Raw genomic sequence first — 57,671 nt, forward strand, 5'->3', positions numbered from 1 at the left:
GAATCTCTCGGCATACATTTCCAGCCATGATCGCTGGGGCAGGTCTGCCGGATACAGAATGTTGCGCCAGTCCTTGTACTGCCAGCCGGAGGTTCCGACGAATAGCGCCATGACATCGATGACAGCACACTGATGGCACTCCGTCACCGTGTCGCTGTACGGTGCGGTGCGGTCGAGCGGATCGGCGTCGCGCGGCCCCTGCCTCACGTCGACCGGGCGCCGCGCGGCGCTGTCGCCGAGCGGATACCCGCTGCCGATGACTTCGGCACGTATCGACCTCCGTCCATGACGGATTCGGCCGTGCCGTCCCCTCCGGATTCCGTACTCCCGCCGCACGCCACATGGCCCGACGAACACCAGGTATCCAATTCATCCGACAGCGTGGCCCACTCGAGCACGCCGCGCGGCCGACATCGTCTCACCGTCGCGTGCCCGTGACCCCTCCTCGATCGGCACGTCGCGGTGTCGGCGGTGTCGACTCCCGGTGGCCGTGCGTCATCGAACAGCCGAATCGAGTTTTGCGGAACGGGTCGCACATGGTCAAACATGTGCGGTGTCCCAATTTGTCCTACCTTCGACCATGCGGAAGGAGGCCCCCGTGGCCGACCCTCATCGCACGATCGCGCGCTACCTCCGGGAACGCCGGGAAGCCGCGGGGATGACGCGTGCCGCGTTGGCGAAGGCGGCCGCCCTGTCCCCGGGACTGATCCAGAAAATCGAACAGGGTTCCCGCACACCGACGCTCGCCGCGCTCGCCGCGCTCTTCGAAGCCCTGTCGGTCCCGCCGACCCTGTGCGACCACATCATCAGCCTGACCATGCCGAGCCGACTCAACGCCTCGCTGAGCGGTGACGCACACATCGTGCTGCCCTCGGATCTGGCCGTCCTGAACAGCATCCCGCACCCCGCATGCTTCCAATCCCAGCCGACCTTCGACGTGCTGGCCGCCAATGACGCGTGGACCCACTGGTTCCCCGGCTGCGAGCCCGGCACCAACATCCTCGAATGGATGATGTTGCACCCCGCGGCCAAGGCCTTGCTTCCGCAGTGGCGCAGACAGACCCATCTCATGGTCTACGCGTTCCGCATCATGGGTCCCGGCCTCGTCTCCCCGGAACGCATAGCCGAGATCGTCCGCACCTGCGAGCGGGCACCGGAATGGGCTGAACTCTGGACCACCGAAGTGGCACCGGAGGATATTCCCCGCCCCACGATCCTGGTGAACGATCCCGACACCACCGAAACCCGCGAAATGTACGCGGGGAACCTCAAATTCGACTTCCCGCGCAGACAGTGGTGGATGTACTCGCTGGTGCCGGTGACATGAACACATCGGCTCGGATCAGGGTGGCCGCAGGCGACCGTGGTTCCGAGGATTCCCCCGACCCGGCGGACTCGGGATCCGAGCGCGGCGCGGTGCGCTAGCGAATGCGCTGCACGACGACCGCCGCGCCGAGCCCGAGACCGCCGGGGATGGCCAGTAGCGCGAATTCGCCGTCGACGCGAGTGAGCTGATCCAGTGCGTTGACCAGGAGCATCCCGCCGCTGGCGCCCAGTGGATGTCCGGTGGCGACAGCGCCGCCGTTCGGATTCACCCGGTCGGGGTCGAGGTTCAGCTCTCGTGTCATCAGGAGTGGAGACACCGCGAAGGACTCGTTGGCCTCCACGACGTCGAGCTGGGCGGCGGTGATTCCGGCTGCTCCGAGCGCGTCCCGCGCCGCCTGCACGGCCGCGGTGAGCCGGGGAGAGCGGACCGCTGCCTGTGCCGCGCCCACGATCCGGGCGATCGGCTCGGTCCCGAGCCCGGATCCGGCCCGCTTCGATCCAAGGACGATCGCGCAGGCTCCGTCGGCCAGTTGCGGCGCGGTGCCGATCGTGTGCAGACCACCGGCAGGTCGCCGGGCATCGGGCAGTCGCCGAACCACGCGCTCCCAGGCCGGGTCATCCGCGAAAAGAGTTGCCAGCGCGGCGAATTCCGCCAGGTCGGCCTCGGGTCTCGCGCCTTCGTCGCGCGCGAGGATCACCGAGTCACCGGAGACGACCGGGATGATCGATTCCGAGGTGGGCGCCGCGGCCGAGCGGTGATGGGATCGCACCGCGTAGCCGTCGAGTTCTTCCCTGGTGAAACCGGCATCGGCCGCGGTGAGATCCGCCGCCACCCCGATCGTGACGTAGCCGGTGCTGTCCTGGAGCTGACCCTCGAAGGCGAAGGCCGGTTTGTCGAGGAGCATCGGCACGCGCGACATCGACTCCACGCCACCGGCGATGACGACCTCGTTCATGCCGGAGGCCACCTTGGCGGCGGCGGTTCCGATGGCGTCGAGACCCGAGCAGCACAGTCGCGACACCACACCGCCGGGAATCGTGTCCGGCCAGCCCGCCCACAGCGCGGCGGCGCGCGCGACGTCGCCGCCCTGCTCGCCCGCCGCGGTGCTGGTGCCGATGACGATGTCCTCGGCGAGGTCGGCGCTCGCGCCTCGTTTCCGCAGGGCCCGCAGCAAGGTGGCGAGGAGCTCGTGGGCAGGTACTTCCGCCAATGTCCCGCCACCGCGCCTGACCCGCCCTTTCGGCGTCCTCACGGCGTCGTACACGTACACATCTGATGCGAACTGAGACATAGGTTTCCAATCCGTCCGTCACGCCGGTCGTACACCGACCGGCGGGCGCGGGTCACTGCGTGAGGGTCGGCCGGGTGCGAAGCTCCCGCTTGAGCAACTTGCCCACCGCGTTGCGCGGGAGCAGGTCGCGGACCTCGAGACGCTCGGGCAGTTTGAACGAGGCGATCTTGCGCTCGCGCAGGAACGAGACCAGTTCCGCCAGTGCGAGTTCGGCGCCAGGACGCAGCACGACCACCGCCGCGACGCGCTCGCCGAGCACCTCGTCCGGATCGCCGACCACGGCGACCTCGGCGACCGCCGGGTGTTCGGCGATGATGCCCTCGAGTTCGGCGGGCGCGATGTTCATGCCGCCGCGGATGATCAGATCCTTGCCTCGATCCACGTAGCGCAGGAACTGGTTCCGATCGCCGGCGATCTCGAAGATGTCGCCGGTCTTCAGATATCCCTCGTCGTCGAACGGGCTCGTCAGGTTCTCCCCGTCGACGTATCCGGGGAATACGTTGGGTCCGGCGATGCGGAGTTCGCCAGGCCGCCCCGCCTCGGTGATCTCCACACCGGTCTCGACGTCGACGAGTTTCACGTCGACTCGCCCCGCGAACCGCGACGACCAGGTGACACCCGACGCGCCGTAGCGCGGGAAGTACCGTGCCCGATCGTCGGGATCGGGGAAATCCTCGGGACTCGACAGCAACGCGACGCCTTCGTTGGAACCGAAGAAGTTGATCACGCCGAGGCCGAACCGTTCCTGCCAGCCGCGCACCATGGCGGGCTGCAGCGGTGCGGAGCCGGAGCCGATACGCGTCAGACTCGACAGATCGATCTTCGACAACAGTTCGTCGTTGTGCAGCAGCATCCACAGCAGCGCCGGTGGCGCGATGGTGTAGGTGACCCGCTCCGTGGCGATCTGTCCGAAGAACGTGGCGGCGTCGAAAGGATGATGCTGCACCAGGGTCGCGCCGGTGAGCAGCCAGGGCAGCAACATTCCGCAGATCGCCGCCATGTTGATCATCGGGAACGGGTTGAGCAGGATGTCGGCGACCGTCACCCGGGGCGCGTCGATCGTCGCGACCGAGAAGGCGATCCAGTCGAAGTGAGTGCGCCGCACGCCCTTCGGCTCGCCTTCGGTGCCCGAGGTCCAGCAGATCGTCACGCAGTCGTTGGGTTCGTTGGGGTCTGCCGCGCGTCTCGATTCGATCCGCGCCCGGTCACGCTCGGTCGCGGGCGCGGGCACGATGTGGGAGCCGCCGGCGTCGGCGGCTTCCTCCGCGGCGCCGATGGTCAGCACCGAGCGCAGTGCGGGCATCCGGTCGCGAGCCGCGAGGACGTCGGCCGCCGGGCTTCGGTCACCGAATTCGGTCGTGGTGATCATGACCGCGAAGTTCGCCTTGTTCGCCATCGTGACGACTTCGTGTTCGCGGTACTGCATCGCGAGCGGCGAGACGATCGCGCCGATCGACCAGGCGGCGAGGTAGACCTCGACCAGCTCGATCGAGTTCGGCAGCTGCACGCCGATCACGTCGCCCCGGCCGATGCCGTGCTCGAGGAGGCGGGCCGCGAGGTGGGTGACCTCGGATTCCAGTTCGTTCCAGCTCACCCGGCGCGGGTCCGAGCCGACCAGAGCGCGGCGGTTGGCGGGATCGACGAGCGCGGTCGCGTCGCCGCGTGCCGCTACTTGGTCGCGGAATGTCTGGTCCAGGGTCTGCGCCGTCCACCATCCGCGCCGGAGATAGTCGTCGACGCGATGTCGCGGATGCAGTCCGCGCGTCGCCTTGCCCTCGGGTTCGCCTTCCCGACCCGAGTGGATCACAGGCCGATCGCCTCTGCCGCGCTGTCGGCGGTGCGCCAGCGGCGCAACTCCTGCCCCGATGCCCACGTCGAGTGGGTGCCGCTGGAAATCCGCTCCGGCAGTTCGATTGTGCACACCGGACCGTCACCGACCCTGGCGGCGTCGAAGACCAGGCAGTAGGACGCGTCCGCGTTCATGTCGGTGGTGAGCGTGACGAGGTAGCCGTCGTCTTCGCCCGAGCTGCCGACCCGCGGCGCCATGGACGTCTCGCTGCCGAATACGCCCTCGCCGAAGGAGTAGTGCTCCTCCCCGCCGGTCCGCACGTCGTGTTTGACCAACCCGTCGAACAGGAACCATCCCGGCTTGCCGGTGGCGGCGTAGACATAGCGGTGCTCGCGACCGCCGTGCCCGCCGTTGATCATTCCGAACTCGGTGATCCGATCACTGAGGCGCTCCTCTTTCACCTGCCCGGTGACGAGGTTGAACCGCCAGCGATGCAGTCGCGTCTGCAGGCAGTCCAGTGCCAGGTAACGGAAGGCGCGCTGCCATTTGCCGGTGATGCCTTCCGGGGACGGCTCGGGTTCGCCCTGATAGAACCCGTCCATGACGATCTCGTCGCCGTCCTCGTAGGCGTTGGCGAAGTGCAGGACATAGGTCGGATCGGCCTCGAACCACGTGATGTCGGCGCTCTGGCCGCGCCGGGGGATCACCGCGAATCGCGCGGGCAGGTCGCGATGGAATCGCGGCGCGTGAACGCCGTGCTTCAACCCTTCGAGATCCCAGAACATGGGCAGGTCGTTGAGGATCGCGTAGTTCTCGGTGAACGCCATGTCGTGCGGCAACCGCGGCCCGGGCAGCGGGATGTCGACGTAGTGCACCAGGTCGTTGTTCTCGTCCACGACGCCGTAGTTCATGTACGGCGCCTCTTTGCCGTAGTTGAAGAACAGCAGCTCGCCCGTGGTGTCGTCGACCTTGGGGTGCGCCGAGACGCCGAGGTGGTAGGGGAACTTCCCGTTCCAGTCCTCCTTCCCCAATGTCTCGGCGCTGTAGGGGTCGAGACGGTAGAGGTCGCCGCACTGCCAGAAGCTCGTCAGCGCCCGGCCGCGGTGCACGGTGACGTCGGTGCTCGAGGCGTCTTTCATCCGACGCCGAGCGCCCCACCCGTCTTCGCGCTTGGACCAGGTCGGCATCTCCGAGACGCCCGCCCAGATCGCATGGCCCGCTTCGTTCTCCGCGAGCAGGCCGTCGGTTCGGACGAAGCGATTGCGGTAGAACGCCTTTCCGTCCCGGAAGCCGACGGCGTGGATCATGCCGTCACCGTCGAACGGATGGTAGTTCCTGATCGCGGGGTGGAGCGGGTTCTCGGTGTTGCGGAGGTAGACACCGTCCAGGTCGGCAGGGATCGCGCCTTCGACGACACGGAGATCGTCGGCCTTCCACTCGGTGGTCTGCGGCCGCCACGGCCCCGTCCGGTACGGGTGATCGTCATCCTCGGGAAGGGTCGACAGCAATCGTCCCACCACGTCAACGTCCATGACCTCAACTCACCTCTCACGATTCACCGGTGTCCCAACGCGGGACCGATGCGGGGTACCGCGTTCTCCAACCGTTCTACAACTAAGAGAGTTACCACTCGATGCCACCCTGTCAAGCGCTGTGCCATACATCGACCCCGGTTTGCGCGATCGAGCCGAAGGGCCTCGACAGCCAAGCTATGCTCTCGTAGTTGTAGTACGAATTCAATCCCGAATACCCCGAAAGCGGTGAAGCGATGGCTCCCGAACCCGTGTGGATCGCCGGCGGATATCAGTCGGATTTCTCGCGGAACATCACCAGGGAAGGGCTCGACATCAGCGCCCTCACCTCGGAAGTCGTTCACGGCACATTGGATTCGTCAGGTCTGTCCGCCGCCGACATCGAAGTCATCCACGTCGCCAATGCCTTCGGGCAGGTCTACACCGGGCAGGGGCACCTGGGCGCGATGCCCGCGTCGGTGGTCCCCGACTTGTGGGGCGTGCCGGCCACCCGGCACGAAGGAGCGTGTGCCTCGGGCTCGCTGGCGGTACTCGCCGCCATGGCCGACCTCGAGTCCGGCCGCTACGACTGCGCCCTCGTCCTCGGCATCGAGCTGGAGAAGAACGTGCCAGGCGATACCGGCGCCGAGTACATGGCAGGCGCCGCCTGGCTCGGCCACGAGGGCCAGGACGCGAAGTTCATGTGGCCCTACACGTTCAGCCGGGTGGCAGAGGAATACGACAAGCGCTACGGACTCGACCCTCGGCATCTGTGGCGCATCGCCGAGCTGAATGCCGGCAACGCCAGGAGGAATCCGAACGCGCAGACCCGCGGCTGGGAGTACGGACCGACAGCGTTCACCGAGGACCTCACCGCGAACCCCGTCGTGGAGGGCCGCCTGCACAAGGTCGATTGCGGACCGCTCACCGATGGCGGCGCGGGGGTGGTGCTGCTGTCCGATCGCTACCTCGCCGCGCATCCGGATGTGCGGTCGCGGCCGATATCGGCAATTCTCGGCTGGGGACACCGCACGGTCGGACTCCCGCTCGAGGAGAAGTTGCGGCGCAGCGCCGATCAGCCGCTGATGTTCCCGCACGTCGCCGCCGCGATCCAGGACGCGTTCGCGCGCGCGGGCCTCGCCGGTGTCGACGACCTCGATCTGATCGAGACACACGACTGCTTCACCGCCAGCGAGTACATGGCGATCGACCATTTCGGGTTGACGGCACCCGGAGAGAGCTGGCGCGCGATCGAGGCCGGTGATCTGGAGATCGGCGGCAGGCTGCCGATGAACCCGAGCGGCGGCCTGCTCGGCGGCGGACATCCCGTCGGAGCGACCGGTGTCCGGATGCTGCTCGACTGCCACCGGCAGATCACCGGCACGGCAGGCGACTACCAGATCCCCGACGCTCGACGCGCCGCCACGCTCAACTTCGGCGGCAGCACGACGACAACCGTCAGCTTCGTCGTCGGCTGAGCCAGGCCGAGTCCGTATCCAGCACAGATTGTGAGTACACCGATGCCCATCGCACCATTCGACCACCTGCGGCTCCCCGTCGTGGCGGCCCCGATGTTCCTCGTATCGGGACCGGACCTGGTGGTCGCGAGCTGCCAGGCGGGAATCGTGGGATCGTTCCCCAGCCCGAACTGCCGCAGCACCGAGCAACTCGACACCTGGATGGGCAGCATCCGGGACCGGCTCGGTTCATCGGGGGCCGCGCCGTGGGCACTGAACCTGGTCACCCATCGCACGAACACCCGGCTCTCCGAAGACCTGCGACTGGTGGCCGAGCACCGCCCGGACATCGTGATCACGGCTCTCGGATCGCCCGCTCCGGTCATGGAGGTCGTCAAGTCCTACGGGGGCACCGTGATCGCCGACGTGGTGAATATGAAACTCGCCCGCAAAGCCGCGGAGGCCGGCGTCGACGGGCTGGCATGCGTATCCGCCGGAGCGGGCGGACATACCGGACACTTGTCGCCGTTCGCCTTCGTCTCCGCCGTGCGGGAGTTCTTCGACGGAATCGTGATCGTCGGGGGCGCGATCACCGACGGCGCGGGAGTGGCGGGCGCGATCGCCGCCGGCGCCGACCTCGTCTACATGGGCACCAGGTTCCTCGCGGCAGGCGAGAGCATGGCCCAACCCGAATACAAGCAGATGGTGGTCGATCACGGACCCGACGATCTCGTCGTCAGCGACGGCATCACCGGCACCCCCGCCTCGTGGCTTCGCCCCAGCGTCGTCGCCAACGGACTCGATCCGGACAACCTGGTCTTCAGCGCCGAGCGCAATTTCGACTCCGGATCGGCGGGGCCGGCCCGCTGGAAGGAGGTGTGGGCAGCAGGACAGGGGCTGCAGACGATCAAGGCCGTCGAACCGGTGGCCGACATCGTCGACCGCCTCGAAACCGAATATGTGGCGGCGGCCCGCCGATTCGCCTCGTTGGCGCCGGAAGCGGGCCCGACGACGGTGCGCTGACGGTCGGCCCGATACCGAGGCGACTGCCCGCACCGCACCTCGGCATCCGGGTTCCGACATCGTCGACGCGTCGAAGGCGGGTGAGCACCCGAACTAGAGTGTGCCGATATGGCAGGACAACCCGCGCACACCGAACTGCCGGTCGTCGGCGACAACGCGATCGCCGTCACGTTGGGCGCACTCGGCGACGAATGGAATCTCTGGATCCTGCGCTTCGCCATCGAAGGGTGCCGCCGCTACCGCGACTGGATCGCCCGTGGCGCGATCTCGAATTCGGTGCTCGTGTCCAGGCTGACTCAGCTCACCGAACTCGGGCTGTTCGAACGAGTTCGGTATTCGGACCGCCCGGCGCGCTACGAGTACGCGCTGACCGAGCGAGGGCGCGGTGTGTGGCCGATCCTGCTGGCCATGTGGGCGTGGGAGCAGTCCTGGGCGCCGGAGTCCGACGTACCGCTGCCGAATATGCGCCATCGCTCGTGCGGCGCGACGTTCACCCCGCTGCTCATCTGCGGCGCGTGCGGCGAATCGGCCACACGACACAACGTCTCGGCCACGCTCGGGCCCAGCGGCGACTGGTCGCGAAGCGTGCCCGCCTCGATCGGACGGCGCCGATCGGCCACCGTCAAACGCCCGTCGCAGATTCTGCCGCACACCATGGAGCTACTGGGCAACCGATGGTCGGCCGCGATGCTCGGCGCACTGTTCCTGGGCGCGACCAGGTTCGGTGAACTGTACGAAAGGACCAGCGCCCCACCGGCGATGGTCGCCGACCGCCTCCGGCGATTCGATGACCTCGGCGTGATCGAGTCGAGTCCCAATCCGGCCCGGCCGGACTGGGTCACCTACAGCCTCACCCCGAAGGGCGAGGCGTTCTTCCCGGTGATCGCCTTGATGATCGATTGGGGTCAGCGCTGGTTCCGCGCACCGGAGGGCCCAGCGATCGTCTTCACCCATCTCGTGTGCGGCAACGACTTTCACCCGCGCCTTGTCTGCGGCAACTGCGCTGAGGAGCTTCACGGCGAAGAGGTGCTGATCGAAACCCCGGCCGGGGGCACCGAACAGATCGCTCCCTGATCGCGCGACCGGTCCTCTTCACCCCTGTAGTCGGGCTCGTGTCGCTACAGGGTCGATCCCCAGAGCGAACAGCAGGGCGACGATCGGGTCGGGCCGGTCACGTTCCAGTAGCGCGACCAGCAGGTGCCTGGTCTCGATGCGGCGGGACTTCGCCGCGGCGGCCAGTGCCAGGGTGCGTGACAGGACCTCACGTGCCCCGGAGCTGAATGGTGGACGCTTGCCCGCGCCGGGCGCGGCGGTGGGCCGGAAGTCCCCGAGATCGATGCCGATCGCGGCCAGCGCCTGCCGGTCGAGCTCGTCGGCTGCCGCACGTGCCGTCTCGGCCGTGACGCCGAGCAGGTCGGCGCCAGCCGGTTCGTTCAGCACGGCAAACAGCAGGTGCTCGGTGCCGACCCGCCGATTACCACGCTGACGGGCCTCTTCCACGGCTTCTCGTACGGCAGAGCGCGGCGCCGCGGCGAACCGTTCGAACATCTCAGCGTCCCTTTCCGTATTTGGCGTGTATCGACTGCCGCGTTACCCCGAGTGCGTCGCCGATCTGTTCCCACGACCAGCCTTCACGTCGCGCGAGGTCGACATGTACGGCCTCGACCTGTTCCGCGAGGCGATGCAGGGCACCGACGGCGCGCAGCCCGACCGCGGGATCGGTGGACCGGATCCGGGTGGATAGGTCTTCGGCGGTCATGTTGTAAGTCTGTATTGACAATCGAAGCGTTGTCAATACAGACTTACGCAGTCCAATGATGTCAGTTCAAACTGACAGCCTGGAGGGGGCACTCATGCACACCGATGTCGTTATCGCCGGAGCCGGACCCACCGGGTTGCTGCTCGCCTACGAACTGGGCCTTGCCGGCGTGCCCGCCCTGGTGCTGGATCGGTCGCAGCGATCGGACGAGCAGCCTCGGGCGAACGGGCTGGTCGGTCGGATCACCCGCGTGCTCGCCTATCGCGGCTTGCTCGACGGCACATCCTTGCATCCCGTGGCCGTGCCCAGGTTCCCGTTCGGTCCGCTGACCCTGGAACTCGACAGGCTCGAAGCCAGCCCGCTGCACGTGCTGCCCATCCCGCAGCGCAACCTCGAAGAACTGCTGCACGACGCCGCAACCGGAATCGGCGCGACTGTGCGGCGTGGCCACGAAGTGATCGGGTTCGAGGACAACGGCGATGGGATCGCGGTCCGAGTTCAGGGCCCAACCGGCGAATACCGGCTCACAGCAAGGTATCTCGTCGGCTGCGACGGCGGGCGCAGTTCTATCCGCAAACACGCGGGCATCGCCTTCCCTGGCGTCACCAGCGACGAGGTCACCCGCATCGCACGGGTGACGATGCCGCCCGACAAGCTCGCCATCGCCGACGGAACACTGACGGCATGCGGCCTCCGACTGGCGCTGATGCGACCCAACCGCACCGCGACCGGCTCGATCACCATCACCCCCCAGTCCGTGCTCGCCCCCTCGGCCGACCCGGACGTGTACCTACTGGCCACCTCCGAACCCCGTCCGCCCCACCTGCCGGACGCACTGACCCCCGAGGAGTTGCGTGCCAGTGTCCGACGCGTGCTCGACACCGACCTGCCGATCACCGGCGCGCGCTGGCTGCGCAGCACGGTCGCCAACAGCAGACAAGCCGATACCTACCGGGCCGGGCGGGTCTTTCTCGCCGGTGACGCCGCGCACGTGTTCTCCGCGGGCGGCGCCGCCCTCAACACCGGGCTCCTGGATGTAGTCAACCTCGGCTGGAAACTGGCCGCCGCCGTACACGGCACAGCCCCGGCTGGTCTGCTCGACACCTATCACGCCGAACGCCACCCGGCCGGCCACCGCGCGATTCTTCACACACGGTCGCAGGCGGCCCTTTCGCTCTCGGGCGAGAACGCCGACGCACTGCGGGAAGTCCTCGCTCAACTACTGCGACACCCCGGCCCGCTGGCCCACCTTGCCGCACTCATGGAAGGCGCCGACGTTACCTACGGGCCCGGCCCGCTGGTCGGCACCTGGGCACCGGATACTTTGCGCGAGCACGCGGCGGCAGCGGTGGTCGAGCACCTGCGCGGCGGGAAGGCCGTCCTGGTGGACGGCACGGACCACGGGAAACTCGCCGCGACAGTCGAGCCTTGGGGGAAACGGCTCGACGTGGTCGAAACCCCCGGCTCCGGCCTGTCCGCACTGGTCCGCCCGGACGGATACCTGGCCTGGGCGGACGGCGCCGACGACGGGCTGGCCGAGACCCTCGCGAAGTGGTTCGGAACGCCATAGCCGCCGATCCCACGCGAGGCGCCGGCCGCCGGTCCGGATCGACCTCGTTGTCGACGTGGACCGGCACTGCGACTGTCGCGGCGCCGGGTGGTCCGGATCGACCACGCTGTCGACACGGCCGGGCACTCGACGTGCCCGCGACACTGCCACGGCCGGGCAGCGGAGGCTCAATTCACGATGATGACGTTGAACAGCACCCTGATATTGCTGTTCCAGCCGACGTGGTATCGCACCGTCATGGTGCCGTCGGCATGTCTTCCGTATCCGTCTCCAACATTTCACTGCCCCTTTCTCGGCCGAATCAATGTACGGAGTTATCCTCGCGCGTCGGCACGTCCGCCCGATTGCGTAATCCACTACCCGTTTCTCCCGGCGTGCGGAGTCGAATATTTCGCGAATTCGGGTAGTCGCCCACGCTATCGAGTTCCTTACGGCCGCTGCAGGATCGAGAAGTGCCGGATTACTCGGCGCGCCCCCGATCAGTAGCTCTAGATGGAGGAACGGCAGTGAGCGGATATTCCTTGCATATCGGATTGAACCAGGTCGATCCCGCCGCCTACGGCGGCTGGGACGGCGCTCTCACGGGGTGCGTGAACGACGCGAATTCCATGGCGGCGCTTGCCGCCGCGCAGGGATTCGCCACGTCGACGAAACTGCTCGACAGCGCGGCGACCTCCTTCGCGATCATCGGAGAAATCGCCCAGCTGGCGAACAACGCACAACCAGGGGATCTCGTTCTCGTCACCTATTCGGGCCATGGGGCCCAGACCTGGGATGTCGACGGCGAGGAGGACGACAGCCAGGACGAGACGTGGGTGGCGTTCGATCGCCAGATCGTCGACGACGAGCTGTATCAGATGTGGCGACAGTTCGCGGCGGGTGTGCGGGTCGTCGTGTGCTCGGACAGCTGTCACAGCGGATCGGTGGTCCGCGACGTCTTCACCCGCGACGCGCGAGCAGCGATCGTCGACGTGGCCGAACGCGCGTATGCCGACGATCCGGGCGGCCTCACCGTCGTTCATGGCAGCCCGAAGGCGATGCCGCGCGAAGTCCAGACCGAGGACAACAAGCGGCGCAGGCAGTTGTACTCGTTCGTTCAGCGGTTGAGTGGGCCGCAGGCGCGGGCCGATATCCGCGCGAGCGTGCTGCTGCTGGCGGGGTGCCAGGATTCCCAGCTGTCCTACGACGGACCGGTCAACGGACAGTTCACGGGGTCGTTGCTCGAGGTCTGGGGCAACGGCGTGTTCAACGCCGGGTATGCACAGTTCCACCGGCGGATCATGAATATCATGCCGCCCGACCAGGTTCCGAACCTGTTCACGATCAACGCGGGCGCCGATTTCATCGATCAGCGCCCGTTCACGCCGTAGTCGGCGAGGGTGCGGGGTAGGGCGCACCGACCCCGCACCTCCTCACGGGCGACGCCATTCGGCGGGCAGGACGATCGTGGCGACGAAGACGTTCCGCAGGCGCAGATCGACAGGCAGGTCAACGGCATCCGAGCCGATGAGATTCTCCGTCTCACGCAGACGCAGCCGCAGATGTCCGATCGGTCCGGGTAGCGGCAGCGGGGGGATCCGGCCGTCGGCCGCGCGCTCGACGGCATGCCCTGGCACCGGCCGCCACACCGGGAGATCCGGTTGCTCGGCGGGATCGTCGACGACGAGTTCGACCGCGTCGGGGGCGTGCGCCTGCGGGCAGGACTCGAGCAGTGCCTCCAGCCGATTCAGCGGATTCGGCGACGTACCGGTCACCGTGATCCGCAGATCGGCCCCGGCCCGTTCGACGACGACCTTCCGATCGGGCAGCAGCGGAACAGTTTCGGCGGCGACGAGCGGCGACAGGCTCATACCGTCGAGGCTGTCGCGCTGGTAGCGGGCGATTACCAGACGCACGAACGGGTTGTACGACTGCTGTTCCCGCGGCACAGCGATTTCCACGTCCGCGAACCAGCGGTCGCCGCCGGGTGAGACCGGATGGGGCGCGATCGTGACCGGCTGGCCGAGCTCCGGTACGACCACATCGACCGGTCCCGTCGACGCGGGGAACCACGCGGCCCGCGGGAACGGCTGGGTCGCCGGTGTGCCGAACAGCGGATCACGACCCATCCGGCTGACCGACTCGAGCACGGCGGGCGAAGGGGCGCCGTTCGGCGCGAGAACGACGGCCAGCTGCTCACCCTCCCCCGTCTCGTACCAGGGGCGCGCCACCTCGACCCGCAGCCGACCGCTCTCCCTGGTGAGCTCGACACGATCATCCCCGACACGTTCCCGGCGCCAGCCGAAGGCAGGCACGACGCCGAGCACCATCGGCGCGGTCGGTCGCGCGCAGGACGGAACGACGACCGGGGTCTGCGCGCGGGCGACGGCGAACGCGGACTCGGGTTCACCGGGTTTGAAGTATTGACGGAACCGGCTGACCGCGTTGAGCGTGTAGGTGATCGTGCGATGTCTGGTGTCGCCGAACTCCTGCCGAATCCGCACCTGCGGCGCTTCGCCGCGCGAGATCGTCTGGCTGTGCAGACGCGCGACACTCATCGGGCGGCTACCGGTGGTGGCCTCGGGTCCGGTATCGCTGATCTCGGTCCACGCGGCGGCCACTTCCAGGCGCCCGGTGCTGTCGGGGTCGAGACCGGCGTCCGGACCCGCGGGCGGGAACGTCGGTGTGAGCAGCACCGTCGGATCGTGCGGATTCCGGACGACGGCGGTCGAGGGCAGAGTCCACCGTGGTTCGCGCAGTGGACGTTTGACGGCGTGCACCACGGCGAGGCGAACCGGTGGGGTGACCGCGGGATTGCGGCCGAGTTTCGTGCTATCCGGCGAGATCGCCGGTTCTCCCGCACCGCCGCCTGCGAGGAAGTCACTGATGGCCAGGTGGTTGGACAGCTCACCGTCGAGGGTGGAGCTCAGCTCGATCGTCACTTCCTTCCCCTTGGCGAGGGTGACCATCAGCAGGTTGCCTTTCCACCGCACGGTGATCGGCGCCTCGCCGGAGTTCTCGTGCAGCTCGACAGTTTTGGTCACGAACTCCGGCCAGGCGGGAGCCCACGCGCTGTGGTCACCGATCGCGGCGGCGAGCCCCGCCTCGCCGGCGCGCACCTGGGCCCGCACTCCGCTGGCGACCGGGTCCGGCAGGCCCGCGCCGCTGCCGTCGGCGTCCATCGCACGCTGTGCCAGCCGGAACGATTCCTCGTCGGTCATCTCGTCGAGCACCCGGTGCTGTTCGATCAAGGAGAACGGCGCGGACGGCGGCCGCAGGGTGCGCGCGTCGATCGCCGGATAGTCCGGGTCCGCGGCGTGGATCTGATCGACGGTCCGGTCGAAATCGCTGCGAATCACCAGCCTCGTGACCGCCGCGCCCGGCGCGAACGCGGCGGGTCCGTGCACGTCAGGCGGTGGTACCGGATCGTGGCGCAGGTAGCTCACCCCGGCGCTGGCGACCGTGGAGTCGGCCAGTTCCGCGGCGGTGAGGCCACCGCCCGCCATATCCGCGATCCGCACACGCATCTGATAGAGGTCGGCGAAGCGCAGGGCGGGCATACTTCGCGGCGGAACCGCGAAGGCCCACCGGAAGTCGAACGGCAACGGCTGGGCGGGATTACGGACCGGACCGGTCGTGTCACCGCGTAGGTTCGGCGACGGCAGCGCCAGACTCCAGCCGTCCCAGCGCAGCACGACCTCGTCGGCACGCAACTGCCCATCGGCGCCCCGCACCGCCGCGAACGGCTTGACGTGCCCTTCTTCTCGCCCGGAGGCGATGTCCACCCCGTTGACGCGATAGTCGGCATCGCGTTCGCACACCGACAGCCACGGTGTCCCCTCACGGCGGATGTCCACGCGGTAGCCGAGCACGAGGTCCTCGGCCGAGAACACGGCATCGCCGATGGCGCGGGCGCGGCGGCGGCCCGCGCCGCTTCGCGCGGCGAACTCGCGTGCGCGCCCGGGCCGGATCAGCGCGATCCCGGTGGATCGGACCGGCGGCATGGTGGCGTTCTCCGGCGGGTTCAGGGCGAAATCGTGTGCTGCTTGCCGGAATCCGTCCGCACCGCCGTCGATGTCGAAGGTGGCGATCGCCCACCGTCGCGGGGCGGCGGGGGCGGCCGGATCGGTGAGCGAGACCGAGTCTGAGAGGTCGAGTAGTCCGGCCCGGATGCCCGATGACCCCTCCGCGTTCGGGGCGGGCCGGAAGCTCGTCGCGGTGAGTTCGTAGCGTGTCCACGGGGACGTGACGAGGTTGCGCAGGAACGGCGGATCGACGCAACGAACGCTGACCAGCGCGGTCCCCTGGTCCAGATCCGTCGCGTCGCAACGCAGTTCGAAGATCAATCCCAGTTCGAGCAGGACGGCCGGATGTTCACGCAGGTTCGAGACCGTGCGGTGGAAGTCCGCGACGACAGGTGGCGGCGGTTCGATGTCGTCCGAGACCGGTGGTGTCGCGGCGTCGTCCCATCCGGCGATCTGGTCGCGAACCGTCGCCTCGGTCTCCTCCGCTGTCCGTTCGGCCCCGGTCCGGGTGATGGTGCGCAGTGTCGCGGCGACCTTGCGCGCGGCGCCGGAGGTGTCCGAGACCAGGGGTGGCCGCACCGTCCGGTCTTCCCACTGCCGCACGAAACCGGCCTCACCACCGAAGAATTCGGTCCACAGCCGCGACTTCGCCCGTGCGACGAGGCGCGGTGACCGACCGATCACCCGCTCCCCCGCCGCGGTGCGCACCCGCAGTTGGAAGCCAACCTGCTCGGCGAGGATCGACGGCCAGTCCTGGAGCCCGAAGTCGCTCAACACGCCCTCGGACAGCCTCGGCACGACCAGCACCCGCAGGGACAGCTCCGTGCCCTCGCGACCGTCGGGCACAGCGACCCACAGTATTTCGCTCATGACCGGCTCACCTCGTAGACTCGCGCGACATCGTCGGTGCAGGCGCCCACGATGATCCGGCGATCGCTCCCGGACGCCAGGTGACTCATCGGCATCGGATGCAGGAACCGGTCGATCTCGCGTCCGGTGACGAGGTCGACGACCGCCATCACCGCGTCGTCGGCGGACACGATCAACGCGCCACCCACCGCGAACACCAGGCCGTTGACGGCGGCCCTGGCCGTGAGACGGTGCACCAGGACTTCCCGGTCGCCATCGATGCGCCAGATGTCGACAGTCTTGCCGGTGCCCGCGGTGGCGAGCAGGGTCGCGTCCGCCGACAGCGCCAGAACCGTCACCGGTCCTGGATGCTCGATCCGCAACCGGCGTTGTCCGGCGGCCGCGTCGATGACCAATGCACTGCCGTCCTCGCTCGCGGTGACCAGTGTCTGGGCGCTGACCCGAAGATCCCGGATCTTGGCGTCGTGCTCGAACGGCGGACGCAGTTCGTCGCCGGTCGACCCGGACAGTATGCGCACCTTGCGATCCAGCGCCGCGGTCGCGACCCAGGCGCCGCCGGGACCGACCGCGACGTGGGTGACCGCCAGCGGATGCTGGTGCGACCAGAGCGCGACCCCCTCCTCGGGGTCGGCGCCGCCGGGTACCCGGTCGAACAGCCGCGCCGTTCGGTCGGCGCTTGCGGTCGCCACCCGGGTTCCGTTGTCGCTGAACGCCACCGCGTTGACCGGCCCGTTGTGGCGTGCGGTCCAGCGCGCGCCGGTGAGTGTGTCGAAGTGCCTGCAACCGCCATCGCTGCTTCCAGTGACGACGCTGTGCCCGTCGGGGCTGACCGCGACGGCGCTGATCGGGCCGGGATGGACGCGTTCGAGCATGAGCTCGCCGCTGGTCGCCCGGAACACGACGAGCCGTGATTCGGCCGCCGCCGCGACGATTCCGGCGGGACCGTCGCTCGCGGCCACCGCGGCGATGCGGGCATGGCAGTCGCGCCGGGAACGCGCGGGCGTGCCGAGTTCGTAGACGCGAAGACCGTTCTCGCCGCCCGCGACGACACGCGAGCCGTCGCCGGTGACCGCCAGGTCGGCGACGTCTCGCCCCGGATCGGACCAGACGACCGATTCGCCGGTGGTTTCGATGACGCTGACACCTGCGCGTACGGTCTCCGGCGGTGCGGGTGGTACCGGGACGTTGACCACCAGCCGCTTGCCATCGGGGAGGAATTCGGCGGTGAAGGCGAAAAACCCGTTCGCAGGCGTCGGCAGCCGACGCCGCACACTGCCGTCCAGCACCGACAGCAGTGCCACATCCTGGTTTCCGACCCGCATCAGCGTGCTGCGGTCGGGACCGAAAATGAGGGTGTCGAACCATGTGGTGGTGTTCGCCAGTTCAGCGGCGGCGACCGCCCCGCGCACGACGGGCGCCCCGTTGGCGTCGGCCTCCAGCTCGTAGGTCGTGATCTTCCCCCACGTTGAGCTCGCGAAGATCACCGCGTCGCCCCGCTCGGTGAACACCGCCGCCGAGGGGATGCCCGTATGGTCACCCGACTGCCATCGTGGCGCTCCCGTGAGCACGTCCACCAGAGACGGGCAGCCCGTGCACAGCAACGTCGAGTCGAAGCGGAAGCGTGGCCGCGCCATCGCATTGCCCTGCTCGTTGAGCAGTGCGCCGCTGACCGCGTCGAGCACGAAGCTGTGCGCCGATTCGTCGCTTCGGACGCCGACGACACCCAGCCGCGTGCCGTCCGGGCTGAGCTGGAAGAAGCCACCGCCACCGAGGGTCCAGATCTGCTCGCCGGTCGCGGTCCGCAACAGCACGATCCGCAGCTGCGCGTCCTGATCCTGGATCGAGACCGCGACCGACTCACCATCCGGGGTGAAGACGGCATCGAAGCATCGCGTGCCGGGCTTGGTCCAGGCAGGCTGCCCGGAGGACCCGTCGATCACGCTGATGCCCTGCGGGGCATTATTTCCCAGCCAGGGTGCGTTCCACCCGGTGCCCGCGAGGATCCATCTGCCGTCATGGCTCGTCGCCACCCGGCCCACCGGATGGGTGAGCTCGGCATCGAGCACGACGCGGAAATATTCGGATTCGTTCATCGTCACTCTCGCCCCACTCCTGCGAACGCGGCCCGATACGCGAGCCATCGAGCCATTGCCGTGTCACGGTCACGCAGAGCCGGCCTGCGCGCCGCCCCGCCCGCGAGCACCCATTCACCACTGTCGATTTCCACACTGTCCGACCAGAGGGTCAGGTCGACCTCGATGACCAGGGTCGCCCGGCCGACCAGCGCATTGCGCTCGGACCGGTAGGTCAGCGAGAGACAGAGCTCGATCGAGACGCTGATCAGGCCGAGTACCTCGACGCAGCCCCCGATGCGCAGGTATCCGCACAGTGTCACCGCGCCGCTGCGCTCGAGGGTGAAACGAACCCCGCCGAGCGCGTGCACTTCGCCCGAGGCGACGACGAAGTCGACCGCGACGAAGGCTCCGAATTCCAGGGCCGCCTCGAGTCGCCGCAGGCCGTCTCGATCGAGATGGATCTCGAGATACCCGCCACCGCCGAACATCATCACGCTGAGCTGGAACGGGTTGACGCGGCTGGCGAATCCGAACGTGAAGCCGACCGGATCGCCGTTGAAGGGAATGTCGATGCCCGCGGTGAGCGCGATGTTGCGCATGACGAACGCACCCGCTGTCACCGGCGGCAGCGGAAGCGCGTAGCGCACCACGATGCCGCGAGTGGATATGTCGAGCATCTTGCCGGTGTCACCGAGCTTCACCAGGTCCTGGAGTTCCTTCAGCAACGTCAGCTCGCCGACGAATTCGACGCCGACACCGTCGACGGTGACGTCGGGCGCGGAGCCGCCTCGCTGCGTGAAGGTCAGCGCCGCGAAGGTCAGGCGCAACACCCGCTTGGGCCCCGGTGGCAGCTCGAGCGTGAAATCCCTGACCGAGCAGACGGTTTCGTTCTTGTCGGGCGCGGCGAGGACGGTGAGATCGAGCCGCGTGCCGGGACGGGCGACGAACGTGCCCGCCGAGCGCAAGGCGATATCGCGCCACTGCATGCGGACCTCAGGCGGCGCACCGACTCGGGGCACGGCGGTGATCTCCGGTGGCTGGCGCAGTTGCGTCAGCAGCGTTTTCAATGGAAAGCCCAGCAGTGACGCCCGATCCGACGGGAACAGCGCGGCCGGGTCGATCAAGCCGGTGGCGGGGTGCGGCAGGGCTTGCAGGTTGACCGGGCCGAAGGTCCGCGAGATCGCGTTGGCGGTGTACTTCGGGGCGAGCAGGCCACCCGATCTCTCAGCGTCGCGGGCGAAGTCGATGTCGCGGGTCTGATTAGACACCATCTCCAGCAGCACGTCGGCGGTGCCGTCACGTAAGTAGTTCTCGGACAACCGCACCGAGGTCAGCTGGGCGTCACCGCGCAATACCCGCAGCGCGGGCAGGGCGATCTCGAGCTGGGCCAGTCCCGCGCGATATCCGTCGCCGAGCGCTTGGCTCGCGATGCCCGCGATCGTCACCCCGTGTACTTCGTGGATATCACCGCGGGCTCGCCCACCCGCATCGGCCAGGTCGATCGGTGTCGGCGCGAACCCCACCGCCACCGCGCCGTAGTCCACGGAAAGCCGTTGGGCCAGTCCCGGATCGGTGAGCGAGGTCGATCCGCCGCCGAGGGTGATCTCGGCGACGAACAGCAGCGGCAGCCCGAAGGTGACGACACCGGTACCGGTCGTGCACCGGACGGGGAACCGCACAGGCGCCCCGGCGGTCGTGATCGGCCGGAAGTGCGTGGCCTGTTGACCGACTCCCGGTAACGCGGTCCGCTGCCAGCCCGCACCGGGAACCGCGGAGTCGGGCGAGGCGATGTCGGTGAACGTCGTCTGCTCGATCTCGATATCGCCGAGCGGGAACCGACGACGTGATCCGGGGTCGTCGGGTTGGCGCCGCACCGGCTCGAGAATGGTGAGCACGCCGACCCGGCGAAGCACCGCGGCCCCGCCCGCCGTGGCGTCGGAGTCGAATTCTCTTGTGACCACCTGGAGATATTCGGCCCGATGGCCCAGCGGATACATCACGCCCTGGAATCGTGCGCGAACCAGCATGTCGCGGCCGAGCACGGTGCGTTGCTCCCACTCGAAGCCATCCCATACCCCCTTGGCGTTCATGGTGCCACCGAGAGTGCTGAGTTCCAGCCGGGTCGCGGTGGCCGGTCGCGCGTTCGTCTCCGCCACCAGTCGCGTGCGCGCTGCCAACGACAGCCCCACCGTGTTGTCCGGTGCCGCCGGACCGAAGGTGGGATCGGCGGTGTTCGCGACGTCCGGGTCCGCGACCCGGACGGTGAGCCGTGCGTCCGAAAGTGTCAGCGCGGCAGGCGCATCGGCGTCGACGAGCCGGGTACGCCACATTCCGTACACACCGGTGGACGAGGGAGCGCCGGAGCTGTGTCTGCAGACGACCACGCCGCCCGGTGTGCGGGCGCCCGGCGCCAGGACCGTGCGCCACGGGATCTCGAGCGCGGTCTCCTCCGCCGTCGGCACCGCCTGCGGCACCGCGACCGGCAGGTTTCCCACCGCGTCGAGAATCCCGTTCACGGTCAACGGGATTCGACGGCCCGGCGATACCGCGACGACGATGCGGCTCGGCCCGGCGAGCACCCCGCGCCAGCCGGGCACGAACATGCCCGTCGTCCCCGCCGCCAGGGACAGCGGGGCGCGCGACTGCGGCGGTGAGCACTCCTCACCCACATGCTGTGGGGGAAACAGGAGGGTGAGGCGGGCCCGCTCACCCGCGGTGAGCACGCCGGTCCCGTCGGTGATGAAGCCCGACCAGCGAACACCGATGACCAGGTGGTCGTCCGGACGGACCAGCAACGCCTCTCTCATCTGCGGTCGCCTCTCCTCCACGCCGATTCGCGTCGGCCTAGTCGACGGCGACCGCCGCGGAACTGCTACGTCCGCGCGACGCATCGATGGGTGCGGCACGCAGCCCCTCGTCCGGCGGGGTGCCGTCCTGCCGGAACGTCACGGAGACAACCGCATCCGGATCGGACGCCTCCAGACCGAGGAAGGTCTGATAGAGATCGACGCCGGTGTACTGCCCGCCCGGCGCGCCGCCGATGATTTCGACCAGCGCGAGATGCAGGTGCGGGGGAATCCCGCCGAACCCGAGCACAGTCCCGAGGAAATCGCCCCGTGAGACCGTCGATCCCGGCCCGAGCCCGGCCGGAACATCGGTCAGGTGGGTGTAGAAGCCACCCATCATGTCGTTGGGCGCGCGCAGGAAAATCTGCGCACCGTATACCTTTCCGCTGTCCTGGGCGGGATCGTGCGGTTGATATCTGGTGATGTGGCCGTCGAATGCCGCGTACACCGCGGTGCCCGCGGCGCCGCCGAGGTCCATGCCGTACTGCACATACCAGTTCGGCCCCTGGTGACCCCCCTGGTTCGGGCCGCCGAGACCGTTGGTGAACCCGGACGGATCGACCGGTGCGGACATCTCGATCGTGAACGCGTCGCGCGAGCGTCGCACGGCGCGGGGACGGGCGACGCGCCGGAATGCCGGCAGCTCGGCGGCGATCTCCGGCGGCACATCCTCGGAATCCCAGGCGAGGCTGTCGCCTGGAACAGCTCCCTCGATCTCCTGGATCTTGTCCTGCACGACGAGCATCTGATCGTCGTCGAGATCCCCGATCCGCGTGCCCACGGAGATACCCAGTGCGTCCGCCACCGCGTTCGCGTAGGTAGCCGGATTGTTGCCATCCGACGCCGGCGCATAGCGGGCGAAGGCGTCCAGGATCGACAGATCGCGGTAGGACGCCGAGCGGAGCAGCTGCGCGATCGCGAAGTACCCGGCGCCCCAGGTCGGGAAGATCAGGAAGTTGTGCCAGTTGAACTTGCCCGGATACTGGCCGTAGTCGGGACCGCCCGGCATTCCGGTGATATTTCCCGGATTGTTGTTCAGCCACGCGAAACTGCCTTCGTGGTTGCGCATATGCGGTCGGCCGCGAGCGATCTCGTCGGCATGGATCACATAGTTGAAGATCTCTTTGCCGTGCCCGCCGTAGTCGGTGGGGTCGTTGGGGTTCACCCCGGGGAACCAGGTCGTCCGCGGGATGTTCTTGTCGAGCGACATCCTGCCGTTCCAATACCAGACGTGATCGCCGAGTTCGAGTGTCATCTTCCACCTACCTGTTTCGAGTGATTACTCTGAGAAATTCGAATAGCGTTGTCGCTCAGGCGGACAGCTGCTGTCCGATCGTGGCGGCCACCGCGGCATGGGCGAGGTATTCGGCGATGTCGTGTGCCCGCTCCTTGGGGTTCTCGACCGGGAGGTCTGCCAGCTCGGGCCCCCAGACCTGGCGCAGGGGGCAGCCGATGGCGATCGGGTCACCGGCGTACCAGGTGTTGAGCCATTCGCCGACGCGTTCCGGCCTGCTCGCGACGCCGCTCAGCAGCTTGCGGTACACCCCGTCCAGACCGAGCGGGCTGCCCGCCGTCACGAGCAGGCTCACGTTCTGTTCGCGCGGCAGCTGGGTGAGCAGATCCATCGCGACGACGGTGCCGAGGCTGTGGCTGACGAGGATCAGCTCGCCGCCGACGGGCACATCGGGGAGCACGGTGTCCAGCACGCCCTTGCGGACCCGCTCGTCGTCGAGATAGGCGGCGACGTCCTTGAAGATGGCCCCGATGAGCGCTGAGTCGAGGCCGCTGCGGGCGGCGATCCAGCTGAGCTGGTCGTGCAACCGTCCCAGCACGACCGCGCCGATCCCGCCGAAGAGTTCCCACGCCTCCGGGTCGGCGGGCAGTTCGTCGGCGGGCAGTTCGTCGGCGCGCGGCATCCCGGCGCGGTGCGCCGCCTCGGCGACGAGATTCTCGTAGAGTGCCGATCCCGTGTCGGCGGCTTCGCGCGGGTCCACGCTCGCGGCGAGCTGGTCGCCGTAGAAGGGGAAGTACACGTCGACGGGATCGATCGGGCGCAGGTCGGCGAGGGTGAGCCCCTTGTTCAGTCCGGCCGTCCAGCTACGGCGCAGCTCGGTCGGATCGCGGCCCTGCTGCCCGCGCCCGTGCAGGAACAACACGCTGCGGCGACCACCGAACGCGGCCGGCCTGCCCCGCAGACCACGCACGAGGCTCTCGGCGGCCGGAACTCGTTGCGGCACCGGTGTTGTCACCTCGGCGACGGCGGTGTCGGCGGGCAGGTCCGCCGCGGGCCCGAGTTCGTCGAGCAGTGCGCGCCGCGCCGAATAGAACTGCCGGGATCCCAGGTCGCGCAGCAGCACGCTCACCCGGGTGCCCTCGTTGGCGATCCAGTCGATCGCGTCGTCACCGTCGCCGGATTGCCATAACTTGCCGTCCTTGCGCAGCACCCTGCCCTTGTCGTCCTTCTTCGGGACCCCGGCGTGGTGCAGCGCGACGATCTCCCACTGGTCGTTGAAGACCGGCGAGCCCGAGTTCCCCGGCTCGGTGTCGGAGCTGTAGTGCAGGAAGTGGTCGAGTTGCAGGTCGAGCCGGTTGTCGCGGATCGAGATCTCCTTGAGCCGCCCCGAGGGATGCCCGACAACGTTCATCGCCTCACCGATCACGATCTTGCCCGGTTCGGCGATCAGCGGATTCCAGCCGAACCTGGTGCCGGGCGCAACGCCGTCCGGCCCCGGCGCCACGCGCACCAGCGTGTAGTCGAGATGTTTGTCGGTGACGAAGAAGTCGGCGGGCGCCAGCCGGTAGCGCACGGTGGCGTTCGGCACGTTATCGATGTCGACCTCGGCGCCGAACTCGAGCACGACCGACTCCGCCGCGTCGGGCGTGGGCAGCACATGATTATTGGTGAGCAACAGCTGCGGCGACACCATCGAACCGGTGCCCATCGGCACCTCACGACCGTTGTCGGCCAATGAGATCCGTGCGACCGCGACCGCGGCGCGGGTGCCGCGAGTCAGGAAGTTGGCGGCCTGCAGCTCGTTGGCGAAGCCGATGACACGCTCGAGCGAGCGCATGCTGTCGACCGGATCCTGCCTGCCCAGGTCGATCACCGCCTGCGCGGGGACTTCGCCGGTGACGAGTAGGCGGTCGGCGCGGGCGAGGATCTGTTCCTTCGTGTCGACGACATCGGACTCGGTCGCTTCACGCAGGCGTGTCACCTCGTCGCGTTGCGCGGCGGTGTCGGCGAATCGCCGCGATGCGGCGTCCATCTGTTCGCGCCATGCGACGGTGCGTGTTCGACTGTCGGTATTCATGGGTCGCCTCTCCAGGAGAGTGTGTGCTGATGTACTCAGCCTGGGCGCGAGTGCGGTGCCGATCACGAGTAGTGGACCACTCGACTTTCCACGACCGGCGCGGCGATCGCCGCCCCTGTTATCGCCCCGACCAGGAGGTATAGGTCCTGTCGTCGTTGCCGGCAATGACCGGGTTCCAAGAATCGGTGCGCCGCGCGAGCGCGGAAACCCCTGCGGTAGGCGGGAATACGCCGCCATATCGCGCCAGGGGTCGCCGACGCCCGATCACGCCGGGTATATCGTGTGCGCGGCATTCACATCGCCCGCCGAGAGCGCGGTGCGCTGTCCCATCGTCACACCGGGCGGCACGGTGACGCGCGCAACGATGGTCGGCTGCCCGTTGTTGCTGAAAGCCGTTGCGGGGTAATGCATGATCGAGCCGAAGTCGTAGCCGCCGACATCATCGCCGTCGGTGATGTGCTGGGCGAAGTTGTGCCGATAGGCCGGGTCCACATTGGCGAGGCGCACCTCCACGAAGGTCCCCCTGTCCTCTCTGCTCTGTTCGTGCCAGAGTCCGAGCGCATGCCCCATCTCGTGCACCACCGTGCCCGTGGGCGCGCCGCTGGTGAGTTCGATCGTCTGCTGTCCGCCCTGTCTGCCCACCGGCGAGCGGCTCGCCGTGCTCGGCACGAACCGCACGAAATCGTTGTGGACGCTGGTGCGCGGGATGAACCGGATCCTGGTGCGCGAGTTCCAGTGCGCCACCGCGTCGGTGACCCGCTGCCGCGAGGGCAGCGCCGGGTCGATGTCGTAGGGGACGACCGCGTTCGGCCAGCGGAAGTTCGCGCCCGAGATCACCGCGCCTTCCTGATTCCGGCGGGCCTCGATCTCGTCGAGGGTGCCGAGGACGATGTCGCCTTCGAAGATCGCGAGATCGTCGACCGCCGCATAACGCAGTTCGCGCACTCCGTGCTCGACGCTGCCGATCAGTGTGGAGCCCGCATCCGGGCCGGAGTGGAATTCGCCGGTGTCGTCCGTCGCGGTGGCCGCTGGAAAGGTGTTTTCGATGGTCATGGGAGTTGCGCTTCCTCTGTCGGGTCGACGACGTCGGATGATCCGTCGCCTGTCCAAGGAAGCGTGAGCCGATGACACCGCGCTCGCGCGCGTAGCGCGTTACCCCATCCGCGATACGGGGATCTCCACGCCGCCTACCTGCCCGTGTGCGGGCACGGGTATCGACTGCGTGGACACCAGATCCCCCGCCGCTGGTACACCGTCGCGGGCGAGATCGACCTGACAGGCCAGCGACAGCGCGGTGCCGACCGGGCTCTCGGGGGCGCTCAATTCGAACGGGTGCCGCACGCCCGGCCCGACCGCGGCGCCGCCTGTCTCGACAACGGCGATCAGCGGTGCCGCCCCGTCGGCGTAGGTGACGTCACGCAGCTCGACCGTGATCCGAGCCGTGGTCCGCGGGCACTCGGACGGCAGCACGACGAAACCTCGGATCCAGCGCGTGGGGACGTCCACTCCCTCCAGGGTAGGCACTCGATGTGGTGTCGGCCCGCCCGCGCGGCACGCACCGGCCTGGTTGCCGGTATTCACCTGCGAGCGAGGGGAATCGCAGCGGCTATCGCTTGTTCAGCTGGCCCGCGTCGACGGGAACTACCGAGCCGGTGACGTAGCGGGCATCGTCGGAGACCAGCCAGGTGATGGCATTGGAGACATCGAGTGGTTCCACCAGGTCGACGGGCATCGCGTTGGAGAGCGCGTGGGCCAGTGCGGGGTTGCGTTCCATGATCGCCGCGAGATTCCCGTCACGGGCCATCGGCGTACGAACGGCGGTCGGGGCGACGCTGTTCACACGGATGTTGTGCGGTGCGAGGTAGTTGGCCCACGACCGCATCAGTCCGATGACACCGTGTTTGGCTGCTGTATAGCCGAGGAACCCTGCCGTCGGGATGCCGACACCGATCAGGCCACCCGTGGAGCTGGTCAGCACGATCGATCCTCCCCTTCCTCGTTCGACCATCGACGGGATCGCGACGCGACCGGTGTTCCAGACACCGGTCAGGTTGACGCCGATGACCTCGTCCCACTCCTGCTCGTCCGGCGCGACCGCTCCTCCTGCCCCGATCCCGGCGTTGGCCAACACGATGTCGACCGGGCCGAGCGCCGCTGCGCCTTCCTCGAATACCTGCCTCAGCTGGGTTACGTCGCGGACGTCGGCCCGCCGGGCGATGATGCGCCGACCCAGCTTCTCGACTTCTTCGACAGTCTGTGCGAGTTCGTCGACGGTGCCCATCGGGTACTGCACCGTCTCCAACTGGGCACAGATGTCCACGGCGATGACATCGGCGCCTTCCCGCGCCAGCCGGATCGCATGACTACGTCCCTGGCCGCGCGCGGCACCGGTGATGAAAGCGACCTTGCCCTCCAGCTTTCCCATTCTCTCTCCCTGAAGATTGTGAAATACGTTGTTATGACCGCTCTACTACTTCAGGTCGCCGAGGGTCTTGCCGACATCGGCCAGGGTTGTTGCCGAGCCGTACGCACCGGTGTAGCGGTACGGGGGCACGTCACAGCGGTACAGGCCGCGGTCGGGTTTGAAATCGGCCTGCTTCCACCCTTCTGGGGTCGCCTGCATGACGTTGAAGCAGTCCGGTGCCGCGTCCTTGTCCGAGAGATCGCGTGCGGTGTGCAATCCGCCACCGGTCCAGGCGGTTTCCTTGGCGGCGGCCTCGAGCACGCACCTGCGAGTCAACTCATCACCGCAACTGGCGGCGGCCTTGGCGAACAGCAGCCAGGAGGACAGGGCTCGTACGGAGCCCAGGGCGAGTTCGGCGCCGGGTGCGTATTTCGCATACATGTCGTGCACCTGTCTCATCGCGGTCGAGGCAGCGGATGCCTCGACCGGGACCGCGCCGGTCAGATCGACGACGTTGTTCTGCATGCCCACCGACTGCGCCGCCGCGTGGAGGAACTGCGGGTTGTAGGAGTTGTTGGTCGGGTCGATCCAATCGAGTTCGTAGTTCATACCGGTCAAGACGTCCTCGAGCTTTCCCAGCTGTCGGAAGTCGCCGTAGAACACCAATCCCCTGACGTTCTTGTTCTTGATGGCCTGCGCGTATGGGGTCCAGTCCGAGACACCCGAGGCGGGGTACAGCTCGCTGTAGGTCACCGTCCCTCCGGCGGCCTTGATCGCCTCGACCGCTTTGTCGCCGAGCACCTTGGTCACCGGCGAGTCACCGTTGATGATGCCGATCGCGCCGGCTGATTCGGGGTACGCCTCGTTCAGCAGCCATTTCCGGAAACCGAAATAGGGCTCGTAGTGCGCGTATGTACTGGTCAGAGCGCTGACCTGCAAATCGGACTGCAAGTTCTGCGATTGCGAGACCTGTGCGGGGAACTCAGGCAACAGGCACGCGAGACGGTCCTTGACTCCGAGCCCGTCCAGCGCCGCGCCGCCACCGACGAGCGCAAAATCCTCCCGACAGGCATCGAGCATCCGTGGGCGAACCTCCAGCAGATTACTGTCTCGAACCTCGAACACCACCTTCCTACCGTTGATGCCACCGGCCGCATTGCACCACGAGGTGAAAACCTTTGCCGCATCGACGAACTCGGGTTGCTTGGTGAACCCCACATCACTGAAGACGCCGACCTCGATCTCTGTGGCCGTTACGCCTTGGGTCGGAGCTCCGGTTGCCGTTCCGCCATGGCAGATGCCGGACAAGTCGCCGAAGTCTCCCGAGGTCGCGACCTGGGCCGGGGCGGTTTCCTCTCCGGTTTCGCTGCGCCCGCATCCGGCGGCCAACAGCGCCATCGCCACGACGGCGACGACTTTTCGTTGCGATTTCACATTTCTCCTCAACTGGACCTCGTTGACCAGCCGGCGACCGTGTCGTCATCCAACTGCGCCTGCGGGGGGCCGTGGCGTGGCTACCCCACGACGATGGCGTGCTCCGGGCAGGCGTCCACCGCGTCGATGGCCGCCTCCTCGTTTTCGTTCTGCACCTCTGGGTTTCGCGCCTGGGCGTAGCCGTCGTCGTTGAGTTCGAAGACTGCGGGGCACAGCGCCACGCAGACGCCGTGGCCGCGGCAGCGGTCGGAGTCGACGGAAACCTTCATCGGAGACCACCGATCACCACGCCGGTATTCGCCGCGGGTACCGGCATCCGGGGGCGCAGTGGCTCGGCCGAATTCATTTCGCCCGGGTGTAGGTGATGTTGAGGTCGCGCAGACCACGCAACAGGAACGTCGGTTCGTAGCTGTAGCTCCGGTGACCGGAAGGGCCGTGCGCGCTCTCGTCGATCGCGATGTCGCGCAGACGGTCGAGCATCCGGTTGAGGGTGACCTGACCTTCGGTGCGGGCCAGCGGCGCTCCGGCGCAGGTGTGAATGCCGCGCCCGAAGGCGATGTGCTCGCGGGCGTTGCGGCGGTCGATCCGGAATTCGTCGGGATTCTCGAATTTGCGGGGGTCGCGGTTGGCGGCACCGATGCACAGCATCAGCACTGTGCCGGCGGGAATATCGACCCCGCCCAGTCGGGTGGTCTTGCGCGCCAGTCGGAAGTCGACTTTGGTCGGGCTTTCGATGCGCAGCGATTCTTCGATGAACGAACCGACCAGGCTGCGGTCCTCGCGCACGAGTTGCTGGAGATCTGGTTGTTCGGCGAGTACCCGCACGGCCGAGCTGAGCAGTTTGGTGACTGTTTCCTGTCCCGCGGCGAACAGGAAGGTCGCCGGTCGCACGATATCGATGACCTCGGGTACCGATCCATCCGGGTAGTTCGTGGACGCGAGCACCCCGAGGATGTCTGGGCGCGGCCTGGCTCGACGGTCGGCGATGTACTCGCTGAAGGTGTCTTCCAGCCACTGCAGCGGGTTGGAGCCCACCGGTTCGTGGTCCAGTGCCCCCACTCTGCTGCCGGGATCCTTGTGGCTGGCCAGGCGATCGCGGAACTCGTCACGATCGGACTCGGGGACACCGAGCAGATCAGCGATGACCAGAGTGGCGAAGGGCTTGGCGTAGTCGTCGAGGAATTCACACCGGCCGCCCGCGACTATTTCATCGAATTGGCGATCGGCCAACCGCCACATGTAGTCCTCGTTCTCCTTGAGCCGTTTCGGTGTCAGCAGTCGGCTCAACAAGGTGCGGGTGCGGGTGTGCTCGGGCGGATCCATGGTGACCATGTGCTCGAAGATCGGGAACTGATGCCGGTGCGCCTCGATCTGCACGCTGATGTCGTCTCCCTCGGGGACGAACGGCAGCGGAGGGAACGGCCCGCCGACCGAGACACAGGCCGAGAACGCGTCGGTGTTGCGGAACGCCTCATTGGCTTCCTGGTATCCGGTGACGGCCACGACACCGTAATTGGGTTCACGGAAGACCGGATTCCGACTGCGTAGATAGTGCAGATATTCGTACGGGTCCTGCGCGACCGATGCATCGGAGAAGTAGTCGACAGACGCCAAGTCGGTCATTGTCAGCCTTTCAAAACAGGGGCGGCAGCCACCGGCCCGGGCGATTCGCCCATCGGCCGATCGATCGGATGGTTGGTTGGGGTTGATGGGCCACCGAAGGAAGGCGGCTTCAGCCGAATTTATCGATCGATCAAACATTTTCGATTGAGTATGACTACCACTCGCTCCCGAGTGCGGTCAAGACCATCGGACCTCACGCAAGATCGACGAGGACGTCCCGCCTACCACGGCGAACTGTCGAATGCGATCGCAATAAGCCGGTACTAGCTGCTAGGACATAGCATCTTCGGCAGCGGGTCGACCATGTCGATATCGACGACTCGACATCGGCGGACCGGCGATCCTCGACAGATCCCGGCGCCGATCAACCGTTGACAGCGCGGCGTCTCGATGTCACATTTGATCGTCCGATCAGTATTTGATCGAGGACAGTCATCGAGGACAGACATTGGGCCGCCCGAGTGGTCCATCTGCGAGGAACGGGGTTTTCATGGTTGGGCGAGTCGAAGGCAAGGTTGCCTTCATCACCGGCGCTGCACGTGGTCAGGGACGCAGCCACGCACTGCGACTGGCGCAGGAGGGCGCCGACATCATCGCCATCGACGTGTGCAAGCCCGTCAGTGGCACCGATCTGATACCCGCCTCCACCCCGGACGACCTGGCCGACACCGTCGAGCAGGTGAAGCGTCTCGGCAGGCGAATCATCGCCACCGAGGCCGACGTTCGCGACTTCGACGCGGTGAAAGCCGCGGTGGACAACGGTGTCGAGCAGTTGGGCCGCTTGGACATCATCGTGGCAAACGCGGGCATCGGCAACGGCGGGCAGACCCTGGACCAGCTCGATGAGCAGGACTGGGACGTCATGATCGACATCAACCTTTCCGGCGTGTGGAAGACCGTGAAAGCCGCTGTGCCCCACCTGTTGTCGCAGGGCAAAGGCGGATCCATCATCTTGACGAGTTCGGTCGGCGGGCTGAAGGCCTACCCGAACACCGGTCACTACATCGCCGCCAAGCACGGCGTGGTCGGTCTGATGCGGACCTTCGCGGTCGAATTGGGACAGCACTCGATCCGGGTCAACTCGGTGCATCCGACCAACGTCAACACCCCGATGTTCATGAACGAGGGAACGATGAAGATGTTCCGTCCGGATCTGGAGAATCCGGGCGTGGAGGACTTCCGGCCCGTCGCCCAATTCATGCACGTGTTGCCCGTGGGCTGGGTCGAGCCGGTGGACATCAGCAACGCCGTACTGTTCCTGGCCTCCGACGAAGCCCGCTACATCACCGGTCTTCCCTTGACTGTCGATGCGGGCAGCACCCTGAAATAGAGTCCCGGCCCGACACTTCCGCTCGGCTGACGCGCCGGGCGGAGTATCCGACAGCGGGCATGCCTCGGGCAGAGAAAGTTCATTACTACCAGTCGATATCGGAGAAGAATCGTGCGTGTAGGTTTTATCGGTCTCGGCAGCCAGGGCGCTCCCATGGCACGGCGGATAGTCGAGGCCGGGCACCCGACCACGCTGTGGGCGCGTCGCCCCGAAACGCTGGCCGCCTTCGCCGATACCGAAGCGGCAGTGGCGCAATCCCCGGCGGTCCTCGCGGCGGCGAGCGATCTGGTCTGCCTGTGTGTGGTCGGCGATTCCGACATCACACAGGTTGTCGAGGGGGCCGAAGGCGTGCTGAGCGGATTGGCGCCGAACAGCGTTATCGCGGTACACAGCACGGTCCATCCCGATACCTGCCGAGAAATCGCGAAAGTTGCTGCGGACAAGGGTGTTCAGGTCATCGACGCGCCGGTGAGCGGGGGCGGTCGAGCTGCCGCGGCAGGTCGACTGCTGGTGATGGTCGGAGGCGAGAGCGACACTGTGGAACGGTGCAGGCCGGTCTTCGATTCCTACGCCGGGCGAGTCGTGCATCTGGGGGACTTGGGCGCCGGTCAGGTCGCCAAGCTTCTCAACAATCTGCTGTTCACCGCGAACCTCGCCACCGCGGCCACGACATTCGCACTCGGCAAGGAATTGGGCATCGACCCCCGACGACTCGGCGAGATCTTGTCCGAAGGCACCGCGAACAGTTTCGCGCTGAGCACGATCGCTCCGTTGGGCGGAAGCCTCGAGATCCTGGCCGCCCACGCCAGCGGTCTGCTGCGAAAAGATGTCGGGCTCATCGGCGATCTCGCCGCCCGCGCCGCGGCACAGCGCGGCGCGGTCATCACCGCCGCCGAGGCGGCGTTGGCATTGATGGAGTCTCTGCGCTGAGGGTTGTGGCGAATCGGTCGCCACCGGCCGATCGGGCATCAGACGGTCACAGGGGCCAGATCGCGCATACCCTGCGGTCGGGAAAGCGCAGTGCGGCTACGGAAGAGCTCGGATGGTTCGGTGGGTGCGGACCGAGCACCCGCGGCCGAAAGCGCGGTCTGTTTGAACATACGCGCGGCCGTGCTGAGCCGGTGCCGCACCGGAATCAAGCGCTCTTCCAGGTCATAGGGAACCCCGTCGCCCCACATCGTCACTTCATCGATGAGTCTGTAGTCGAAGACCTCGGCGATTCCGTCGCGGACACGGGCGTCGGCGCGGTACAGCTGCGAATCGACGGCGATCGCCTGCGGCAGGGGGATGCGAATCGGTGACGCCAACGCGGACTCCAAGTCCACGACGTGCGCCCCGAGGATCTCCAGTGCGCGCCGATCGTCGGTTTCGTCGACCAGGACGACGACCTCCCAGCCCGCCATCGCCCTGTCGAACAGCCAGCCGCCGGCATGGGTGACCACGGCGGCGACCCCCGATGCGGCAACGACCAAACGATGTCCGGTACGAAACCTTCTCGCCTGCGCAGCGGCCAGGGCCAACGGGTGCGACTGACGCGCGAGATCGTGCCGTCGATGGTGACGGTTCATCCGGTACTCACTTCCCATCATTCACTCGATCGACCGGCAGCGCGCTTCCTGTGCACAGTGATGACTGCGCACAGGAAGCGGTGCGGCCGAAGACCTCATCGGTTGTGCGAGCGTCAGCCCATGCCGATCCGAATGTTCTTCACCTGTAGGAATTCATTCAGGCCGTCGAGGCCGCCGGTGCGGCCGAAGCCGCTCTGTTTGTAGCCGCCGTAGGGCCCTTGGGGCGAGATGTCGCTGATCTGGTTGATCCAGATCGACCCAGCTTCCAGTTGCCGTGAGACGCGGTGGGCGCGAGTGAGGTTGGTGGTCTGGACGAAGGCGTTCAGACCGTAGGGGCTGTCGTTGGCGATCCGGATCGCGTCGGCCTCGTCGGTGAACTTCATGACCGAGACCACCGGCCCGAAGGTTTCGTCGCGTGCCAGCGCCGAGTGGTTGTCGACGTCGGCGAAGACCGTGGGTTCGATGTAGTAGCCATCGGCCAGATCACCACCGATCCGTCCACCGCCGGTGAGTAGTTCGCCCGCGCGGGTGGCGACGGCGTCATCGATCACGCCCAGGATGCGGTCGGCATCGGTCTGGCTCACCACCGGACCGAAGACGACGCTCGGGTCGAAGGGATCACCGACCCTCGCGGCTTCGACGGTCGCGACGAATTTCTCCAGGAAGGCGTCGTAGACGGATTCTTGGACCAGGATGCGGCTCGCGCAGGCACAGCTCTGCCCGGATTGGACGATGGGGCCCTGGTAGGCCGACAGCTGCGCGGCGGCATCGAGGTCCGCGTCGGCGAATACGATGTTGGCGGACTTGCCGCCGAGTTCGGCGACCACGGGAGTGAGGTTCTGCGCGGCGGCGGTCAGGATCTTGCGCGCGGTCTCTCCTCCGCCGGTGAAGTGGATCTTGCTGATCCCGCGGTGCCGGACGAGCGCGTCGCCGCCCTCGGTGCGTGCCGGCACCACATTCACCAAACCCGCGGGCAATCCCACCTCGGCGCACAACTCACCGAAGCGCGATGCCGCGAAAGGTGCCAGCACGGACGGTTTGAAGACCACGGCGTTGCCGGCGGCCAACGCGGGTACCACGCAGGCCGCGGCGACGACCATAGAACCGTTCCACGGGGCGATGACGCCGACGACACCGTAGGGTTCGCGTTCGATCAGATCGAGATCGAACGACCCTGCCACCGGACTGCTGAGACCGTGCGGCTTGTCGACATATCCCGCGAAGTGCCGCAGAAAGCGTTCGACCAGCACGGTATTGATCGCCAGGGATACGGGGACGCCGTAATCATGGACGTTGAGCTGGGAGAATTCGCCCATGTGGTCGCGCACCGCATCGGCGAGATCGATCAGCAGGTCACGACGGCGGTCGGCGGTGAACGACATCCATTCCCGCTGGGCGTGTTTACCGGACTCGACCGCCAGGTCGATCTCCTCGGCGCCGGCCAGCTGAATCGTCCCGTTCGAGCGGCCGGTGCCGGGAAAAATATGCTCGTGGGTGCCGCCGGAGGATCGTCCGATCCGGTCGCCGCCGATGAACAGGCCGCCCGGCAGCGACTGTGCGGGCTGATGGTTGTCAGTGGTGGAGGCCACGTCTGCTCCTAGTAGGTCGTTCCGGCTTCGGCACGCCACTCCTGGAGGACGCGGGCCTTCTGCTCACTGATCACCTGACTCAGGTATGACGCCTTCGGCAGTCCGGAGTAGGCGCCGAACTGCAAGGCCAGTTCGTCCATTTCCTCGAAGGAGATGTCGCGGCTCTTCAGCGCGGCGTAGACGTGGGACAGGATCGGCAGCGGCGCGTCCTGAAATCCCACGCAGGCCACCGTGATCAATCGGCGAGCCCGCATGCTCAGTCCCGGCCGAACCCACATCTCGCCGAAGACGAAATTGAGGATGCCCGCCCCCTGGTAGGGGTTGTCCCGGTCCGGGGCGAACGGCATGCAGTTGACCTCTTTGAAGGTCGCCGTGCCCTGCACCAGGCGCTCCTCGGGGTCACTCGGCGTGACCAGCGGCAGCAGGGGTTCGGGAGCGGGCGTCGGCAGATCACGCTCGCGATGGATCCGCTCCCACTGCGTGTCGACGATGATGTTGAACCGTGACGCTTTCGGCCATCCCGCGTAGACGGCGAAATGCAGGACGGTTTCCCGCATTTCGGTGATCGCGATGTCACCACTGCGCAAAGCGGCATACACGTGCTCGACCAGGGGCTGCTCGGCGTCGGAGTCGGCCACGCACGACAACGTGATGAACCGACGGTCGCGGCGGCTCAGCACCGGTCGAGTCCATACTTCGGCGAAGACGAAGTCGATCAGACCGTTGGTCGCCGTCGGGCTCGGATCCGCCGGCGGTTCGAAGGTCATGACGTCGGTGAACTCGCGTCGGCCTCGTTCCGCGCGCTGCGCGGCATCCGCCGCGGCGGTATCGGTGGTTCCCATATCCTTCGCTTTCATTTGAGCGTCACACCGGCGTCGACCTTGAACTCCATCCCGGTGACATGCCGGGCTTCGTCGGATATCAGGTAGAGCACGGCGTTGCTGATGTCGATGGCCTCGGTCATCACGACCGGCAGCGCGTTGCCGAACAGCGGCGCCAGATCCGGGCGCACCTGTGAGAGCAGTCCGAACAGCGATTCCGGCGACATGCCGGTCGGCACCCCGGTCGGATGCACGGTATTGACCCGAACACTGTGCGCGGCAAGCTCATTGGCCAGCGCACGACTCAACCCGACGACGCCGTGTTTGGACGCGGTGTAGGGGGTGTGCAGCGGTGTGCCTTTCAGACCCGCCGCCGAACTGATGTTGACGATGCTGCCACCATGATCGACCAGATACGGAAGCGCGGCGGCGCAGGTATTCCAGGTGCCGATGAGATTGACATCGACGACCGTGCGCCATTGTTGAGACGTCGTCATATCCCAGGTCGCGGCGGTCAGTACCCCAGCGTTGGACACGACCGCGTCCAGCCCGCCGAGCTGGGCGACCCCGTCGTCGACGGCGCTGCTCAGCGCCTCGGCGTCACGGATGTCGACCACCGCGGTAATCGCACGGCGACCGTAGTTCTCCACCAGCCGCGCTGTTTCGGCGAGATCGTCCGGCGTAGCGAGCGGGTACTCGAGTTCCGGGAGCGACCGGCAGATATCGATCAGGATGACATCGGCGCCCTCGTCGGCGAGCCGCACGGCGTGGCTGCGGCCCATTCCGCGGGCGGCGCCGGTGATCAGGACGCGTTTGCCCGCCGCACGTCCCGGCGGTCGCGTGTGCTCGGTCATCGCGTCCTCACAGCTTGTTGGTGAAGCCGGCGTCGACGGGCAGGGTCACGCCGGTGATGTATCTGCCTTCGTCCGAGGCGAGGAAGGCGATCGCCGCGCTGATGTCCTGGGGCTCGAGCATCGCGACGGGCATCGGGTTCATCAGGTGCGGACCGCCGTCGGGGTTGTTGGCCGCCCATTCCATCATCTGGGGATTGACCGCCATCATGGTGTTCACCGCCGTCGGGTGCACGGTGTTGACGCGAATACTGTGTGATGCCAAGCCATTTGCCAGACACCGCATGATTCCCACGATGCCGTGCTTGGACGCGGCGTAGCCGAGTCCGCCGCCATCCATGCCGCCCATACCCACAAGACCGGCGGTGGAACTGGTGAACACGATGGAACCGCCACGGCCACCCGCGATCAGGTGCGGGATGGCAGCGCGAGCGGTGTGGAACGCGCCGGACATGTTCACACCGACTACATCGGCCCACTGCTCGAGTTCGGTCTCGATCGGGACCTCTTCCAGCGACAACGGTGCGATGCCCGCGTTCGCGCATACGATGTCCAGACGCCCGAGCTCGGCCACGCCCGCGTTCAACGCGTCGCGGAGCGCGAGAAAGTCCCGCACGTCCGCGACCGCGCCGATCATGCGGCGTCCCTGTGCCTCGACGAGCGCGATCGTTTCCTCGAGCTCCTCCCGGCTAGCCATGGGATAGCTGTTGGACGCGATATCCGTGCAGATGTCCACGCCGATGATGTCGGCGCCCTCACTGGCCAGCCGGACCGCGTGACTGCGGCCCTGCCCTCGCGCCACTCCGGTGATGAAGGCGACTTTGCCGTCCAACGAACCCATCAATCCTCGCTTCGGTGCCGAGTAGATTCGCGTCGCCCCGGTTGCTTCACGAGGAGAACGCGACCATATTTGAACGCAAATCTGCGCTTGAACTGTGGTATCTTGGATACCACTCAGGGAGAGTAGCAGTTCGACTGCCGGGAGGGAAGGAGTCGGAAGGATTGACTGAACGCTACGACGCGGTCATGGAATCGGCCGTCGGGGAGGGTGAGCAGCGCATTCGCGAAACAGTCATCGACATCCTCGAGACCGAGGGCTACGACGCGGTGCAGGTACGGGTGGTCGCCCGGCGCGCTCGTGTGTCGCTGGCCAAGATATACAAGCTCTACAGCACGCGAGACGAACTCATCCTCGCCGCGCTGGACTGGTGGATGAAGGAGAACCGCTACGCGGGACTACCCACATCCAGCCCGAGCCCTGGAGACTCCCTCCACATCGCCCTCATGCGAGTGCTACGCCCGATCTTCGAACCCTGGGAGCGCCACCCCGGTTTGCTCGTCGCCTACTTCCGCGCGCGATCCTCCACGGGCGGGGAAACCTTGGTCAGCCACGGACTCGACGCAGTCGTCCCCGCCGCGATGGCGGTACTGGTCGATATCGACGCCGAATTCATCCAGGACCTGGACACAATCCTCACCAGCCTGGTCTACGGACTTCTCGGCCGCGTCGCACGCGGAGAAATCGCGGCGACGGCGATCGTGCCCGCCGTCGACCGCGCCGTGTACTGGTTGACCACCGGCTACGAAGCAACGCATGGACCTCGATAGCGCCGAAGGATCGCCCCGACCCGACCGACTCCATCCTCGTCCCCGAGCTGTCGCGTGACCGCACCGACAGCGATTCGTTCACTATCAGAGCCTGGATACACCACTAATATTTGATCGTTTGATCAATGTTAGGGTGGTCCATGGACTCTGTTGGATGTCATGCCCGCACGAGGGCGTCGAAACCCGGCGCCGGCGCCGGCTCGAACGACTGTGTCGGTTCGGCGTGACCGACCAGCGCGCCCCGAAGGGCGCCAAGGCGGACACACGCCAGCGCCTCATGGAGGCGACCGCCGAGATCATGCGCACCGAGGGGTACGCGGCCGTGACTACCCGACGGGTGGCCGCGGAGGTGGGAGTGCGCTCGGCGCTGTTGTACTACTACTTTCCGACGATGGAAGACCTACTCGTCGCGGTGATGCGAAACGGCGCGGAACTCTCCCTTGCTCGCATGCGTCAAGCGATCACCGATGACGATCCATTGCGGGCATTATGGCTGATCAACACCGATACTCGGTACACGGCACTCAACACCGAGTTCATGGCCTTGGCCAACCATCGCAAGATGATCGCCGACGAACTCAAGTCCTACGCCGAGCGGGTCCGCGACATCGAGACCACCGCGGTCACTCTCGTGATGCGCGCTCACGGGCTGGACCTGCAACGGTTCCCGCCGGTCGTGATGTCCATCCTGCTCACCGGAGCGGCGCGCATCATCTGCAACGAGGGAGCGGTGGGGATGCGGCAGGGACACGAGGAGTTGCGCGCCTTCATGGAAGGCATGATCGCGCGGTTCCGCCTGTCCCCACCTCTCACCGAACCCAGCGACGAACCGGCCGTGTGACCGTTGACACGACCACGAGGATATGTGAAGGTTTGATCGATCGATCAGTGCTAGTTGATCGGGAGTGCGAGTGTCTGTGCGTGCCATCGGATCGAACGAGGTATTTCATGAGTGGGCGAGTTGACGGCAAGGTTGCTTTGGTCACGGGCGCGGCACGGGGACAAGGACGCAGCCATGCGGTGCGCTTGGCCCGCGAAGGCGCGGACGTGATCGCGATCGATATCTGCGCACCGGTCAGCGGAACCGGTGGCGACATTCCACCCTCCACGCCGACGGATCTGGCCGCTACCGCCGAGCTGGTGAAGCAGCAAGGCAGGCGCGTAGTGACCGCTCAGGTCGATATCCGTAACAGTGACGCACTCCTGCGCGAGGTGGACAACGCCGTGGAGCAGTTGGGTCGACTCGATATCGTCGTGGCGAACGCGGGTATCGGCAATGGCGGTGAGGTACCGGACGGGCCCAGCGGGCGGAACGGGGCGAATCGGATCGATCTCGCCGTGTCGGGTGTTTGGAAGACCGTGAAAGCCGTTGTCCCCCATCTTCTGTCGACTGGGCGGGGGACCATCGTCTTGACCAATCCACTCGATGGGCTCAGCACCGACCCCTACATCGCGTCCACACCGGGCGTGATCAGGATGATGCGTAGTTTCGCTATCGAGTTGGCGCCTCATTCCATCCGCTGCAATTCGATTCACCCGGCCGATGCCGGCGCGCCGATTTTCGCGGATGACGCTGTGCCGAAGTCCCGTTTGAATCCGGACGATCCGGACTCCGCGGACCTCGAAGCAGTCGCACGAACGACGAACAGAATGCGCGTCGGTTTGGGCGGTCTACCCGACATCAACGACGTCGTCGCGTTCCTGGCATCCGACGAATCCGCTTACGTCACAGGCATTCCCCTGAATGTCGACGCCAGCAGCCTGCTCGCCTGACACGTTCCCGTGTGGCATAGATAATGAAGGATTCCGATCTGATATGGCCCGAATCGAGCCCCTGCCCTTGGCCGAGTGGCCGAAAACAATGCGCGGCGCGTTGGCGGCCATGGTTCCGCCGGAACCTCGATATCCGCAGCCGATCCAGGAGAACCGCCCGGCGGCCCGAAACATACTCGGCACCTTCGCACACCATCCCGCCCTCGCCCGCGCGTTCTTCACCTTCAACGGCCATGTGCTCCGAGCGACCACTCTCAGCGAGCGCCAACGCGAAATGATCGTGCTGCGCGTCGCAGCCGTGCGTTCATCCAATTACGAATGGGCACAACATCTTTGTATGGCACATGACGCCGGCCTCACCGATGAGGAGATCGCGCGCGTAGCCTTCGGCCCCCAGGCGCCGTTCTGGAGCGATCAGGACGCCGCGCTGTTGCGGTCCGTCGATGACCTCATCATCGACGGCGTCATCGGTCCGAGCACCTGGCACAGCCTGCGCGCCGACTTCGATACCCAGCAGCTGCTCGACCTCATCTACACGGTCACCGCCTACGACGGGCTCGCACGGATGTCGCGGTCTTTCGAACTCGATCTGGACGACGACCTCCGCCCGCCACGCGGTGGGCCGAGTGAGCAGCGGGCCCAGTAGTCGGGCGCCGATTTCGCGCACAAGAACCGGGCGCCCTCGCCCACTCACCGGTAGGCGTCGGGCGCGCGGTTGCGCGAGTAGGTGCTGAATCTAGGCGTCGAACAGCAATTCCTCGATCCGCGTGGCACAGAACGCGGTCACATCGATCTCCGCCGGAAGTCGCAGCCGGTGGGCCATGCGCAGCAGCGGGATGCTGAGCAGGACGGCCGCGAGTATCTCGTTGTAGCGCAGGTTGCGGACTTTCATCCCGCTGCGTTCCTCGTAGCGTGCGATGGTTTCCTCCCGGGTGGGCGTGCCAGGAAGTCGTTCGACGCCTTGGTGTTGCGAACACGCCCAGTCCAGGAACAGCATCCAGGCGAGGTCGGCCTCGTGGTCGCCGATGTAGGTGATCTCCCAGTCGAGGACACCGTTGACCCGGAATTCCCTGTCGTAGAGGATGTTCGACATGCGGGCGTCGCCCCAGCACAGGGTGAGGTGTTCGGGTTCGTAGAGGTTGGCGCGCAACCATTTCGTCGCGCGGCGCAGGGCGGGAGGCTGCGCGTCCGAGGCCCAGGCCAGCGCGGATTCGATGTAGCCGATGAGCTGTTCGAGCGGGGCTGCGCCGAACTGGGGGAAGGTCAGGAAGTTCAGGTTCAGCGCACGCCAGTCGAGTTGATGGATCTCGGCGATGGTGTCGACGCAGCCCCACCACATCTGGGCCCGCTGCGCCGGTTCGGCGTCGAAGTACAGCCCGGCCGAGTGATAGGACGGCAGATCGCCGGGAGCGCTGCCCTCGATGCGGTCCATCACGAAGTACGGGCTGCCGAGCGCGGTGTCATCTCGGTCGAGCCAGCGGACGGCGGGAACGGCGATGGGGGTATCGGCGAGACGTCGCATGACCAGCACCTGTCGTAGCAGGTCGTAATCGGGAAACAACGCCACCTCGGGGGGCCTGCGCAGCACCAGCGATACCGTGGCGGCCTCGTGCGCGAGGTCGAACAGGAACGTTTCGGTGGCCAAGCCGCGCGGGCTGGCCGTCCAATTCCGTATCTCGGCCGACTCTGCGCCGGGGAATATGGTGCGCAGCACGGGGTCCGCCGCGAGCGGCAGATCCTCTGCGGTGGGACGTTCGGTCATCAGTAGCCCTCGTACCCGTAGCGGGCGTTGCGACCCATGAACACCATCTCCACCAGCCCGTAGCCGATCTTTCCGTCGCTGTCGACCTTGCAGAAGGTCTCGGTCAGCATGCTGACCTGACGCAGTTCGTCGGTATCGCCGAGATCGACGGTGAACCCGTCGCTGTAGGACGGGCCCTTCCAGATGCCCGACGCGTAGCCGCGATACATGTCGTAACCGGCCAGCCCCGGCCAGAAATCCGAGAGCGGCGTGACGGTGAAGGATCGGGTGGTGCCGTCGGCGGCGTTCGCGGTGAACGTCCCGCCGGACACGATCCGGAAGTCCTCACGGAACTCGAGGTCGTGGGTGACGCCGACGATCGGCACGGTCGCCGCCGCGGCCTCGATGGGCTGCTGGATGGAACCTTCGAAATGCCAACGCTGTCCGTCGGCGGTCTCGCGCTGCGCGAAATGCGCCAACTCGTCGTCGAACTGGAAGATTCCCATGAAGTACAGGACCCCGTCGGGGATCTCCGAGGGTTGCAGACCGCCGCCCTCGCCGAGGCTGCCACCGCCGCCGCCGTGCCGAGTGCCCCACGAGTGGTCGCGGCCGAACCACCAGGTGCCGGGATCGATCTCGATGCGTTCACCGTCCACCTCGAGCCAGCCGGAGACAGCGCCGTTCTGGTAGTAGCGGCGGGCATCCTCGCGGACCCGGCCCCGGGTGCGAAAGAACGCGGGTTCCTGTTCGTAGGCGGGGAACCGGCCACGGAAGTCGAGGTGCAGGCGCAGGCCGTGGTCGTTGTCGCCGAGGGTGGCGCGTACCCCGCGCAGCGGTTCGGTGATCTCGTAGCGGTAGGGGCCGACCTGCCACGCGCCGAGATCGTCGTAGTTGCCGCCGATCTCGCGCGAGAGCCGAACCACGTGGGCCTTGCCGTCGACGGTCACCATGGCGTAGGCGTCCATGACGTTGCGGTTGGGGTAGCGAGCCATGCCGGTCATCACGCTCACCCGGCCGGTGGTGTCGAAACCGTAGAGCACGATGCGCTCGGTCCAGCGCAGATCGCTCTGGGCGACGTGGTCGAAGGTGGTGGGCAGTTGGTGGCAGAGCAGTTCGTCCTGCGGAGTCAGCATCGATATTCCTTCGGGGAGAGAAAGTAGAACGCGTTTCAAGTTAGCCCAATTTGAATACGCGATGAAGCGTTTTTCAAAAAACGCGATGTCGGCTACGCTCGGCCCACGTCGAAGGAGGTTTGATCGGTGACCGAACAGAGCGAGGTCCGACAGGGGCCGGGCCGCCCGCGCGACCCACAACTGGACGAGCAGGTACTGCGGGCCACCCAGGAACTGTTGGTGGAACAGGGTTTCCAGGCCACCACCATCCAGGGGGTCGCGCGGCGGGCGGGGGTGGTAGCCACCTCGATCTACCGCCGTTGGCCCAACAAGATCCACCTCGTGGAGGACGCGATCTTCGCACTCGACACCGGCGCCGTCCCACCCCCGACCGGCGATATTCGCGAGGATCTGCTCGCCTGGACACAGTTGTTCTTCGCCGCCGCCACCCATCCCGCGGCCCGTTCGGGCATCCCGGGCCTGCTCTCGGCCTACCACGACGACGAGCAGAGCTACCGACGACTGCGAGAACGCGGCGAAGACCTCGCCCGGGCCGCTCTGCGCGTGACGCTCGACGCGGCGATCGAGTCCGGTCAGGCCGCCCCCGGCTGCGATCCCGACGTGATCTTCGAATTCCTGCGCGGCGCAACGCTGCTGCGCGCCCTGACCCGCGGCGACGAGGACGGCGAGCGTTTCTGCCGCCGGACCGCCGCGGCGCTGGTCACACTGGCCACCGACCACGAGAGTTCGACATGAGAACCCCTTACCGACGCCTGCTTCTCGCCGCCGCGGCTGTGCTGCTGGTTCCCTCGGCGATCAGCGACGCGCAACCCGACTCTCCCGGTGTCGTCCTGGAAAACCGCGACATCGCCGATACCGCCGTCACCCGTGCCGACTGCGCGGGCGACTCGCTGCCCGAGCCCGGCCTACAGGGCGACGTGCCCGCCGCCGAGCGCGACAGCGGCCGCAGCACCCAGGGCTACCGCTGCAACATCAGCCGCGGCGGCGGCTACGCGGGCCGCGGCGCCGGGATCACCTCGACGCAATTCGAGCACTGTGTCTACCTCGGCAGCTTCTTCCCCGGCACCCTGCTCGGTCCCGCGCAGGGTGTGCAGGTGATCGACGTCGCCGATCCAGCGAACCCGGTACTCACCACCACGCTCACCGAACCCGCCATGCTGGCGGGAACCTGGGAGAGTCTCAAGGTCAACGCCACACGAAAGTTGCTGGTCGGCACCGGAGTTCCGGCGATGACCGGAGCCGGGCTGATCTCGGTCTACGACATCTCCGACTGCGCGCACCCGCGCCTGCTGAACCCGGGCCCCGGCACCGACCCGAGCCTGCCGGTCCCGATCACGGCACACGAAGGCGGCTTCTCCCCCGACGGCCGCACCTATTGGGCCTCGGGCGTCATCCCCGGCATCGTCAGCGCCGTCGACCTGACCGATCCGGCCGATCCCCGCGTGATCTGGCAGGGCATGCCGGGCCAGTCCATGCACGGGATGGGGCTGCGCGCCGACGGCAACCGCCTGTACCTGGCCGACAATATGGGCGGGCTGACGATCCTCGACACCTCCGCGGTGCAGCGCCGCGACCCCGACCCGCAGGTGCCGATCATCGCCCAGCTGACCTGGACCGACGGCTGGGCGACCCAGCAGAATGTCCCCGTCACCTACCACGGCGTGCCCTACCTGTTCAGCGCCGACGAGGCCGGATCCGGCGGTGTCAAACTCATCGATATCTCCGATGACACACATCCGCGCGTGGTGAACTCGATCAAGTTGGAGATCAACCTGCAGCGCCACCGTGACAGCGCGCTCGCCTCCGGGATGGGCGGGTCGATCTTCGCCTACGACGCGCACTACTGCTCGGCCGACCGACCGGTGAACCCCACCGCGCTGGCGTGCGGCTGGATCTCCTCCGGTATCCGCGTGTTCGACGTGCGCGATCCTTTCCGGGTACGCGAGATCGCCTACTACAACCCGCCCGCGCGCACCGGCCACAACAGCGAACTGTGGAACTCCCCGCACGCCTTGGCCTCGATCATCGGCGTGCCCTTGCTCAGCGCACCGTCGGTGCTGCAGGCCGTCGAGGCGGGTGTTCTCGATCCCGAGCAGGTACAGAGCTCACGCACCGGCGATGTCGCCTTCGGCGACCTGTCCACCGACTGGTGTTTCTCCGCCCCCGAGTGGCGCGGCGACCAACTGTGGACCGCCTGCGCCGACAACGGCCTGCTCACCCTGCGGTTGTCCCCCGACGTGTACACCCCGCCCGCCGACCAGCACTCGACGGTCGGCTCATGAGCCGGCGGGCGCTGCTCGGCGCCGCCGCCGCGTCGGTCCTGTTCCTGCTGGTGCTCGGCGCGGCCATGCGACCGCTCGTCGTGCCCGAGACCGCCGCTCCCACAACGGTATTGACTCCGACCGAGGTCGGCTTCGCGCAGGATATGACCGGTCACCATCAGCAGGCACTGATCCTGGTCGAGCGCCTCGCCGCCGACGTCGACCCCACCGTGCGGCGACTGGCCGACCAGATCGCCGATGCCCAGCGCATGGAGATCGGCATGATGCTCGGCTGGCTACGGCTGGCCGGGGCGACGCCGACCAACCCGCACCCCATGGCGTGGATGCCCACCGGTCACCACACCGCCGCATCGACGACCATGCCCGGCATGGCCACCCGCGCCGACCTCGACGCCCTCACCCGAGTTCGCGGCGCCGAAGCCGAAGCGATGTTCCTGCGCCTGATGTACCGCCATCACCAGGGCGGAATCGCCATGGCCCAGGCGTTCGACCAGCTGTCCACCGGTGGCCCGGTCGAACATGCCGCGCGCGACATGATCAGCACGCAGAGCCAGGAGTCCGGGGTCATCGGCCTGCTGATCACCCGGCACGGCGCGACGGACTGAGCGCCAACCGAACGCCGACAACTCAGCGGTGCGCGATCAGCTCGCGGATCATCGAGCGGACCTCGCCGACTGCGGGGACCGAGGCGAATTCGGCCGACTCGTGCAGGAAGTCCGACAGCCGGGCGGCTGTGCGGCCGATCGGTCGTCCGCACCGCGACACCGCGAAACCGACCTGTTCGGCGGCGTATTCGGGCTCGCCGAGCATCAACTGGAGGCGTGCCGAGGAGATTCCCGCCATCGCCGGTGTCACGAAATCCTGCGGCAGCGGTATCGAATCTTCGAAGGCGATGCGGGCCAGATCGGGGCGGGTCGCGATGAGGTGACGGTAGCTGTTGCCGAGTAGCCGCGACTGTTGCCCCGGCCCCGGCCAGTCCCGACGCGGTCCGAGGATCATGCCCACGGTGGCCGCGGTGAGACTGCGGTCGGCGGCCGTATCACCGGCCGCGGTCTCGGCGGCTTCGCGACGGCATTCGGCGGCGACGACGATCGCGCGCTGGAAAGCGGCACGTTCACCGAGAATGCCCTGCGCATAGGTTTCCAGCTCGGCCAGGGCGACTCTCAGCAGGGGCGTCGCGGTGCGCCGCGCCAGATACTGGGCGAGCTGGGCCACCTCCAGCCCTTCCACGGGCCTGCCGTTGTCGAGGAGCTGCCAGGTCGACGCGGTGAGGATCGCGGCGGTCAGCACCGTGTCGCCTGCCGCGTGAGCCAGCCGGGCGGCGACCACCGAATACCGGCGCGCGGCGGTGATGTCCTCGACGTCCCAGCTCATGGCGGCCGCGATATCGGCCAGCTCCGCGCCGACCCGCAGGGCGCGTCCATGCCTGCCTGCGGCCGAAAGCTGCTGTAAACGAGGCAGATTCGCCGTCAGCCAGGCCACGACCGCGCGGTGCGGCGCGGGTCCGTCGCCCCATTGCCTGCCACGCGCCCAGGTCACCAGGTGCTCGGCGGCCGCCTGCTCCGCCGCGGCGAATGTGGCGTTGTCACCGCGCGCGTGCGCGACGGGCGGCAACAGCAGCGACCGCAGTTGTCCGGGCAGATCGTCGAGCTCGCTGACCGACTCCGCGGTCAGCCGGACGCGCAGATGATCCAACGACGTGTGCAAGGCCGACTCGTAGGCGGTCACGTGCTCGGCCCGCACCACCCGGGCCCCCGTCTCCAGCTGGCCCAGATACGGCTTCGAATAGTTCGTTCGCGCGGCCATGCCCTGCAGGCTGATCCCCGCGGCCGTTCGCGCGACACGCAGCGCCGAGCCGACCTCGCTCATACGAGGTCCGCGGCGGTGCGGGTCGACTCGTTCATCACCCTCGAGAATACGTCGCCGGTAGTCCCTGTCGTCGGGTGTCTGCAACTGTCTGCAAGACGGCTCGGCGCGGCTCGCGCGCCTATTCACCGCCCTATCGTCCGAGACCGTGAGCAACAGAACTGTCCTGCCCGATCGGCGGCGGCGTCGTAACAGCGCCCGCGTCACGCTGACCTCCGTCGCGCTGCTCGTCGCCGCGTCGACCGCAGTGACAGCCGCTGCGGCGGCGCCGTCCTACCAGCCCGCCGCTCCGGTCGAAGCCGCCTACTACGCGCCGGGCCCCTGGGCGGTGGCCGAGCGAACCGGCGTCGACTGCTGCACCTCGACCGGCGAGGGATACGACATCTGGTATCCGGCCGACCTCGGGGCGGGCGGCGTCGTCCACCCGGTCATCACCTGGGGCAACGGCACCGCGGCACACCCTCGCCACTACGCGTACCTGCTGTCGCACCTCGCGTCGTGGGGATTCGTGGTCATCGCCGCCGACCGGACCGACACCGGTACCGGCATTCAGATGCTCGACGCCGAGCGGTATCTGGCCCGACAGAACAGCGACCCGAACAGCGTCTTCGGCGGCAAGATCGATACCGGCTCGGTCGGTGCGATGGGCCATTCGCAAGGTGGCCTCGGCGCGTTCAACGCGCTGGCGCGTGGAGGCGGCGCCGTCGGTACCGCGGTGACACTCGAGATGCCGCTGTCGGCGGTCTGTCCGTCGCTGCCGTCCGTCGACGGCCACAGCGCCTGCATCGACCCCGCCGCAGTGACCTCGGGCTCGGTACTGCTGGTCAACGGTTCGGCCGATGGCGTCTCCCCGGCGACGCAGTCGCTCTCACCCGATCTGATCGGTATGCAGTCGACGCGGGCGTACTACGACGCGCTGCCCGCCGACCTGCCCAAAGCCCGCGCCACGCTGGTTGGCGCCCAGCACAACGACATCCAGGGCCAACCGGAGTGCACCAACTACAGCTGCACCGAAGGCGTCGACCGCTACCTCGGCTATCTGACCGCCTGGTTCATGGACAGGCTACGAGGCGATTCGACCGCCCGACAAGCGTTCCTGGCCGAGACCGGCGAACTGCTGCGCAACCCCCACTGGTCCGAACAGGCCAGCACCATCACCCGCTGATCGACAGAAGGCTGCTTTTCGTGGAAGACCGTATCGAGCAATTACTCGCCGAGCTGGACCTGGAGGGCAAGCTGGCGCTGATCTCCGGCGCGAGCCTGTTCCGAATGGCCGGTGACCCCGCGATCGGGCTGGCCGAGATGCCCGTGTCGGACGGGCCGTCCGGTGTGCGCGGCGAGAACTGGGACGAGAGCGATCCCTCGGTGAGCCTGCCCTCGGGCACCGCGCTCGCCTCGACCTGGGACCCGACGCTCCTCGATGACATCGGCGCCCTGATCGCCGCCGAAGCCCGCCGCAAGAACGTCTACGCGGTGCTCGGCCCGACCATGAACCTGCATCGTTCTCCGCTGGGCGGCAGGCATTTCGAGTGTTTCTCCGAGGACCCGCTGCTCACCGCCGAGATGGCCGGCGCCTATGTGCGGGCTGTGCAGGCGCACGGGGTGAGCGCATGCCCGAAACACTACGTGGCCAACGATTCCGAGACCGACCGCTTCACCGTCGACGTCCATGTCGATGACCGCGCGTTGCACGAGGTGTACCTGTACCCGTTCGAGCGGACCGTCGAGGCGGGTGCCTGGATGCTGATGGACGCCTACAACGCCGTCAACGGCATCACCATGACCGAGAACCCTCTCCTCGACAAACCACTCAAGGGCGCCTGGGGATTCGACGGTGTCGTGGTCTCGGACTGGACCGCCGTACGCACCACCGAAAGCGCGGCCATGGGCACCGATCTGTGCATGCCCGGCCCGCCGTACCTGTGGGGCGAGCCGCTGGCCGAGAAGATCCGCTCCGGCGAGATCGCCGAATCGGCCATCGATGACAAGGTGCGCCGCATCCTCCGGTTCGCGATCCGCGTCGGCGCCTTGGACGGGACCGCGCGGCCGACACCGGCTTTCAGCGACGCGCAGGCGCAGGACCTGGTGCGTCGAGTCGCCGCGCAGGCGATGGTCCTGGTGCGCAACGACGGTGTGCTGCCGCTCGCGCCGCGCACCGACCTCGCCGTGCTCGGCCCGTCGGCCAGCGAACCACGCTTCCTCGGCGGCGGCAGCGCGACCGTGATCCCCGGCCACACCACCACCCCGGTGGAAGGGCTGACCGGTCGCCTGCCGCTGACCCACACCGCGGGCGTGCACCTGTCCGAGGATCTGGTCCCCGCTCCACTGGCGATCATGACCGACCCCGAGACCGGCGAACCAGGGCTGTCCGCGCGCTACCTGGCCGGCGACACCGTGCTCGGCACACAGCATCGGACCAGCAGCCGACTGGTCCTGCTCGGCGAACCACTGGCCGCGGGATCGGACACGGTCGAGTTGCGTACCCGGCTGCGCGCCGACACCGCCGGTGACTGGCAGATCGGTTTCGGCGGCGTCGGCCACATCCGGCTCGACATCGACGGTGAGACCGTGCTGGACGAGAACGTCGCCCTGGAATCCGGTGATCCGGCGGCGGCGCTGCTCAACCCACCCCAACGTCGGGTGACCCGCACGCTCGCCCTCGGCGAGGAAGTCGATGTGCTGGTCGTGACCAGCATCGAGGCGGCGATGCCCGGCCTCGGCATCATCCTCGGTGCGACACTCGGTATCCGGCGTCCCCAGCGCGCCGACGACGAGGAGTTCGCCGCAGCGGTCGAGCTGGCGCGGGCGGCCTCGGTGGCTGTTGTCGTGGTCGGCACGACCGAACAGATCGAGAGCGAAGGAGTCGACCGCACCTCGCTGCGATTGCCAGGTCGCCAGGACGAACTCGTCACCGCCGTCGCCGCGGTGAATCCGCGCACCGTGGTCGTCGTCAATTCCGGTGCGCCGGTGGAAATGCCGTGGCGCGACGACGTCGCCGCCGTGCTGCTGGCCTGGTTCCCCGGCCAGGAGTTCGGTGCGGCGCTGGCCGATATCCTCACCGGCGTAGTCGAACCGGGCGGTCGACTGCCGACCACCTGGCCCAAGACCATGGCCGATGTCCCGGTCGTGAACACCATCCCCGTCGACGGTGTCCTCGACTACACCGAGAGCATCCACATCGGTTATCGCGCATGGTTGCGCGCGGGTATCGAACCGGCCTACCCGTTCGGCCACGGTCTCGGCTACACCACATGGGCGACAAGCGATCTCGTCGTCACCGGGCGCGAGCTGACCCTCACCGTCACCAACACCGGCGACCGCCCCGGCAAGCAGGTCGTCCAGGCCTACCTGTCGCGTCCGGACAGTGGCATCGACCGTCCGGTGCGCTGGCTGGCCGGTTTCAGCACCGTCACCTCGGCCCCGGGTGAATCCCGCACGGTCACCATCGCCCTGCCCGCACGCGCTTTCCAACATCGGGGAATCACCGGCTGGGAAACCGAGCCGGGCGAGTTCACCGTGCAGGTAGGAACTTCGGTCAGCGACCTCCCCCACACCGCCCGCATCTGCTGATTCTCCCTCGACCATCTCGAACGCGGTTCCCGAACAACGGAGCGTTGCCATGTCCACCAGTACCTCCCCACTCGACAACGACACCGGTCGCCTCGACGGCGCCTCGCGGACAAGGATTTTCACGGTGCTGGCGGTGATCGTGCTGTTCTCCGAGATCGCCCCGATGCAGTACACGATCGTCGCGGCCGCACTACAGAAGATCGCGCCGACCTTCCCCGGCGTCGGAGCGAATATCAACTGGGCGATCATCGTTTTCGGGTTGATCGGCGCGGCCGCGTCTCCGTTGATCGGCAAGATGAGTGACGTGTGGGGCAAGAAGCGGATGTTCCTCATCTGCGGCGCCCTGTTCGTCATCGGCTGTGTGCTCGACGCGACGACATCGAACTGGGGCGTGTTCCTGTTCGGCCGATGCCTGCAGGCCACCGCGATCGCCACCGCGGTCATCGCCTACGGCCTGATCCGAGACCTGCTGCCGCGCACCATGGTTCCGCTCGGCCTCGGCATCACCGCGACCGGCCTCGGCGTCTCCTCCATCGCGGGGCCGCTGCTCGGCGGTTTCCTCGTCGACAACTACAGCTGGCGGGCGATCTTCTGGTGCCTGGCCGGATTCACCGTGCTGATGTTCCCGCTGGTCTGGCTGATCGTGCCCGAATCCGAGCTCCGGGTCACCGAGCGGATCGACCTCGGCGGCGCCGCACTGCTGTCCGGCGGCGCCGCACTGACGCTGATCTATGTGGACAAGGGCCACGATTGGGGCTGGGCCAGGCCGACAACATTGGCATGGCTGATCGCGGGACTCTCACTGCTCGTGTTGTTCGTCGTGGTGGAGAAGCGGGTCTCGACGCCGATCATGGATATGACATTGCTGTTCCACCCGCGCGTCACGTTGGTTCTGGCAGGCGCACTGTTCGCCTCGTTGCAGATCGGCATCGTCTCCTACGCCATCGCGTACATGGCCCAGAGCCCCGATGAGGCGACGGTCACCGCGGGCGTACACCATGGCGTCCTCGCCGATGTCTCGGCGCTGACCGGTCAGCCGCTGCCGCCCGAAGCGGTCCAGGTCACCCTCGATCCGGGGTACACCTACGGCAGCGGCTACACCCTGCTGGAATTCGCGGTGCGGATCGCGTTGCTCGGTGCGGTGGTCACGATGATCTGCGGTGCGCTCGCCGGTCTGCTCGCAGGGCGCATCGGCGCACGGATCCCGCTGATCGCCGCCTTGTCCATCTTCGCGGCCTCGGGCGTCGCCTTCGCGGTGCTGCCCCACACGACCACCGCGTTCCTGGTGGTGAATTCCTTCCTCAGCATCGGGTTCGGCTTCTACTACGCGTGCATGCCGATCCTCATGGTCGAGGCGGTCCCGCAGGAGCAACAGGGCATCAGCCTCGGCATGCTCGGGGTGATGCAGTCGATGGGCGTCGCTGTCGGCCTCGCCATCGTCACCGCGTTCCTGCACGCCAACGGAATGCGAGCACTGATCAGCGTCGGCGGCGAGCCGACGCCGCCGACACCGCTGCCCGACCTCTTCGGCGACCACGGCTACGAACTCGGCTTCTGGGTCTGCGCCGCCGCGTCCACCGTCGCGCTGGTCCTGGCCGGGATCATGCGGCACGGCCGCACCCCGGCCACCGGCGGTATCGCGCACTGACGTCGCGGTGCGGGCCGACGGTCTTCGATCGCCGGAACGCTCCGACCGCATCGCCGATCGATGGGTGCGTATGTGGGCTACAGCAGCGGGTTCGGGCCACCACCACAGCGCTACCTCGGTCCGCACGGTAGAGCGGTTCACCCGTTCCGGGTGACGCGGAAACCACTGTCGGGTGCTGTGCTGAATCTCGACTCACCGTGCCCGCCCCGCCGAACGGTAGTCCGGGCTCCGAGAGAACAGAAGGCAGTTCGCCGATACCGGTGAACGCGGTGCTTCCGGCACTTCGGGCAGGAGGGACCGAGAGGACCACCGCCGAGCTGACACTGTCGCCAGTTCTCGCACCTGACTAGAGGAGTGCCTGTGAGCACGTACCCACCGATCGCCGAGCACGGTGTCGTCGGCGATCTTCAGACCGCGGCGTTGGTATCCTCGGCCGGCACCATCGACTGGTGGTGTGCGCCGCGGTTCGATTCACCGAGTGTTTTCGCCTCGCTGTTGGACAGCGAACGTGGCGGCTACTGCCGGGTCGCATTGGACCCCGCGGCCGAGAATGTCACCATCCGCCAGCTCTATCTGCCGGATACCGCGGTTCTTGTCACCCGGTTCGCCGGGCCCGACGGCGTGGGTGAGGTCGCCGACCTCATGGATCCGATCCTCGGCACCGAACCCACCGATCGGCACCGGTTGGTGCGGGTCGTCCGGGTGGTACGGGGAAGTCTGACTTTCACCCTCGATTGCCGCCCGCGGTTCGACTACGGCCGCGCCACGCACACTCTCGAGTGCGTGGACAAGCAGACCGCGGTCTTCCAGTCCCCCGGGGCCGACCTGCATCTGCAGGCCACCGGCCCCGTCACGCTGGAGAACGACGGCGACGACATCACCGCGCGTTTCACACTGTCCGCGGGTGAGCGGGCCGCGGTCGTGCTCACCACCACGGCGAGCGGTGGTCCGGTCTCGGCGGCACCGACATGGGCGAGCGTCACCGACGAATTCGAACGGTGCCGTTCCTTCTGGCAGACCTGGTTGCGCTCGTCCACCTATCGCGGGCGCTGGCGCGACATGGTCAACCGCTCCGCGATCACTCTCAAGCTGCTCACCTACGCGCCGACAGGGGCACCGATCGCCGCGGCCACGATGGGATTGCCGGAACAAGTCGGGGGCGAACGCAATTGGGACTACCGCTACACCTGGATCCGGGATGGTTCGCTGTCGGTACGCGCGCTGATCGACCTCGGTTTCACCGAGGAGGCCTACGCTTTCCGCCGCTGGCTGCGCGACCGGGTGGCGGCCGGGGCCACCGCTTCGGGTGATCCCCTCCAGATCATGTACCGCATCGATGGCGACCCCCATCTGGAAGAAGAGATCCTCGACCATCTGGAGGGATACCAGGGTTCGGCGCCGGTACGGGTCGGGAACGGGGCCGCCGACCAGGTCCAGCTCGATATCTACGGCGAAATGGCCGATGCCGTGAGCCGGGCCGATATCGGCGATATCGCGGGCTGGCAGGCGTTCGCGAAGGTGCTCGATTGGCTCGCCGACAACTGGGACCGTCCCGACGAGGGGATCTGGGAAACCCGAGGCGGCCGTCAGGAATTCACCTACAGCCGGCTGATGACCTGGGTGGCGTTTCAACGCGGTGTTCGGATGGCGACCGAGTTTTCCCGGCCCGCCGATGTGACACGGTGGACGAAGGAACGTGACGCGGTGTTCGAACAGATCATCGACCGGGGCTGGAGTGAGAAACGCCAGGCATTCGTCCAGCATTACGCCACCGAGGTCCTCGACGCCTCGCTGCTGCTCATGCCGCGCATGGGATTCCTGTCCCCGAAGGACGCGATGTGGCTGAGCACCCTGGACGCGATGGACGCCGAACTGGTCAGCGACAGCCTGGTCTACCGGTATGACCCCGAGGCATCACCCGACGGCCTGCGCGGATCGGAAGGAACCTTCAATCTGTGCAGCTTCCTGTACGTGGAAGCCCTCGCGCGCGCCGGGCGCCTGCACCAGGCACGCTACGCCTTCGACAAGATGCTCACCTACGCCAACCACGTGGGCCTGTTCGCCGAAGAGATCGGCCCCTCCGGCGAACAGCTGGGCAACTTTCCGCAGGCGTTCACCCACTTGGCGTTGGTCGCCGCTGCCATAGCTCTGGACGACGCACTCGATCGCGCAGAGGCCGTGCCGGCGCCGACGGGCGACTGATCCGGTGCCACCGGTGACCGGTTCCGGGGTGACCGGCGCCCCGCGCGGGGTGCTGGTTCCGCTCGCGCTGGCGCAGTTCATCTGTAGTTTCGCGGGCTCGAACATGAACGTGATGATCAACGACATCAGCACCGACCTGGACACCACGGTGCAAGGTGTTCAGGTGGCCATCACGACCTTCCTGCTCGTGATGGCCGCGCTGATGATCCCCGGCGGCAAACTCACCGACCGGTTCGGCCGCAGGCGCTGCTTCCTGACAGGTCTGCTTGTGTACGGCGTCGGGGCTCTACTCAGCGCGGCCGCACCGGGCCTGGGAGTGCTGATCCTGGGCAACTCCATTCTCGAGGGCGTCGGCACCGCACTGCTGATCCCCCCGGTCTATATTCTGACGACTCTGCTGTTCACCGAGACAGTCACGCGGGCAAAAGCATTCGGGGCCATCATGGCCATGGGCGGCGTCGGCGCCGCGGCGGGACCGCTGATCGGCGGACTCATCACCACCGCGCTGAGCTGGCGCGCGGCGTTCCTGTTCCAAGCCTTGGTCGTCTTGTTGATCGCTGTTCTCGGCCGCCGCATCGTCGACCCGCTACCGCCGGACCCGAGCCGACCCTTCGATGTCGCCGGAGCAGCGCTGTCGGCGATAGGACTGATCCTTGTCGTACTCGGAATTCAAGCCGCCGACAACGACATTCGTCTGATGTCGGTGCTGATCATCCTGGGTGTGGTGGTGCTGGCAGGTTTCGTGCTGAGCATCCGCGCCAAGGAGCGCGCCGGCCGTGAGCCGCTGATCGCCACGAGCATGTTCGGCAATCGCGTCGCGAATCTGGGCCTGGTCACCCAACTCACCCAGTGGCTGCTGCTGATGGGCACATCCTTCGTGGTGGCGACCTACCTACAGGTCGTGCGCGGATACAACGCCGTCCAGACCGGGGTGATCTTCACCGCCGCCACCCTGGGGCTGCTCGCGTCCTCGCTCGCCGCGGCACGCTTCGCCCGCCGCCGTACCCAACGCACCCTGATCATGACCGGCTTCTTCGTCAGCGTCCTCGGCGTCGCCGCACTGATCACGCTGGCCGACCGATCCCTCGACCCCTGGGCCTTCGCACCCGGCCTGCTGCTCATCGGACTCGGACTCGGCGCCATGCTCACTCCATCGGTCACCGTGGTCCAATCCAGTTTCGACGAAGACCAACAGGGCGAAATCTCGGGACTGTCACGCAGCGCGTCGAATCTGGGCTCATCCCTCGGCACCGCCGTGGCGGGCACCATCCTCGTCGCCAACCTCACCGGCAGCGCCTACGCCGCCGCGATGATCACCCTCGCCGGTGTCGGAATCGCGGGGTTCACAGCCGCGACATTCCTTCCGCGGCACACCGTTTCCGGTCGCCGCTCCGGATCAGGTGTCGAAGCCGGGTGACACGTGTCTCGTTCCGATTCCGAACAGCCTTTTTCAGTGGGCAAATTTCCGGTAAACTTCGAATACTTTCGATAACCACCAGAACGCGGCAGCCGATCTCCCGGCCGCGAAGCCCCCCCATGCGATCAGGGCGCTGCGCGCCGAGTCGAAATTCGATCAGCATGCCTGTTACGCCGGTCGACGAGCCCGAGAAATAGTAGACAGCGACTGATTTCATCACCAATCCCACCGAACTGGGTAGCATTGCAGACCGAGCTGGGAGAATCGGTGACAGGGTTGTTCGGGCCGAGTTGTTTCGGAGGGCGCCGTCGACCGGAAGGATTAGAGCGGGTCGACGCCGCAGGATTCACGAATTCCATCACCAGCCCTCAGTACCGGCAAGGAGTCGAATATGACCGGCAATACATCCGCTGTGAACAACGTCGTGCCCGACGAAGAGCCGTTTCAGCAACAGAGCATCGCTGGGGGGATATCCATCTCTGCGGCGTGCATGCTCCTGATTCTGGCGGTGGTCTCCGTCCTGCAGGGCATTTCCGCGCTGGTGGACGACGAGCTCTATGTCGCGGGGATCGACTACGTCTACAAGTTCGACACCACGACGTGGGGCTGGATTCATCTGGTGCTCGGCGTCTTGGCGGCGATCTGCGCACTCGGATTGCTGTTCGGAACCGCGTGGGGTCGGTACACCGCGCTGGGCATCGCGTCGTTGGTGATCCTCGCGAACTTCTTGGCCCTGCCCTATTACCCCGCGTGGTCGATCGTGATCATCGCCTTGAGCGTAGTGGTCATCTGGGCTGTCACAACTTGGCAGCCCGAACGGTGGTGACACCTCGCCGAAGGCCTCGACGCCTCGTTCATCGGTGAACAATGCGCCGGACTCGGCGAACGCGCAGGTCTCGACAGCTACCTACCCGGGAGGTGGCCGTGACGTCCATGGTGTCGAGTGATACACGTGATCCGTTGCACGGCAATGCTATCCGTCCATTCACGGTCGGCGTCGAGGAGGAGTTCATTCTCATCGATCCCACCACCGGCCTCCCCTCGCTGACCAACACCGTCGTCGCGGCGGGCGCCTCGGGTGTCGCACTGCAATTGGAACTATCGCGGTGCCAGATCGAGACCTGCACCCCGGTGTGCGCGAGCATCCCGGAGTTGCACCGCGAACTTCGGCAGGCACGCCTTTCGGTCGCACGTGCGGCGGCTCACTCGGGTTCCCGCGCACTGGCGGTGGGGGTTCCGATCTGGGGACCACCGACCGGGTCCATTACCGACACACCGAGATACCAGCGCATGGCCGAGCGTTTCGGCAGGCTGGCCGACCAGGTGATCTGCGGTTGCCACGTCCATGTCTGCGTCCCCGACCGCGACCTCGCGGTGCAGGTCAGCAATCACCTGCGCCCTTGGCTGCCAGCCCTGTTGGCGTTGACGGCGAATTCACCGATCACCGAGGGCGCCGACACCGGATACGCCAGCTGGCGCCATCTGCTGTGGGCGCGATGGCCCAGCGCAGGGCCTCCGCCGTACCTGCGGTCCGCCGCCGACTACGACGACGTGGTCGCGAGACTTGTCGAGAACGGGCAGATTCTCGACACTGCGATGGTCTATTGGGACGTGCGGTTGTCCTCGCATCTGCCGACGGTCGAGATCCGCGTCAGTGACGTCCCGGCGACCGTCGAGGAAACGGCACTTTTGGCAAGCCTTGTCCGGGCACTCGTCATCACCTCCGTCGCGGCGGTGGACAGCGGGCGACTATCCGCTCCCGTCGACCTGGCATACCTACGGGCGGCATGCCGTCGCGCGGCCCGAGACGGCCTGTCCGGCCCGCAATTCCATCCGGCCACAAGGTATTCCGCGCCCACACCGGGATCCATCGCGCACTTGCTCTCCTATATCCGCCCTACCCTCGAGCAATCCGGCGACTACGAATTCACGCGTAGCGCGTTGGCGACAGTTCTGAGAGACGGTAACGGCGCTGTAC

The 57,671-nt window shown here is 67.0% G+C and carries 47 protein-coding genes (2 of these 47 cut by a window edge); 22 read left to right on the forward strand and 25 right to left on the reverse strand.

Going from position 1 to position 57,671, the window contains the following annotated elements:
- Positions 1-111: the 5' end (the start) of a DUF72 domain-containing protein gene (locus ABZS43_RS11700; RefSeq protein ID WP_355035974.1), read on the reverse strand. Its footprint begins 672 nt before the window's first position; the window shows 111 of its 783 coding nt (coding positions 1-111); the start codon lies at positions 109-111; its stop codon lies beyond the left edge, outside the window.
- A gap of 487 nt (positions 112-598) precedes the next feature.
- Here ABZS43_RS11700 and ABZS43_RS11705 point away from each other — a divergent pair, with 487 nt between their 5' ends.
- Positions 599-1,327, forward strand: a complete 729-nt coding sequence (locus tag ABZS43_RS11705; RefSeq protein ID WP_355035807.1) for a helix-turn-helix domain-containing protein — start codon at positions 599-601, stop codon at positions 1,325-1,327.
- A 94-nt stretch (positions 1,328-1,421) separates the two neighbouring features.
- Here the strand turns inward: ABZS43_RS11705 and ABZS43_RS11710 are convergent, their stop codons facing one another.
- The 3 genes from ABZS43_RS11710 to ABZS43_RS11720 are packed head-to-tail and all read right to left on the reverse strand — an operon-like array spanning position 1,422 to position 5,939.
- Complete coding sequence (locus ABZS43_RS11710) at positions 1,422-2,618, reverse strand: thiolase family protein (protein WP_355035808.1); 1,197 nt, start codon at positions 2,616-2,618, stop codon at positions 1,422-1,424.
- A 52-nt stretch (positions 2,619-2,670) separates the two neighbouring features.
- Positions 2,671-4,425: a class I adenylate-forming enzyme family protein gene (locus ABZS43_RS11715; protein ID WP_355035809.1), complete on the reverse strand. Its 1,755-nt coding sequence runs from the start codon at positions 4,423-4,425 to the stop codon at positions 2,671-2,673.
- On the reverse strand, positions 4,422-5,939 hold the full coding sequence (locus tag ABZS43_RS11720; protein ID WP_355035810.1) for a carotenoid oxygenase family protein: 1,518 nt from the start codon (positions 5,937-5,939) through the stop codon (positions 4,422-4,424). The genes ABZS43_RS11715 and ABZS43_RS11720 overlap by 4 nt, the downstream gene beginning before the upstream one ends.
- A gap of 236 nt (positions 5,940-6,175) precedes the next feature.
- On the opposite strand from ABZS43_RS11720, the gene ABZS43_RS11725 reads away from it, so the two are divergent.
- From ABZS43_RS11725 to ABZS43_RS11735, 3 genes are all read left to right on the forward strand, one after another.
- On the forward strand, positions 6,176-7,396 hold the full coding sequence (locus ABZS43_RS11725; RefSeq protein ID WP_355035811.1) for an acetyl-CoA acetyltransferase: 1,221 nt from the start codon (positions 6,176-6,178) through the stop codon (positions 7,394-7,396).
- Positions 7,397-7,438: 42 nt separating this feature from the next.
- Positions 7,439-8,398 (forward strand): nitronate monooxygenase, encoded by a 960-nt coding sequence (locus ABZS43_RS11730; protein WP_355035812.1) that lies wholly within the window; start codon positions 7,439-7,441, stop codon positions 8,396-8,398.
- 108 nt (positions 8,399-8,506) lie between these two features.
- The gene (locus tag ABZS43_RS11735; RefSeq protein ID WP_355035813.1) at positions 8,507-9,472 is read left to right on the forward strand and encodes a helix-turn-helix domain-containing protein; all 966 of its coding nucleotides are present in this window, start codon (positions 8,507-8,509) and stop codon (positions 9,470-9,472) included.
- A gap of 18 nt (positions 9,473-9,490) precedes the next feature.
- Here ABZS43_RS11735 and ABZS43_RS11740 read toward each other — a convergent pair whose 3' ends face one another.
- A complete protein-coding gene (locus ABZS43_RS11740) occupies positions 9,491-9,946 on the reverse strand; it encodes a Clp protease N-terminal domain-containing protein (RefSeq protein ID WP_355035814.1) in 456 nt (151 codons plus the stop codon).
- Position 9,947: 1 nt separating this feature from the next.
- Entirely contained in the window at positions 9,948-10,157 is a 210-nt protein-coding gene (locus ABZS43_RS11745) for a helix-turn-helix domain-containing protein (protein ID WP_355035815.1), read from the reverse strand.
- Positions 10,158-10,251: 94 nt separating this feature from the next.
- On the opposite strand from ABZS43_RS11745, the gene ABZS43_RS11750 reads away from it, so the two are divergent.
- Complete coding sequence (locus ABZS43_RS11750; RefSeq protein ID WP_355035816.1) at positions 10,252-11,727, forward strand: FAD-dependent monooxygenase; 1,476 nt, start codon at positions 10,252-10,254, stop codon at positions 11,725-11,727.
- A 506-nt stretch (positions 11,728-12,233) separates the two neighbouring features.
- Positions 12,234-13,097: a caspase family protein gene (locus tag ABZS43_RS11755; RefSeq protein ID WP_355035817.1), complete on the forward strand. Its 864-nt coding sequence runs from the start codon at positions 12,234-12,236 to the stop codon at positions 13,095-13,097.
- Between the two features lie 42 nt (positions 13,098-13,139).
- Here ABZS43_RS11755 and ABZS43_RS11760 read toward each other — a convergent pair whose 3' ends face one another.
- From ABZS43_RS11760 to ABZS43_RS11810, 11 genes are all read right to left on the reverse strand, one after another.
- Positions 13,140-16,601 (reverse strand): hypothetical protein, encoded by a 3,462-nt coding sequence (locus tag ABZS43_RS11760; RefSeq protein ID WP_355035818.1) that lies wholly within the window; start codon positions 16,599-16,601, stop codon positions 13,140-13,142.
- Entirely contained in the window at positions 16,598-18,694 is a 2,097-nt protein-coding gene (locus ABZS43_RS11765) for a hypothetical protein (protein WP_355035819.1), read from the reverse strand. Before ABZS43_RS11765 ends, ABZS43_RS11760 begins: the two co-directional genes overlap by 4 nt.
- 2 nt (positions 18,695-18,696) lie before the next feature.
- Complete coding sequence (locus tag ABZS43_RS11770; protein ID WP_355035820.1) at positions 18,697-21,483, reverse strand: hypothetical protein; 2,787 nt, start codon at positions 21,481-21,483, stop codon at positions 18,697-18,699.
- Between the two features lie 37 nt (positions 21,484-21,520).
- Positions 21,521-22,777, reverse strand: a complete 1,257-nt coding sequence (locus ABZS43_RS11775) for a peptidoglycan DD-metalloendopeptidase family protein (protein ID WP_355035821.1) — start codon at positions 22,775-22,777, stop codon at positions 21,521-21,523.
- 55 nt (positions 22,778-22,832) lie between these two features.
- Complete coding sequence (locus ABZS43_RS11780) at positions 22,833-24,833, reverse strand: serine protease (RefSeq protein WP_355035822.1); 2,001 nt, start codon at positions 24,831-24,833, stop codon at positions 22,833-22,835.
- A gap of 264 nt (positions 24,834-25,097) precedes the next feature.
- Positions 25,098-25,886 (reverse strand): Dot/Icm T4SS effector Zinc-dependent metalloprotease LegP, encoded by a 789-nt coding sequence (gene legP, locus ABZS43_RS11785; protein ID WP_355035823.1) that lies wholly within the window; start codon positions 25,884-25,886, stop codon positions 25,098-25,100.
- Between the two features lie 99 nt (positions 25,887-25,985).
- Positions 25,986-26,303, reverse strand: coding sequence for a hypothetical protein (locus ABZS43_RS11790; RefSeq protein WP_355035824.1), 318 nt, complete (start codon positions 26,301-26,303; stop codon positions 25,986-25,988).
- Between the two features lie 136 nt (positions 26,304-26,439).
- Positions 26,440-27,258 carry a mycofactocin-coupled SDR family oxidoreductase gene (locus ABZS43_RS11795; RefSeq protein WP_355035825.1) on the reverse strand — a complete coding sequence of 273 codons (819 nt, stop codon included), beginning with the start codon at positions 27,256-27,258 and terminating at the stop codon, positions 26,440-26,442.
- Between the two features lie 45 nt (positions 27,259-27,303).
- Positions 27,304-28,671, reverse strand: coding sequence for an ABC transporter substrate-binding protein (locus ABZS43_RS11800; RefSeq protein WP_355035826.1), 1,368 nt, complete (start codon positions 28,669-28,671; stop codon positions 27,304-27,306).
- 80 nt (positions 28,672-28,751) lie between these two features.
- Complete coding sequence (locus tag ABZS43_RS11805) at positions 28,752-28,940, reverse strand: ferredoxin (RefSeq protein ID WP_355035827.1); 189 nt, start codon at positions 28,938-28,940, stop codon at positions 28,752-28,754.
- A 73-nt stretch (positions 28,941-29,013) separates the two neighbouring features.
- On the reverse strand, positions 29,014-30,294 hold the full coding sequence (locus ABZS43_RS11810) for a cytochrome P450 (protein WP_355035828.1): 1,281 nt from the start codon (positions 30,292-30,294) through the stop codon (positions 29,014-29,016).
- 490 nt (positions 30,295-30,784) lie between these two features.
- Here ABZS43_RS11810 and ABZS43_RS11815 point away from each other — a divergent pair, with 490 nt between their 5' ends.
- Complete coding sequence (locus tag ABZS43_RS11815; RefSeq protein ID WP_355035829.1) at positions 30,785-31,624, forward strand: mycofactocin-coupled SDR family oxidoreductase; 840 nt, start codon at positions 30,785-30,787, stop codon at positions 31,622-31,624.
- A 111-nt stretch (positions 31,625-31,735) separates the two neighbouring features.
- Positions 31,736-32,554 carry an NAD(P)-dependent oxidoreductase gene (locus ABZS43_RS11820; protein ID WP_355035830.1) on the forward strand — a complete coding sequence of 273 codons (819 nt, stop codon included), beginning with the start codon at positions 31,736-31,738 and terminating at the stop codon, positions 32,552-32,554.
- Positions 32,555-32,592: 38 nt separating this feature from the next.
- On the opposite strand, the gene ABZS43_RS11825 is transcribed toward ABZS43_RS11820, so the two are convergent.
- From ABZS43_RS11825 to ABZS43_RS11845, 5 genes are all read right to left on the reverse strand, one after another.
- Positions 32,593-33,066: a hypothetical protein gene (locus ABZS43_RS11825; RefSeq protein ID WP_355035831.1), complete on the reverse strand. Its 474-nt coding sequence runs from the start codon at positions 33,064-33,066 to the stop codon at positions 32,593-32,595.
- A gap of 239 nt (positions 33,067-33,305) precedes the next feature.
- Complete coding sequence (locus ABZS43_RS11830; protein ID WP_355035832.1) at positions 33,306-34,781, reverse strand: aldehyde dehydrogenase family protein; 1,476 nt, start codon at positions 34,779-34,781, stop codon at positions 33,306-33,308.
- A gap of 8 nt (positions 34,782-34,789) precedes the next feature.
- Positions 34,790-35,623: a carboxymuconolactone decarboxylase family protein gene (locus tag ABZS43_RS11835; protein WP_355035833.1), complete on the reverse strand. Its 834-nt coding sequence runs from the start codon at positions 35,621-35,623 to the stop codon at positions 34,790-34,792.
- Positions 35,624-35,634: 11 nt separating this feature from the next.
- The gene (locus ABZS43_RS11840) at positions 35,635-36,456 is read right to left on the reverse strand and encodes a mycofactocin-coupled SDR family oxidoreductase (RefSeq protein ID WP_355035834.1); all 822 of its coding nucleotides are present in this window, start codon (positions 36,454-36,456) and stop codon (positions 35,635-35,637) included.
- A 7-nt stretch (positions 36,457-36,463) separates the two neighbouring features.
- Positions 36,464-37,294, reverse strand: coding sequence for a mycofactocin-coupled SDR family oxidoreductase (locus ABZS43_RS11845; protein ID WP_355035835.1), 831 nt, complete (start codon positions 37,292-37,294; stop codon positions 36,464-36,466).
- Positions 37,295-37,479: 185 nt separating this feature from the next.
- Here ABZS43_RS11845 and ABZS43_RS11850 point away from each other — a divergent pair, with 185 nt between their 5' ends.
- The 4 genes from ABZS43_RS11850 to ABZS43_RS11865 all read left to right on the forward strand — a co-directional run bounded on the left by ABZS43_RS11850 (position 37,480) and on the right by ABZS43_RS11865 (position 40,480).
- Positions 37,480-38,061, forward strand: a complete 582-nt coding sequence (locus ABZS43_RS11850; RefSeq protein WP_355035975.1) for a TetR family transcriptional regulator — start codon at positions 37,480-37,482, stop codon at positions 38,059-38,061.
- Positions 38,062-38,338: 277 nt separating this feature from the next.
- Positions 38,339-38,902, forward strand: a complete 564-nt coding sequence (locus ABZS43_RS11855; RefSeq protein WP_355035976.1) for a helix-turn-helix domain-containing protein — start codon at positions 38,339-38,341, stop codon at positions 38,900-38,902.
- A 107-nt stretch (positions 38,903-39,009) separates the two neighbouring features.
- Positions 39,010-39,834, forward strand: a complete 825-nt coding sequence (locus tag ABZS43_RS11860) for an SDR family NAD(P)-dependent oxidoreductase (RefSeq protein WP_355035836.1) — start codon at positions 39,010-39,012, stop codon at positions 39,832-39,834.
- Positions 39,835-39,877: 43 nt separating this feature from the next.
- On the forward strand, positions 39,878-40,480 hold the full coding sequence (locus ABZS43_RS11865; protein ID WP_355035837.1) for a carboxymuconolactone decarboxylase family protein: 603 nt from the start codon (positions 39,878-39,880) through the stop codon (positions 40,478-40,480).
- A gap of 90 nt (positions 40,481-40,570) precedes the next feature.
- On the opposite strand, the gene ABZS43_RS11870 is transcribed toward ABZS43_RS11865, so the two are convergent.
- Both ABZS43_RS11870 and ABZS43_RS11875 read right to left on the reverse strand, forming a co-directional pair.
- The gene (locus ABZS43_RS11870; protein ID WP_355035838.1) at positions 40,571-41,596 is read right to left on the reverse strand and encodes a phosphotransferase family protein; all 1,026 of its coding nucleotides are present in this window, start codon (positions 41,594-41,596) and stop codon (positions 40,571-40,573) included.
- Positions 41,596-42,708, reverse strand: a complete 1,113-nt coding sequence (locus ABZS43_RS11875; RefSeq protein WP_355035839.1) for a hypothetical protein — start codon at positions 42,706-42,708, stop codon at positions 41,596-41,598. Before ABZS43_RS11875 ends, ABZS43_RS11870 begins: the two co-directional genes overlap by 1 nt.
- A gap of 126 nt (positions 42,709-42,834) precedes the next feature.
- Between ABZS43_RS11875 and ABZS43_RS11880 the strand changes: the two genes are divergently transcribed.
- From ABZS43_RS11880 to ABZS43_RS11890, 3 genes are read left to right on the forward strand one after another with little or no spacing between them, the layout of a single operon-like run.
- Positions 42,835-43,443, forward strand: coding sequence for a TetR/AcrR family transcriptional regulator (locus ABZS43_RS11880; RefSeq protein WP_355035840.1), 609 nt, complete (start codon positions 42,835-42,837; stop codon positions 43,441-43,443).
- Positions 43,440-44,990, forward strand: coding sequence for a hypothetical protein (locus tag ABZS43_RS11885; RefSeq protein ID WP_355035841.1), 1,551 nt, complete (start codon positions 43,440-43,442; stop codon positions 44,988-44,990). Before ABZS43_RS11880 ends, ABZS43_RS11885 begins: the two co-directional genes overlap by 4 nt.
- On the forward strand, positions 44,987-45,595 hold the full coding sequence (locus ABZS43_RS11890; protein ID WP_355035842.1) for a DUF305 domain-containing protein: 609 nt from the start codon (positions 44,987-44,989) through the stop codon (positions 45,593-45,595). The genes ABZS43_RS11885 and ABZS43_RS11890 overlap by 4 nt, the downstream gene beginning before the upstream one ends.
- A gap of 22 nt (positions 45,596-45,617) precedes the next feature.
- Here ABZS43_RS11890 and ABZS43_RS11895 read toward each other — a convergent pair whose 3' ends face one another.
- Entirely contained in the window at positions 45,618-46,859 is a 1,242-nt protein-coding gene (locus ABZS43_RS11895) for a helix-turn-helix transcriptional regulator (protein ID WP_355035843.1), read from the reverse strand.
- A gap of 145 nt (positions 46,860-47,004) precedes the next feature.
- Between ABZS43_RS11895 and ABZS43_RS11900 the strand changes: the two genes are divergently transcribed.
- The 7 genes from ABZS43_RS11900 to ABZS43_RS11930 all read left to right on the forward strand — a co-directional run.
- Positions 47,005-48,021, forward strand: a complete 1,017-nt coding sequence (locus ABZS43_RS11900) for a hypothetical protein (RefSeq protein WP_355035844.1) — start codon at positions 47,005-47,007, stop codon at positions 48,019-48,021.
- A 20-nt stretch (positions 48,022-48,041) separates the two neighbouring features.
- The gene (locus ABZS43_RS11905; protein ID WP_355035845.1) at positions 48,042-50,426 is read left to right on the forward strand and encodes a glycoside hydrolase family 3 C-terminal domain-containing protein; all 2,385 of its coding nucleotides are present in this window, start codon (positions 48,042-48,044) and stop codon (positions 50,424-50,426) included.
- A gap of 49 nt (positions 50,427-50,475) precedes the next feature.
- Positions 50,476-52,074, forward strand: a complete 1,599-nt coding sequence (locus ABZS43_RS11910) for an MFS transporter (protein ID WP_355035846.1) — start codon at positions 50,476-50,478, stop codon at positions 52,072-52,074.
- 360 nt (positions 52,075-52,434) lie between these two features.
- Complete coding sequence (locus ABZS43_RS11915) at positions 52,435-54,276, forward strand: glycoside hydrolase family 15 protein (RefSeq protein ID WP_355035847.1); 1,842 nt, start codon at positions 52,435-52,437, stop codon at positions 54,274-54,276.
- Positions 54,277-54,289: 13 nt separating this feature from the next.
- Positions 54,290-55,693 (forward strand): MFS transporter, encoded by a 1,404-nt coding sequence (locus ABZS43_RS11920; RefSeq protein WP_355035848.1) that lies wholly within the window; start codon positions 54,290-54,292, stop codon positions 55,691-55,693.
- Between the two features lie 391 nt (positions 55,694-56,084).
- Positions 56,085-56,519 carry an acetyltransferase gene (locus tag ABZS43_RS11925; protein WP_355035849.1) on the forward strand — a complete coding sequence of 145 codons (435 nt, stop codon included), beginning with the start codon at positions 56,085-56,087 and terminating at the stop codon, positions 56,517-56,519.
- Between the two features lie 107 nt (positions 56,520-56,626).
- A protein-coding gene (locus tag ABZS43_RS11930; RefSeq protein WP_355035977.1) for a glutamate--cysteine ligase crosses the window boundary here: on the forward strand, positions 56,627-57,671 show its 5' portion. 107 nt of this gene lie beyond the right edge of the window; the window shows 1,045 of its 1,152 coding nt (coding positions 1-1,045); the start codon lies at positions 56,627-56,629; its stop codon lies beyond the right edge, outside the window.

Source organism: Nocardia sp. NPDC005366, from assembly GCF_040606855.1.
Classification (GTDB): domain Bacteria; phylum Actinomycetota; class Actinomycetes; order Mycobacteriales; family Mycobacteriaceae; genus Nocardia.

What these genes read in the sequence shown, in the direction of transcription:
- ABZS43_RS11710 (WP_355035808.1), bottom strand. Translation starts at nt 2,618, where the DNA reads ATGTCTCAGTTCGCATCAGATGTGTACGTGTACGACGCCGTGAGGACG.
- ABZS43_RS11720 (WP_355035810.1), bottom strand. Translation starts at nt 5,939, where the DNA reads ATGGACGTTGACGTGGTGGGACGATTGCTGTCGACCCTTCCCGAGGAT.
- ABZS43_RS11725 (WP_355035811.1), top strand. Translation starts at nt 6,176, where the DNA reads ATGGCTCCCGAACCCGTGTGGATCGCCGGCGGATATCAGTCGGATTTC.
- ABZS43_RS11730 (WP_355035812.1), top strand. Translation starts at nt 7,439, where the DNA reads ATGCCCATCGCACCATTCGACCACCTGCGGCTCCCCGTCGTGGCGGCC.
- ABZS43_RS11735 (WP_355035813.1), top strand. Translation starts at nt 8,507, where the DNA reads ATGGCAGGACAACCCGCGCACACCGAACTGCCGGTCGTCGGCGACAAC.
- ABZS43_RS11740 (WP_355035814.1), bottom strand. Translation starts at nt 9,946, where the DNA reads ATGTTCGAACGGTTCGCCGCGGCGCCGCGCTCTGCCGTACGAGAAGCC.
- ABZS43_RS11745 (WP_355035815.1), bottom strand. Translation starts at nt 10,157, where the DNA reads ATGACCGCCGAAGACCTATCCACCCGGATCCGGTCCACCGATCCCGCG.
- ABZS43_RS11750 (WP_355035816.1), top strand. Translation starts at nt 10,252, where the DNA reads ATGCACACCGATGTCGTTATCGCCGGAGCCGGACCCACCGGGTTGCTG.
- ABZS43_RS11760 (WP_355035818.1), bottom strand. Translation starts at nt 16,601, where the DNA reads ATGAGCGAAATACTGTGGGTCGCTGTGCCCGACGGTCGCGAGGGCACG.
- ABZS43_RS11765 (WP_355035819.1), bottom strand. Translation starts at nt 18,694, where the DNA reads ATGAACGAATCCGAATATTTCCGCGTCGTGCTCGATGCCGAGCTCACC.
- ABZS43_RS11770 (WP_355035820.1), bottom strand. Translation starts at nt 21,483, where the DNA reads ATGAGAGAGGCGTTGCTGGTCCGTCCGGACGACCACCTGGTCATCGGT.
- ABZS43_RS11775 (WP_355035821.1), bottom strand. Translation starts at nt 22,777, where the DNA reads ATGACACTCGAACTCGGCGATCACGTCTGGTATTGGAACGGCAGGATG.
- ABZS43_RS11780 (WP_355035822.1), bottom strand. Translation starts at nt 24,833, where the DNA reads ATGAATACCGACAGTCGAACACGCACCGTCGCATGGCGCGAACAGATG.
- legP (WP_355035823.1), bottom strand. Translation starts at nt 25,886, where the DNA reads ATGACCATCGAAAACACCTTTCCAGCGGCCACCGCGACGGACGACACC.
- ABZS43_RS11795 (WP_355035825.1), bottom strand. Translation starts at nt 27,258, where the DNA reads ATGGGAAAGCTGGAGGGCAAGGTCGCTTTCATCACCGGTGCCGCGCGC.
- ABZS43_RS11805 (WP_355035827.1), bottom strand. Translation starts at nt 28,940, where the DNA reads ATGAAGGTTTCCGTCGACTCCGACCGCTGCCGCGGCCACGGCGTCTGC.
- ABZS43_RS11810 (WP_355035828.1), bottom strand. Translation starts at nt 30,294, where the DNA reads ATGACCGACTTGGCGTCTGTCGACTACTTCTCCGATGCATCGGTCGCG.
- ABZS43_RS11815 (WP_355035829.1), top strand. Translation starts at nt 30,785, where the DNA reads ATGGTTGGGCGAGTCGAAGGCAAGGTTGCCTTCATCACCGGCGCTGCA.
- ABZS43_RS11835 (WP_355035833.1), bottom strand. Translation starts at nt 35,623, where the DNA reads ATGGGAACCACCGATACCGCCGCGGCGGATGCCGCGCAGCGCGCGGAA.
- ABZS43_RS11840 (WP_355035834.1), bottom strand. Translation starts at nt 36,456, where the DNA reads ATGACCGAGCACACGCGACCGCCGGGACGTGCGGCGGGCAAACGCGTC.
- ABZS43_RS11845 (WP_355035835.1), bottom strand. Translation starts at nt 37,294, where the DNA reads ATGGGTTCGTTGGACGGCAAAGTCGCCTTCATCACCGGAGTGGCGCGA.
- ABZS43_RS11850 (WP_355035975.1), top strand. Translation starts at nt 37,480, where the DNA reads ATGGAATCGGCCGTCGGGGAGGGTGAGCAGCGCATTCGCGAAACAGTC.
- ABZS43_RS11855 (WP_355035976.1), top strand. Translation starts at nt 38,339, where the DNA reads ATGGAGGCGACCGCCGAGATCATGCGCACCGAGGGGTACGCGGCCGTG.
- ABZS43_RS11860 (WP_355035836.1), top strand. Translation starts at nt 39,010, where the DNA reads ATGAGTGGGCGAGTTGACGGCAAGGTTGCTTTGGTCACGGGCGCGGCA.
- ABZS43_RS11865 (WP_355035837.1), top strand. Translation starts at nt 39,878, where the DNA reads ATGGCCCGAATCGAGCCCCTGCCCTTGGCCGAGTGGCCGAAAACAATG.
- ABZS43_RS11870 (WP_355035838.1), bottom strand. Translation starts at nt 41,596, where the DNA reads ATGACCGAACGTCCCACCGCAGAGGATCTGCCGCTCGCGGCGGACCCC.
- ABZS43_RS11875 (WP_355035839.1), bottom strand. Translation starts at nt 42,708, where the DNA reads ATGCTGACTCCGCAGGACGAACTGCTCTGCCACCAACTGCCCACCACC.
- ABZS43_RS11885 (WP_355035841.1), top strand. Translation starts at nt 43,440, where the DNA reads ATGAGAACCCCTTACCGACGCCTGCTTCTCGCCGCCGCGGCTGTGCTG.
- ABZS43_RS11890 (WP_355035842.1), top strand. Translation starts at nt 44,987, where the DNA reads ATGAGCCGGCGGGCGCTGCTCGGCGCCGCCGCCGCGTCGGTCCTGTTC.
- ABZS43_RS11895 (WP_355035843.1), bottom strand. Translation starts at nt 46,859, where the DNA reads ATGAGCGAGGTCGGCTCGGCGCTGCGTGTCGCGCGAACGGCCGCGGGG.
- ABZS43_RS11910 (WP_355035846.1), top strand. Translation starts at nt 50,476, where the DNA reads ATGTCCACCAGTACCTCCCCACTCGACAACGACACCGGTCGCCTCGAC.
- ABZS43_RS11925 (WP_355035849.1), top strand. Translation starts at nt 56,085, where the DNA reads ATGACCGGCAATACATCCGCTGTGAACAACGTCGTGCCCGACGAAGAG.